The organism is Nonlabens xiamenensis (assembly GCF_003865345.1).
GTDB classification, from domain to species: domain Bacteria; phylum Bacteroidota; class Bacteroidia; order Flavobacteriales; family Flavobacteriaceae; genus Nonlabens; species Nonlabens xiamenensis.
In genome coordinates, this window is the sequence record NZ_RMVE01000001.1 from 692058 (window position 1) to 749728 (window position 57671).

The 57671-nt window shown below is 42.6% G+C and carries 49 protein-coding genes (2 of these 49 cut by a window edge); 33 read left to right on the forward strand and 16 right to left on the reverse strand.

The features are described from left to right. From EGM47_RS03140 to EGM47_RS03155, 4 genes are all read left to right on the forward strand, one after another. A protein-coding gene (locus EGM47_RS03140; RefSeq protein WP_124979296.1) for a glycogen/starch synthase crosses the window boundary here: on the forward strand, positions 1–212 show its end. It extends 613 nt beyond the left edge of the window; only the last 212 of its 825 coding nucleotides appear in the window; its start codon lies off the left edge, out of view; it ends in the stop codon at positions 210–212. 4 nt (positions 213–216) lie between these two features. Continuing rightward, positions 217–1836: a DUF4270 domain-containing protein gene (locus tag EGM47_RS03145; protein ID WP_124979297.1), complete on the forward strand. Its 1620-nt coding sequence runs from the start codon at positions 217–219 to the stop codon at positions 1834–1836. A gap of 14 nt (positions 1837–1850) precedes the next feature. After that, entirely contained in the window at positions 1851–3698 is a 1848-nt protein-coding gene (gene glmS, locus EGM47_RS03150; RefSeq protein WP_124979298.1) for a glutamine--fructose-6-phosphate transaminase (isomerizing), read from the forward strand. 216 nt (positions 3699–3914) lie between these two features. Then, positions 3915–4508 (forward strand): fasciclin domain-containing protein, encoded by a 594-nt coding sequence (locus EGM47_RS03155; RefSeq protein ID WP_124979299.1) that lies wholly within the window; start codon positions 3915–3917, stop codon positions 4506–4508. 76 nt (positions 4509–4584) lie between these two features. Here the strand turns inward: EGM47_RS03155 and EGM47_RS03160 are convergent, their stop codons facing one another. Genes EGM47_RS03160 through hemA form a run of 4 tightly spaced genes read right to left on the reverse strand, consistent with a single transcriptional unit; the run spans position 4585 to position 7956 of the window. Then, positions 4585–5118, reverse strand: coding sequence for a 3-hydroxyanthranilate 3,4-dioxygenase (locus EGM47_RS03160; RefSeq protein ID WP_124979300.1), 534 nt, complete (start codon positions 5116–5118; stop codon positions 4585–4587). A gap of 48 nt (positions 5119–5166) precedes the next feature. Further along, positions 5167–6123, reverse strand: coding sequence for a hydroxymethylbilane synthase (hemC, locus tag EGM47_RS03165; RefSeq protein WP_164510821.1), 957 nt, complete (start codon positions 6121–6123; stop codon positions 5167–5169). A gap of 13 nt (positions 6124–6136) precedes the next feature. Continuing rightward, positions 6137–6694, reverse strand: a complete 558-nt coding sequence (locus EGM47_RS03170; RefSeq protein WP_124979302.1) for a hypothetical protein — start codon at positions 6692–6694, stop codon at positions 6137–6139. Between the two features lie 8 nt (positions 6695–6702). After that, positions 6703–7956: a glutamyl-tRNA reductase gene (gene hemA / locus EGM47_RS03175; protein ID WP_124979303.1), complete on the reverse strand. Its 1254-nt coding sequence runs from the start codon at positions 7954–7956 to the stop codon at positions 6703–6705. 190 nt (positions 7957–8146) lie between these two features. On the opposite strand from hemA, the gene EGM47_RS03180 reads away from it, so the two are divergent. The 7 genes from EGM47_RS03180 (at position 8147) to EGM47_RS03210 (ending at position 14612) form a co-directional block, all read left to right on the forward strand. Next, positions 8147–9016, forward strand: a complete 870-nt coding sequence (locus EGM47_RS03180; RefSeq protein WP_124979304.1) for an AraC family transcriptional regulator — start codon at positions 8147–8149, stop codon at positions 9014–9016. Between the two features lie 99 nt (positions 9017–9115). Next, on the forward strand, positions 9116–9772 hold the full coding sequence (locus EGM47_RS03185; protein WP_124979305.1) for a metal-dependent transcriptional regulator: 657 nt from the start codon (positions 9116–9118) through the stop codon (positions 9770–9772). Then, positions 9769–10560: a transporter gene (locus tag EGM47_RS03190; RefSeq protein WP_124979306.1), complete on the forward strand. Its 792-nt coding sequence runs from the start codon at positions 9769–9771 to the stop codon at positions 10558–10560. The genes EGM47_RS03185 and EGM47_RS03190 overlap by 4 nt, the downstream gene beginning before the upstream one ends. 103 nt (positions 10561–10663) lie before the next feature. Then, entirely contained in the window at positions 10664–11584 is a 921-nt protein-coding gene (locus EGM47_RS03195) for a metal ABC transporter solute-binding protein, Zn/Mn family (protein WP_124979307.1), read from the forward strand. Continuing rightward, entirely contained in the window at positions 11584–12321 is a 738-nt protein-coding gene (locus EGM47_RS03200) for a metal ABC transporter ATP-binding protein (RefSeq protein ID WP_124979308.1), read from the forward strand. Before EGM47_RS03195 ends, EGM47_RS03200 begins: the two co-directional genes overlap by 1 nt. A 24-nt stretch (positions 12322–12345) precedes the next feature. Next, entirely contained in the window at positions 12346–13458 is a 1113-nt protein-coding gene (locus EGM47_RS03205; RefSeq protein ID WP_124979309.1) for a metal ABC transporter permease, read from the forward strand. Then, on the forward strand, positions 13455–14612 hold the full coding sequence (locus EGM47_RS03210) for a metal ABC transporter permease (protein ID WP_124979310.1): 1158 nt from the start codon (positions 13455–13457) through the stop codon (positions 14610–14612). Before EGM47_RS03205 ends, EGM47_RS03210 begins: the two co-directional genes overlap by 4 nt. Before the next feature lie 88 nt (positions 14613–14700). On the opposite strand, the gene EGM47_RS03215 is transcribed toward EGM47_RS03210, so the two are convergent. Then, the gene (locus tag EGM47_RS03215; RefSeq protein WP_124979311.1) at positions 14701–15468 is read right to left on the reverse strand and encodes an enoyl-CoA hydratase/isomerase family protein; all 768 of its coding nucleotides are present in this window, start codon (positions 15466–15468) and stop codon (positions 14701–14703) included. Positions 15469–15540: 72 nt separating this feature from the next. Next, positions 15541–16230 (reverse strand): ComF family protein, encoded by a 690-nt coding sequence (locus EGM47_RS03220; protein WP_240642138.1) that lies wholly within the window; start codon positions 16228–16230, stop codon positions 15541–15543. A gap of 41 nt (positions 16231–16271) precedes the next feature. Here EGM47_RS03220 and EGM47_RS03225 point away from each other — a divergent pair, with 41 nt between their 5' ends. The 3 genes from EGM47_RS03225 (at position 16272) to EGM47_RS03235 (ending at position 19651) form a co-directional block, all read left to right on the forward strand. Further along, on the forward strand, positions 16272–17153 hold the full coding sequence (locus EGM47_RS03225; protein ID WP_124979312.1) for a hypothetical protein: 882 nt from the start codon (positions 16272–16274) through the stop codon (positions 17151–17153). Positions 17154–17441: 288 nt separating this feature from the next. Further along, positions 17442–18224 carry a glycosyltransferase family 2 protein gene (locus EGM47_RS03230; protein WP_240642140.1) on the forward strand — a complete coding sequence of 261 codons (783 nt, stop codon included), beginning with the start codon at positions 17442–17444 and terminating at the stop codon, positions 18222–18224. Between the two features lie 2 nt (positions 18225–18226). Next, positions 18227–19651, forward strand: a complete 1425-nt coding sequence (locus EGM47_RS03235; protein WP_124979313.1) for a hypothetical protein — start codon at positions 18227–18229, stop codon at positions 19649–19651. A gap of 80 nt (positions 19652–19731) precedes the next feature. Here EGM47_RS03235 and EGM47_RS03240 read toward each other — a convergent pair whose 3' ends face one another. Then, complete coding sequence (locus EGM47_RS03240; RefSeq protein WP_124979314.1) at positions 19732–20745, reverse strand: class I SAM-dependent methyltransferase; 1014 nt, start codon at positions 20743–20745, stop codon at positions 19732–19734. Positions 20746–20852: 107 nt separating this feature from the next. On the opposite strand from EGM47_RS03240, the gene EGM47_RS03245 reads away from it, so the two are divergent. Then, positions 20853–22397: a glycine--tRNA ligase gene (locus EGM47_RS03245; RefSeq protein ID WP_124979315.1), complete on the forward strand. Its 1545-nt coding sequence runs from the start codon at positions 20853–20855 to the stop codon at positions 22395–22397. A gap of 66 nt (positions 22398–22463) precedes the next feature. Here the strand turns inward: EGM47_RS03245 and EGM47_RS03250 are convergent, their stop codons facing one another. After that, positions 22464–23123: a DUF2461 domain-containing protein gene (locus EGM47_RS03250; RefSeq protein WP_124979316.1), complete on the reverse strand. Its 660-nt coding sequence runs from the start codon at positions 23121–23123 to the stop codon at positions 22464–22466. A 139-nt stretch (positions 23124–23262) separates the two neighbouring features. Here EGM47_RS03250 and EGM47_RS03255 point away from each other — a divergent pair, with 139 nt between their 5' ends. Together EGM47_RS03255 and EGM47_RS16270 are read left to right on the forward strand one after the other, a co-directional pair. Beyond that, a complete protein-coding gene (locus EGM47_RS03255) occupies positions 23263–23481 on the forward strand; it encodes a hypothetical protein (protein ID WP_124979317.1) in 219 nt (72 codons plus the stop codon). A gap of 185 nt (positions 23482–23666) precedes the next feature. Beyond that, positions 23667–23834 (forward strand): hypothetical protein, encoded by a 168-nt coding sequence (locus EGM47_RS16270; RefSeq protein ID WP_164510813.1) that lies wholly within the window; start codon positions 23667–23669, stop codon positions 23832–23834. Positions 23835–23870: 36 nt separating this feature from the next. Here the strand turns inward: EGM47_RS16270 and EGM47_RS03260 are convergent, their stop codons facing one another. Beyond that, positions 23871–24644 (reverse strand): LexA family transcriptional regulator, encoded by a 774-nt coding sequence (locus EGM47_RS03260; protein WP_124979318.1) that lies wholly within the window; start codon positions 24642–24644, stop codon positions 23871–23873. Between the two features lie 132 nt (positions 24645–24776). Between EGM47_RS03260 and EGM47_RS03265 the strand changes: the two genes are divergently transcribed. From EGM47_RS03265 to EGM47_RS03290, 6 genes are all read left to right on the forward strand, one after another. Continuing rightward, a complete protein-coding gene (locus EGM47_RS03265; protein WP_124979319.1) occupies positions 24777–25604 on the forward strand; it encodes an SOS response-associated peptidase in 828 nt (275 codons plus the stop codon). Between the two features lie 40 nt (positions 25605–25644). Then, positions 25645–25923 (forward strand): hypothetical protein, encoded by a 279-nt coding sequence (locus tag EGM47_RS03270; protein WP_240642142.1) that lies wholly within the window; start codon positions 25645–25647, stop codon positions 25921–25923. 124 nt (positions 25924–26047) lie between these two features. Further along, positions 26048–27265 (forward strand): DNA polymerase IV, encoded by a 1218-nt coding sequence (gene dinB / locus EGM47_RS03275; RefSeq protein WP_124979320.1) that lies wholly within the window; start codon positions 26048–26050, stop codon positions 27263–27265. A gap of 34 nt (positions 27266–27299) precedes the next feature. Beyond that, on the forward strand, positions 27300–30428 hold the full coding sequence (locus EGM47_RS03280) for a DNA polymerase III subunit alpha (RefSeq protein ID WP_124979321.1): 3129 nt from the start codon (positions 27300–27302) through the stop codon (positions 30426–30428). A gap of 34 nt (positions 30429–30462) precedes the next feature. After that, positions 30463–31725 (forward strand): putative DNA modification/repair radical SAM protein, encoded by a 1263-nt coding sequence (locus tag EGM47_RS03285; protein WP_124979678.1) that lies wholly within the window; start codon positions 30463–30465, stop codon positions 31723–31725. After that, the gene (locus EGM47_RS03290) at positions 31722–32525 is read left to right on the forward strand and encodes a TIGR03915 family putative DNA repair protein (RefSeq protein WP_124979322.1); all 804 of its coding nucleotides are present in this window, start codon (positions 31722–31724) and stop codon (positions 32523–32525) included. Before EGM47_RS03285 ends, EGM47_RS03290 begins: the two co-directional genes overlap by 4 nt. Before the next feature lie 84 nt (positions 32526–32609). Here EGM47_RS03290 and EGM47_RS03295 read toward each other — a convergent pair whose 3' ends face one another. Together EGM47_RS03295 and EGM47_RS03300 are read right to left on the reverse strand one after the other, a co-directional pair. Next, complete coding sequence (locus EGM47_RS03295) at positions 32610–35327, reverse strand: AsmA-like C-terminal region-containing protein (protein WP_124979323.1); 2718 nt, start codon at positions 35325–35327, stop codon at positions 32610–32612. A 27-nt stretch (positions 35328–35354) separates the two neighbouring features. Next, positions 35355–36053 carry a queuosine precursor transporter gene (locus EGM47_RS03300; protein WP_124979324.1) on the reverse strand — a complete coding sequence of 233 codons (699 nt, stop codon included), beginning with the start codon at positions 36051–36053 and terminating at the stop codon, positions 35355–35357. 94 nt (positions 36054–36147) lie between these two features. On the opposite strand from EGM47_RS03300, the gene folK reads away from it, so the two are divergent. The 4 genes from folK to EGM47_RS03320 all read left to right on the forward strand — a co-directional run bounded on the left by folK (position 36148) and on the right by EGM47_RS03320 (position 41651). Then, positions 36148–37260 carry a 2-amino-4-hydroxy-6-hydroxymethyldihydropteridine diphosphokinase gene (folK, locus tag EGM47_RS03305; RefSeq protein ID WP_124979325.1) on the forward strand — a complete coding sequence of 371 codons (1113 nt, stop codon included), beginning with the start codon at positions 36148–36150 and terminating at the stop codon, positions 37258–37260. A gap of 96 nt (positions 37261–37356) precedes the next feature. Next, the gene (locus EGM47_RS03310; protein WP_124979326.1) at positions 37357–38643 is read left to right on the forward strand and encodes a metal-dependent hydrolase family protein; all 1287 of its coding nucleotides are present in this window, start codon (positions 37357–37359) and stop codon (positions 38641–38643) included. A gap of 119 nt (positions 38644–38762) precedes the next feature. After that, positions 38763–39686, forward strand: coding sequence for a PfkB family carbohydrate kinase (locus tag EGM47_RS03315; protein WP_124979327.1), 924 nt, complete (start codon positions 38763–38765; stop codon positions 39684–39686). A gap of 66 nt (positions 39687–39752) precedes the next feature. After that, the gene (locus EGM47_RS03320) at positions 39753–41651 is read left to right on the forward strand and encodes an amidophosphoribosyltransferase (protein ID WP_124979328.1); all 1899 of its coding nucleotides are present in this window, start codon (positions 39753–39755) and stop codon (positions 41649–41651) included. A gap of 131 nt (positions 41652–41782) precedes the next feature. Here EGM47_RS03320 and EGM47_RS03325 read toward each other — a convergent pair whose 3' ends face one another. Then, positions 41783–42391 carry a superoxide dismutase gene (locus EGM47_RS03325; protein WP_124979329.1) on the reverse strand — a complete coding sequence of 203 codons (609 nt, stop codon included), beginning with the start codon at positions 42389–42391 and terminating at the stop codon, positions 41783–41785. Between the two features lie 186 nt (positions 42392–42577). Between EGM47_RS03325 and EGM47_RS03330 the strand changes: the two genes are divergently transcribed. From EGM47_RS03330 to EGM47_RS03340, 3 genes are all read left to right on the forward strand, one after another. After that, positions 42578–45739, forward strand: coding sequence for a UvrD-helicase domain-containing protein (locus EGM47_RS03330; protein WP_124979330.1), 3162 nt, complete (start codon positions 42578–42580; stop codon positions 45737–45739). A gap of 45 nt (positions 45740–45784) precedes the next feature. After that, on the forward strand, positions 45785–46978 hold the full coding sequence (gene kbl / locus EGM47_RS03335; RefSeq protein WP_124979331.1) for a glycine C-acetyltransferase: 1194 nt from the start codon (positions 45785–45787) through the stop codon (positions 46976–46978). 116 nt (positions 46979–47094) lie between these two features. Beyond that, positions 47095–48459 carry an OmpA family protein gene (locus tag EGM47_RS03340; RefSeq protein ID WP_124979332.1) on the forward strand — a complete coding sequence of 455 codons (1365 nt, stop codon included), beginning with the start codon at positions 47095–47097 and terminating at the stop codon, positions 48457–48459. Between the two features lie 599 nt (positions 48460–49058). Here the strand turns inward: EGM47_RS03340 and EGM47_RS03345 are convergent. Then, the gene (locus EGM47_RS03345; protein ID WP_240642153.1) at positions 49059–50465 is read right to left on the reverse strand and encodes a DUF5689 domain-containing protein; all 1407 of its coding nucleotides are present in this window, start codon (positions 50463–50465) and stop codon (positions 49059–49061) included. Between the two features lie 40 nt (positions 50466–50505). After that, positions 50506–53367: a TonB-dependent receptor gene (locus EGM47_RS03350; RefSeq protein ID WP_206052100.1), complete on the reverse strand. Its 2862-nt coding sequence runs from the start codon at positions 53365–53367 to the stop codon at positions 50506–50508. Between the two features lie 125 nt (positions 53368–53492). On the opposite strand from EGM47_RS03350, the gene EGM47_RS03355 reads away from it, so the two are divergent. Next, positions 53493–54557 carry an endonuclease/exonuclease/phosphatase family protein gene (locus EGM47_RS03355; RefSeq protein ID WP_124979334.1) on the forward strand — a complete coding sequence of 355 codons (1065 nt, stop codon included), beginning with the start codon at positions 53493–53495 and terminating at the stop codon, positions 54555–54557. Between the two features lie 145 nt (positions 54558–54702). Here EGM47_RS03355 and EGM47_RS03360 read toward each other — a convergent pair whose 3' ends face one another. Together EGM47_RS03360 and EGM47_RS03365 are read right to left on the reverse strand one after the other, a co-directional pair. Continuing rightward, complete coding sequence (locus EGM47_RS03360) at positions 54703–55065, reverse strand: YraN family protein (RefSeq protein WP_124979335.1); 363 nt, start codon at positions 55063–55065, stop codon at positions 54703–54705. Continuing rightward, the gene (locus EGM47_RS03365; protein ID WP_124979336.1) at positions 55066–55968 is read right to left on the reverse strand and encodes a S66 peptidase family protein; all 903 of its coding nucleotides are present in this window, start codon (positions 55966–55968) and stop codon (positions 55066–55068) included. It lies immediately after the preceding gene. Between the two features lie 99 nt (positions 55969–56067). On the opposite strand from EGM47_RS03365, the gene EGM47_RS03370 reads away from it, so the two are divergent. Continuing rightward, positions 56068–57519, forward strand: a complete 1452-nt coding sequence (locus EGM47_RS03370; RefSeq protein ID WP_124979337.1) for a DUF1800 domain-containing protein — start codon at positions 56068–56070, stop codon at positions 57517–57519. A 7-nt stretch (positions 57520–57526) separates the two neighbouring features. Beyond that, positions 57527–57671 carry the start of a DUF1501 domain-containing protein gene (locus EGM47_RS03375; protein WP_124979338.1) on the forward strand. The gene runs 1460 nt beyond the window's last position, so the window shows 145 of its 1605 coding nt (coding positions 1–145); the start codon lies at positions 57527–57529; its stop codon lies beyond the right edge, outside the window.

A 57671-nucleotide genomic window follows, 5' to 3' on the forward strand; every position in this document is an offset into this window, starting at 1 on the left:
TCAAAGAGCCTACTTACAACAACCTAATGATGAGCGCGGTAAAGTATAGTGATGCCATCATTAAAGGTTCAGAAGAATTGGATAGCACCATTGAAAACTATATTGACAAACAGGAGAAGCCTGTTCTAAAATACTATCCCCCCGAAGAGTTTGCTGATGCCTATGAAGAATTTTATCTCGACAAGGTATTGAACGAAAAAGAAGAAGCTTAGAAAAATGAAAAAATGTATTTGGAATGTCATGATTTTTATCATGGCGATCACGGGATTGGTGTCCTGTGACAATGAGTTGACACCATTGGGAGAGGACTTTCTTGGTGTTGACCCAGATGGCGTGATTCAAGAAATTAGTTATGATGTCAAGGCTTATTCTGTAAGCGTAGGCCCTGTACAAACCAACACTTTTGATTCATACCCTCTGGGAATATATGCTGATCCCGTATATGGTAATTCTACCTATGACTTTGTTGTACAATTGAATTCTCAATTAAATAATCCACAAATTCCAGAAGGTTCTACATTGACGGAGGTCAGACTTGAAATCCCTTATTTTTCAAGAGCAGTAGGAAGAGAGGGTGAGGCGACTATATACGAGTTGGATTCCCTCTATGGCAATCAGCCAATCGATATAAACGTTTATAGGAACAATTATTTTCTAACCTCCCTTGACGCTCAGGACCTGTCCCAAAGAGCAGTGTATTATTCAGATTTTGAAAGCGAAATCAATGCTATCCGAGGAGATGTAGTGCTTTCTATTGACAATTTTATTCCGAGTGAAGATGAGATTGTTGTTGAGGAGATCGATCCAACTACTAATGAAACTACCGTTGTCGAGCGTAAAACGCCAAGATTAATTGCAAACATTTCTCTGGAAACTTGGAAAGATCTGTTTTTTATTACGGATGTCGACGGAGACATCACTGGCGTAAGGCCTGAACTTGCTAATAACAATTCATTCCAAGACTATTTTAGAGGCTTATACTTTAATGTGGAGTCAGCGGGTACCAGCAATGGAAATTTGGTACATCTTGACCTCAGGAATGGTTTTATAGACTTTGTGATTGCTATTCCAGACGTGAATGATGTTGATAACGACCAGGATACATCAGAAACAATCGACTCCAATTTTAGATTTAATTTTTCTGGTAATATAGCAGGTTTCATTCAAAATGATTTTGATGCCTCTATTGCTAATGCCATCCAGGAGTCCAATAATGCACAGTCAACTGATGAAGGTGCCGAAAACCTCTATTTGAAAGGTGGTCCAGGGAGCCTGGCGGTGTTGGAATTATTTGGTCAAGCTACCACAGACACGCAGCCTGAGGCTCCTGAACTTTCAGATCTAATTGAAAATAATTGGTTGATCAACGAGGCATCTATTGAATTTTATGTCAACCAAGATCTCGTAAACGCAGGTACAACTGAACCCAATCGTATTCTTATTTATAATTATGAGAATAATAGATTGTTGGCAGATTATGACCTGTCACAAAATAGAGCTGGTTTAGCGTCCAATCTTAGACATTTGGGCCCCTTACAACGTATAGATGATGAAGATGATACCACTGCAGGTGTCAAGTATAAAATTACCATTACCCAACACTTGAATAATATTATTCGAGGATTTACTGATAATGATCGATTGGCTATTGTGGTTTCGCAAGACGTCTCTCTCATTGGAAATGTAGAAGTTAAACAAGGTAATCCCGACCTTGAATTGATACCAGAATCTACCGCGATATCCCATGAAGGAACAATACTTCATGGTAGTAACGCAACGGATATGACACTGCGTCCTAGATTGAAGGTATTCTACTCAGAAACCCAAGGGAACTAATTTAATCGAATTTTATGTGTGGAATTGTTGGATATATAGGTCAGCGAGATGCATACCCTATAGTTTTAAACGGATTGAAGCGATTGGAATATCGCGGATACGACAGCGCGGGAATCGCGATTTATGATGGGAACGAACTCAAGTTCTCTAAAACCAAGGGAAAAGTATCTGACCTTGAGGAAAAATTGGAATCAGAGATTTCCTCTCATGGAAATATAGCCATTGGACATACCCGATGGGCCACACATGGTGTTCCAAATGACGTTAATTCACACCCACATTTTTCCAACACCGGGGACTTGGTGATTATCCACAACGGTATTATTGAGAATTACGAGCCTCTGCGTCAGGAACTGACTAATCGTGGTTACACCTTTACTTCAGATACAGATACAGAAGTACTTGTGAACCTAATCGAGGATGTAAAGAAAAAAGAAAAGGTCAAGTTGGGGAAGGCCGTTCAAATTGCCTTGAACCAAACTATTGGTGCTTATGCCATAGCGGTATTTGATCGTAACAAACCTAACGAGATAGTTGTTGCCAGACTAGGATCGCCATTGGCTATTGGCGTAGGAGAAAACGAATTTTTTATCGCCAGTGATGCAAGTCCGTTTCTGGAATTTACCAAAAATGCGATCTATTTGGAAGACGGAGAAATGGCTGTAGTGCGCACGCATAAAGACATGAAGATTCGTAAAATCCACGATGACTCTTTAGTAGACCCTTACGTCCAGGAGCTTCAGATGAATCTGGAGCAAATTGAAAAAGGCGGTTATGAGCATTTTATGCTCAAAGAAATCTATGAGCAACCTCACGCCATTAAAGATACTTTCAGAGGACGCATGTTGGTTGATAAAGGTATAATCAAGATGGCCGGTATCGATGAGCATATCGATAAATTTATCAATGCCAAGCGAATTCTGATTGTGGCTTGTGGTACCAGTTGGCATGCCGGGTTGGTAGCCGAGTATATTTTTGAAGAATTGGCCCGAGTTCCAGTAGAAGTAGAGTACGCCTCTGAATTTCGCTACAGGAACCCTGTCATCAATAAAGATGATGTCCTTATCGCTATCTCTCAAAGTGGCGAGACGGCAGATACCATGGCAGCTATAAAATTGGCCAAAGAGCAAGGTGCTTTTGTCTTTGGTGTTTGTAATGTGGTTGGTAGTTCGATCTCCAGAGAGGCTCATGCAGGAGCTTATACCCATGCAGGACCGGAAATTGGCGTGGCTTCAACCAAGGCATTTACGACACAAATTACAGTACTTACTTTGATTGCGCTTCAATTGGCCAAAAGAAAAGGGAAGATATCCACGAGCCAATTACATACTTACCTCCAAGCCCTTGACGCCATCCCGGGTAAAGTGGAGCAGACCTTGAAATCCAACGATCATATTGAAAAAGTAGCGGCCATTTACAAGGACGCCAAGAACTGTCTGTATCTGGGTCGTGGATTCAATTTCCCGGTAGCCCTAGAAGGTGCCTTAAAACTTAAGGAAATTAGCTACATCCATGCTGAAGGTTATCCGGCTGCAGAAATGAAACATGGACCTATCGCCTTGATCGATGAAGAAATGCCGGTAATTGTAATCGCTACCAGAAAAGGTCACTACGAAAAGGTGGTAAGCAATATTCAGGAAATCAAATCCAGAAGCGGTAAGATCATCGGTATCGTTACTGAGGGTGATGTGGATGTGCGCAATTTGGCGGATCACGTGATCGAGGTGCCAGATACCATCGAATTCCTGACGCCACTGCTCACGACTATTCCGTTGCAGTTACTCTCCTATCAAATCGCAGTGATGTTAGGTAAAAATGTGGACCAGCCACGTAACCTGGCTAAAAGTGTTACCGTAGAGTAATCTACTGTCATCATTCCATAAAAAAACGCCCTTTTAAAGGGCGCTTTTTTATTTGTCGGAATTTGACTGAGTGGATAGAAGGGCTGGCAGTTCCCAATTTTTCCCAAATATGTTGGTGTTGCTGTTAAGCTGTAGTTAAACGTGGTAAGTAAGGAGCGCAGGCCTATACTAAACTTCCATATCAGACGTAGTCTATAATTCAAAAAAATCCCTATTATGAAAAAAGTAAAAATTTTGGGTATCGCTCTATTTGCAGCGGCCCTATTCGTTGGAAATTCTAGTTTTGCCCAGGATGGCAAAATGAAAGATGAGAAAATGAAGGAGAAAACCGTCATGGTGGGCGGCGCGGCTATGTGCCCTTCCAAAAACATCGCTGAAAATGCCTCACAATCTGCTGATCATACCACCTTAGTAGCTGCTGTAAAAGCTGCTGGATTGGTCGATACACTGGCCGGCGAAGGTCCATTTACGGTATTTGCCCCAACCAATGCAGCTTTTGATGCCTTGCCAGAGGGAACCGTAGCCTCTTTGTTAGAACCAGAAAATAAGGAACAGCTGGCAGGTATTTTAACCTACCATGTCGTTGCTGGCAATTACTCGGCCAAAGATGTAAAAAAATTGGTGACAGCTAATAATAATAAAGCCATTGTCCCTACAGTAAGTGGGAGTACGATCACCTTGTCCATGGATGATGGAAAAGTTTATGTGACGGATACCAGTGGTAATACCGCTCAGGTTATTATTGCCGACGTTGATCAATCCAATGGTGTGATTCACGTAGTCGATGGCGTGCTTCTACCTAAAGGTTAATTTATCCCTCTACAATCAGAAACCCCAAGATGTTGATTCTTGGGGTTTTTTATTGGTGCATACTTTAGAGAAAAACTTATGCCGTAAAGCGTTCATCTGCCTCCATTATTTCCCCACAATTGTCGCAGGTGCGCAATTCTTTTGAGCCATAGAATTCTTTGAATCTGGGGAGAAAATCCTTTTCTATATCCTCTAGTACAAAAAAAGTTTCATGTAACTTATGGTTGCAGTTATCGCAATACCATAACAATCCATCTACGGCACCGGCATCCAACCGCTTACGTTCAATCACCAATCCAATGGAGTTTTCATGGCGTACTGGAGAATGCGGAATTTTGGCTGGGTGCAGATACATATCACCTGGTCCTAGTTTCATCGTGCGTTTTTGGCCTTCATCCTGTACATGGACTTCAATCTGGCCTTCAATCTGATAAAATAATTCTTCCGTTTCATTGTAGTGATAATCTTTTCTGGCATTGGGTCCAGCAACAATCATAACAATATAGTCACCTGCATCACGGTAAAGATTTTTGTTGCCCACGGGTGGCTTTAATAAATCTCGATTTTCCTCGATCCATTGGTGCAGATTGAATGGGGCTTGAATAGGCATGACTTTGGTTTAGGTTTAAAGATAGCAAATTTAGCAAGGGTACGTTGCCTATTGATCCAATGACTTTTTGATTTCCTGCATCAATTGGTCTCCTCCTGAGGACAGAATGTGTGCAGATTGCGCTTTCGCGAAAGCGATAAGATCAGCTTCCTCCTGTAAGTTATTCCAAGCCATTCTTTCCTGAACATCTAAACGTTTCTTTCCGTCAAGACTGAGCAAACATCCCTTAAAATGAAGTTGACCAGCCTCTACTTGTGCCAGAGCTCCAATGGGGGCCGTGCATCCGCCCTCTAGCTCTCTTAGAAATATGCGCTCGATGTTGACACAGGTTTCGGTGGTTTGATCGTTTAAGGGCTTTAATGCTTCCAGTAAATCTGTATGTTTTCCCATGGCCGCCACCATCATTGCGCCTTGGGCAGGAGCCGGAATAAAACTATCGAGGTCGGCGGATTCAAATCCGTAGGTTGATTTGAGCTGACCCAGTAGTCCAATACGATCCAGCCCTGCTTTGGCAAAGATCGCTGCATGCCAGTCCTGATTCTTGTGTAATTTAGACAAGCGCGTATTGACATTACCGCGCAGATCAACCACCTTATGATGCGAATACATATGAAGCCATTGAGATTTACGCCTTAAACTACCAGTGGCAATGGTGATGGAGTCATCTGGGTTAAAACCTTTTTTATACACCAAAAGATCCTTGTGAGACGCCCGAGTGAGAATCGCTGCCTGCACCATTCCTTTAGGCAATCGTGTAGGGACATCCTTGAGACTGTGAACGGCGATATCTATTTCCCCTTTGATCAAGGCAAGGTCCAGGGTTTTAGTAAAAATACCAGTAATACCCATTTCATATAATGGCTCGTCCAGGTTGAGATCGCCTTGTGATTTGACCGGATGTAGTTGAGTAGGCTGACCTAGAGCCTCCAATTGTGCCTGCACAGTTTTTGCTTGCCACATGGCGAGTTCGCTATCACGTGTGCCTATTCTGATAATTTTTTCCAATGCCATAGAATCTTTACAACAATTTTAAAAGCACGCCTTCTCGCTGCCTTAAAAGCAGCCAAGAAATGCCCAAAATAATGAGAGAGACAAAGGTAATGTAAAGGAAACTCACCAATTGTCCTATTACCATCAGCGGCTCAAACCATATGAAATCCTGACTTATATAATCCCGGTGGAAAGAGCTTATCGTGATCGTCATAACCTCCATCCAATAATTACAAGACATAAAAAGTGCAATAACTCCCAAAACAACAGGTTTTCTTCCCCATATAGGTTGAAACAAAATTAGCGGACTCAACAATCGCAAAACGAGTAGCGAGATGTTGATTACAGCATATTCACCGAACAGGTGTTGGTGGGCGACCCAATCCTGACCTTGAGCCACTTGAATTCCGATATAGATCCAGTGCAGCGTAAAGCTGATGATGAGCAGTAGTCTGAAAATCTCAATGCTTTGTTTTCTCAATTCGGCCTGGCGTATGGTCAAGGCTAAAAAAAATAGTAAAATAAATGCACCAGGTTGTACAAATAATTGAAAAAGGTAATAAACGCTGGTTTCCAAAAAGTTCATGTCAAGGCTTAGGAAGCAAGATCTTCCAATTTAAAAACCCTGTTTAGTAAATTGATAGCTTCATCAGTATTGACCTCTTCGTCCCTGAGGTGGTTGGCAAAATGACCTGCAATTTTTTGAATAATCTTGTCGGCAATCAAATCTGCTTGCTGCTGGTCAAAATTTTCAATTTTGGTACGGTTGCTCTTGATCTCGGCCTCCTTGATGGTAGCTAGTTTAGTTTTTAAAGCATGCATGGTAGGTGCAAAACTCCTGGATTCTTGCCATTTTTTAAAGTCGGCTTGTATAGTACTAATAATGTGCTGTGCTTGAGGGATAAAATTTTCCCGATTCTGCAAAGTGCGATTGGTAATGTTGGACAGCTCATCCAGATGCACCAAGCTTACATTGTCCAGTTGGAGCACATCTTCATGGACGTTTTTGGGAATGGACAGGTCCAAAATTAGTAAAGGTCTGCTGGTGTGAATCAGGTCCTTTGAAATAGTTGGATTCTGGGCTCCAGTAGCAACAATTAAGATATCGGATTGTGCAATTTGTTCCTCCAGCTCAGCATAGTCCTTAACGACCAGATCAAACTTACCTGCCACACGTTCTGCCTTGTCCTTGGTACGATTGATCAAGGTGATTTTTTTATTCTCGGTGTGCTTGATCAGGTTTTCACAAGTGTTGCGACCTATTTTCCCTGTGCCAAATAACAAGATGTTTTGATGTGTTCCCGGCCTGAAGTTTTCTAAAATGTACTGCACACTGGCAAAACTTACTGAGGTGGCACCACTACTAAGATCGGTTTCAGTTTTGATACGTTTGCTGGCTTGGATCACCGCATTGATCAATCTTTCCATATAGGGATTGATCAATTGGTATTTTTTTGATTTTTTAAAGGCCAACTTCAACTGTCCGATGATTTCAAAATCCCCCAAAATCTGACTGTCCAACCCTGTACCTACCTGAAATAAATGGTCATTGGCCTTATCATTTTTATAGACGTAGGCAATTTTTTCAAATTCCTCCACCGTACCGTGCGAATGCTCACAAAGAAGTTTGATCAGTTGGAATGGGTGTTGCGCAAATCCGTATAATTCGGTGCGATTACAAGTAGAGATAACCGCTAGAGAAGGTATTCCCTCGCTGCGGGCTTGTTTCAATACTTTATCCGTAGCAGCTGGGCTCAAAGAGAATGCACCGCGCATCTCGGCATCTGCCTTGCGGTAACTCACTCCGATAGCATAAAAAGAAAAAGGTCTTCCGGCTACTGCCCCCATATGGTCTTTACGTACGATCCTGCAAAATTAACAGAGGTTCAAGTTTAAAAATAACGCTAGAGGTTCGTTTTTCGTCGCTATACGTTACATTTGTCTCATCTGACTGTATTATAGCTCATTATTGCTAGGGATGACGCTTGCGCGAAAGCAGATCCTCTATTATTTAGAGTCGTTTTAAATAAGTAACCTTATGGAAAATATCGCTAAAGGTGCCGCCGAAGTCACCATCATTGAAGATGGATTTCATGTCATCAGAATTAAAAATGAAGGCAAGGAACCCATCCCTTTTTTACATGAAATTGACAGCAGTTTTCTTCAATTTCATTTTTGTCTCAAAGGATTAGTACAATTAGCCTTTAATGAGGGAAGCTACAAATTGGACTTGCGCGAACAAAATAGTTATTTGCTTTACAATCCATCCAGGGATTTACCTATCGATCTCCAATTGGCGCCGGGCTCGTGGTTCATCTCTTTGCTTGTTTCCATCAAGAAATTTCATTCACTTTTTTCGCCAGACGCTCAGCACGTGAGTTTTCTCAGTCCAGAAAATAAAGACAAGAAATATTATGTCGATGGCAAAATCTCTCCGTCGATGGCCGTAGCTCTGCACCAACTGATGAATTATAATCTGAACGATACCATCAAGCAGCTCTATTTTAAAGGTAAATCCTATGAGTTATTGTCCCTGTATTTTAATACAGAGGAAGCCAATGTGGATGCTTGCCCATTTTTGGCCGATGAGGAGAACATGAGAAAAATTAAACACGCCAAGGAAATCATTATTGAACGCATGACGGATCTGCCGTCACTGAACGACCTGGCTCTTGAAATCGGATTGTCACTTAAAAAATTAAAGGAAGGATTTAAAGAAGTTTACGGAGATACCGTTTACGGATTTGCCCTGGATCACAAGATGGATTATGCTCGGCAGCTCCTGGATAGTGGCCAACACAATGTAAACGAGGTGGGCTTAAAAGTAGGATACAGCACCGCAAGCCATTTTATCAGCGCTTTTAAGAAAAAGTACGGTACTACCCCAAAAAAGTATATCTCCAATTAGGTGAGGTTGAAGGTCTGATTAATTTCCAATAAAGTTTTATTTTTAGTCTTGTCTAAATATTATTTTACAAGAATCAAATAAAAGATTTACCTTTACCGTATGCATTCGGTATCTGAAGAAAATTATATCAAAACCATTTATCACCTGCAAGAGGGGAGTGCGTTGGTTTCTACCAATGAGATCGCAACACGCATGAATACCAAGGCTTCATCTGTGACGGATATGTTAAAGAAGCTGGCCGATAAAAATCTGGCCGAGTATATTCCATACCGTGGTGCCAGACTGACAGAGAACGGATGGACCTGCGCGGTACAGATCATTAGGAAACACCGTTTGTGGGAGGTGTTTCTGGTACAGAAACTCAATTTTGCCTGGGATGAAGTGCATGATGTGGCCGAACAACTGGAACACATTCAATCCCGTAAACTCATTAATGAACTGGACAAATTACTGGGTTATCCAAAGCGCGATCCCCATGGTGATCCCATTCCAGACCAGCACGGTAATTTTGAAAAAACACACAAGACTCTCGTATCACAGCTGAATAAGGGCGATCGTGGTACCCTGGTGGGAGTAATGGATAGTTCCAGTCAATTCCTCAAATATTTGGATAAGCACCAGATACAATTAGGAACAAGTATTCAAATATTGGATCGTGAGGAATTTGATCAGTCTTTTTCTATTCAAGCTAACGACAAAACACTGCAAATATCTGAACAGATCGCAGATAACCTTTATCTAAAACTACAGGAATGAAAAAACATGTACTCTTTACATTGATACTGCTTACCAGTATGATCCTCTGTGCCCAAAACGAATCAACGGATATCGGCCCGCTGGTGACTGACCGACCAGATGCTACAGAATCCCCTAGTCTGGTAAGAAAAGGATTCTTACAGATTGAAACTGGAGGATTTTATACGGAAAGTGGAGATGATGATTTTAAAGTAAAGGAAACTACCTATAATACGACTTTGCTACGCTACGGATTACTTGATAATATGGAGTTACGAATTGGCTTAGACTATCGCTCAACAGCTTTTGAAGCTGATGGAAATGAAATCGGCGAAGATCTAAACGGCACTTCTCCATTGCTATTAGGTGCCAAGATCGGTATAGCGGATGGTGACGGCTGGAGCCCCAAAATTGCCCTACTTGGACACCTTACCATGCCGTTTAGTGCCAGTTCAGATTACAAACCTGAACAGACGGGCATGGACTTCAGGTTCTCTTTTGACCACACGATCAACGACAAATCTGGTATTGCTTATAACATCGGAGCCAGGTTAGGGCCTGATAATCCCGAACTGGCCTATTTGTACACCTTGGCTTATGGTTATGACCTGACCAAAACCATTGGCTTTTATGTGGAGTTATACGGCGATTTTCCAGAAGATAGTAGTGCCAATCATTTGTGGGATGCTGGATTCACTTATTTGGCTACCGATGATTTGCAGTTTGACCTCACCTTTGGCTCTGGAATCACAGAAGGTCAAAACTTGTTATTGAGTGCTGGGTTGAGTTACAGAATTCGCAAGAATTAAAGAATTATCTGATGTGGTCATATCGCTTTCGCGAAAGCGAACTTCTATCAAGCATCAGATGAGATCAACGCTCTCAATTCAAATGAATATTAAATATGTAGATATGAAAAGACTATGGATGGTGTTAAGCTTATCCCTGCTTTTGGGCGCTTGTGCCGACAATACCAAAAAAGAAGGTTTACCGGAGCATCTTTCTGTTGTGACTACGACTACCATGATCACAGATATGGTTGAGCAGATCGGTGGTGATGCTATTGAAGTCCAAGGCTTGATGGGCAGTGGGGTCGATCCTCACCTGTACAAGGCCAGCGAAGGAGACGTGACCAAACTCTACAATGCAGACTTAATTATTTATAACGGGTTGCACCTGGAGGGTAAGTTGGTAGAGGTTTTTGAAAAAATGAACGAGCAGGGTAAAAAAACCTTGGCAATCAGTGATGCACTGGATCAAAGCACGCTGATAGGGAGTGATTATTTTGCCAGCAGTTATGATCCGCATATCTGGTTTGAGATTGATTATTGGACCCAAATGACTTCCTATGTCACTGAAGAATTGAAGAAAATAGCACCGAAGCATGCAGAAACTTTTGAATCCAATAGCCAGAATTACCTGAAGCAGATCAACGCTTTAAAAACTGAACTCACAGCATCGATTGGTCAGTTGCCTGAAAACCGTCGAATACTGGTCACTGCCCACGATGCCTTTAATTATTTCGGTCGCAGTTTTGGCTTTCAGGTAGTGGGGCTGCAAGGACTGTCAACAGCTACAGAAGCTGGGGTGCAAGACGTCCAACGCATGACTCAATTTATTATTGACAATAAGATTAATGCAATTTTTGTAGAAAGCAGTGTGCCTAGACGCACAGTAGAAGCCTTGCAGGCTGCGGTCAAAGCCCAGGGACACGAGGTCGCAATTGGTGGCGAACTCTTCAGCGACGCGTTGGGTAGTGCCGGTACTCCCGAAGGGACTTATGTTGGAATGTATAAACATAATGTGGAAACCATTGTTAAAGCCCTTAAATGATGTCTGAAAAAATCGCCGTTGCCGTAGATGACCTGACCGTCGCCTATAATTACAAACCTGTTTTATGGGACATCGATCTTTCTATACCTGAAGGTGTGCTGATGGCGATTGTCGGGCCTAATGGAGCTGGTAAATCCACTTTGATCAAATCCATTTTGGGAATTATCGATCCGATTGCTGGCTCAGTAAAAATTTATGGTAAACCCTATAGCAAACAACGGGACCAAGTAGCTTATGTACCGCAGAAGGGTAGTGTAGACTGGGATTTTCCAACAACCGCGCTGGATGTGGTAATGATGGGTACCTATGGTGCACTGGGTTGGATCAAACGACCTGGAAGCAAGCAGAAAAAACAATCCCTGGAGGCACTTGAAAAAGTGGGTATGCTGGCCTTCAAAAACAGACAGATCAGCCAGCTTTCAGGTGGCCAACAACAACGTATTTTTCTGGCCAGGGCGCTGGTGCAAAATGCCGCAATCTATTTTATGGACGAGCCTTTTCAAGGGGTGGATGCGACTACTGAAATTGCCATCATCAATATCTTGAAAGAGTTGCGCAAAGCCGGTAAAACGGTCATTGTGGTTCACCATGATCTTCAAACTGTTCCAGAATATTTTGATTGGGTAACCTTTTTAAATGTCAAACATATCGCCACCGGTCCTGTCAAAGATATTTTCAATGATGACAATCTGACTAAAACCTATGGTATCAATTATAAAGTAGCAGTGCAACAGTAACTTCTCTAGAATAAGACTCCCAGTATGGAACTTACAGACTTCTTTACCAATTATACTTTGCGCACCATCACCTTGGGAACAGCGGTCTTGGGTGCTATATGTGGTATGTTAGGTAGCTTTGCTGTGTTGCGTAAACAGAGTCTGCTGGGAGATGCCATTTCTCACGCTGCATTGCCAGGTATCGCTATTGCATTTTTGATTACTAGCGCCAAAGATTCCAATATTTTATTGCTGGGCGCTTTGGTCAGTGGACTTATTGGTGTTTTCTGGATCAGAGGGATCATCACAAAAACTCATTTAAAAACGGATACCGCATTAGGCTTGATCCTCAGCCTTTTTTTTGGGTTCGGTATGTTGCTGCTGACTTACATCCAAAAACAACCCAATGCCAACCAGGCCGGATTGGATAAATATCTTTTTGGTCAGGCTGCGACTTTGGTCGAGAGCGACGTACGGCTGATGCTGATTGTGACAGGAATTAGCCTTATCATACTTTTGTTGTTTTGGAAGGAGTTTAAGTTGCTCTTATTTGATAAGAATTATGCCTTGACCTTGGGTTTTAATACCCGATTTATTGATGGATTGATCAGTTTTTTAATTGTGCTGGCAATTGTCATCGGTCTGCAAACCGTGGGCGTTGTGTTGATGAGTGCCATGTTGCTTGCACCAGCCGCAGCGGCTAGACAGTGGACCAATAGTTTAGGAGTTATGGTTGGGCTAGCTGCCATTTTTGGCGCATGCTCTGGCGTATTTGGAACTGCTATTAGTGCAAGTCAGCCCGGCTTATCCACAGGTCCAGTAATTGTCTTGGTCGCTGCCGTTTTTGTTACCGTATCATTTATTTTCTCTCCAGAACGAGGTATCTTATTTAAACAACTGCGGTTGATACGGAATCGGCGGGAGCTGGAACTTAAAAAGACACTTTATTTCATGTACGATATCGTTCGTAAACATGAAGATGTTTCCCGACCACATGCCATACGGATTTTGAACAATTTTCAGGGGTTCACTAAAAATACCTTGTCGCAATTGGCCGAAAAAGATTGGATAACCATTCAAGGCCAGAATTGGTCCATGACCTCCACAGGTTTTGAGACTGCGGCCAACTTGTACAATAAAAATCTACCCGAGCCATGAATCCGATGCTGGAAATACAATTGATTGCAGCAGTAACAGCTGCCGCTTGTGCCGTTCCTGGGGTGTTTTTGGTACTGCGTAAAATGGCCTTGATCAGTGATGCTATAAGTCACTCCATTCTTCCGGGAATCGTGATCGGATTTTTTATTACCCATGATTTGGCTTCACCCTGGTTGATCATATTGGCTGCATTCAGCGGTATCATAACGGTGGTGCTGGTCGAAATGATTCAAAAAACAGGCTTGGTCAAAGAGGATACCGCCATAGGATTGGTATTTCCAGCCTTGTTTAGTATCGGTGTGATCCTGATTGCCCAGAATGCCAATGATGTTCACTTGGATGTAGATGCGGTACTTTTAGGCGATCTGGCCTTTGCTCCATTTGATCGTTGGATGGTAGACGGCAGTGACTGGGGACCTAAAGGATTATGGATCATCTCAATCATTTTATTGATCTCTCTAGCATTGCTGGTTGCATTTTACAAAGAATTAAAGCTTAGCACTTTCGACCTCGGGCTATCCAGCGCTCTGGGGTTTTCTCCAGTATTGATACATTACGGATTGATGAGTGTTGCATCCGTGACCACTGTTGCTGCCTTTGACGCCGTGGGAGCCATTCTGGTGGTGGCGTTAATGATCGCTCCCGCAGCCACAGCGTATTTGCTCACGGTCGACCTCAAGCGCATGTTGTTGTTGTCTGTCTTATTTGGTATAGCTAGTGCCATCGGCGGCTATTGGATGGCTAGATTACTGGACGCTTCTATTTCCGGATCAATTACTACCGTTTTAGGCTTGTTGTTCTTGACCGTATATCTTCTAGCGCCCAATAAAGGTTTGATTGCGGTATTATTCAGGCAAAGTCGACAGCGAATAGAAGTCTCACTACTCACTTTTTTATTACACCTAAACAACCATGACAGCCTAGAAGAAAGACGTGTAGCCCATCTTCAGGAACATATCAATTGGCATAGGGTTCGTGCCAATTCTGTATTGGATCTGGCCGTCAAAAACAATATGATCATTATCGAGGATGAGGTGGTTTCCCTTACTGATAAAGGATTGGAATTTACGGAGCGCGCCCTGGATTATATCATGACCAATAAAGATGAAAAAATCGAGGACATGAAAGATGATTTCTTCTTGTTCAGGGGTTGATGACAAGAAATCCATAAAGTCTTTCCGCCTATCATCTTTAAGGTGTTGACATCATAAAGTCGTAATAGCCTACATAGCGATTTTCTTCCTAAAATTGAGGCTTGCGTTTTTCTAAAAATGCTGAGGTGCCTTCCTGGAAGTCGGTCGTACCAAAGCAAGCACCAAAACAATCAATTTCGGCTCGATACCCATCAACACCCACTGCAAAACCAGCATTTATCGCATCAATGGCGGCAGCTAAGGCCATGGGACTATTTTTGATGATTTTTTGGGCTAACTGGATACAGGTAGGTAGCAATTCTTCTTGTGTGACCACATGATTGACCAGTCCAATCTCGTGAGCCCTGCCAGCATTGATCATACCGGCCGTCATGATCATCTCCATGGCGCGACCTTTACCGACCAGTTGTGGAAGGCGCTGGGTCCCGCCATATCCAGGAATTACTCCTAGGGAAACCTCGGGAAGACCCATTCTGGCATCGCCACTGGCTACTCTGAAATGTGCTGCCATCGCCAGTTCAAGACCGCCACCCAACGCAAAACCGTTGACAGCCGCAATCACAGGTTTGGAGCAAGCTTCTACTTTGTCAAAAAGATCATGCTGTCCTTTGGCAGCTAGTTCTTTTCCTTGTTCTGGAGTAAAATCAGCAAATTCCTTGATGTCTGCACCAGCTACAAAAGCTTTTTCTCCGGCACCGGTCAAAATGATTACCCGAGTATCCTCATCGTCCTCTGCTTGATCTATTGCCTGACTCAATTCGCTGATGGTTTGCTTGTTGAGTGCATTGAGTTTATCTGGGCGGTTGATCGTAATAGTAGTGATTTCGTTTTCGGTAGATACAAGAATATTGCTCATGTGTTTGATGATTTTGGCTTTTACACAAAAATAACGGAATCCCTGTAAAGAAGTATGATTCCAAGAGGCTTTTCAGATGGAAACGGCCATGGTGGCAATGGAGACCTTGATGTCGGGATTGCGATGAAGTTCTTTGGCGCAAAGCGAAAGCGTGGTGCCTGTGGTGATCACATCGTCGACTAAGAGTACATGGGTGCCAGAGGGCAGCTGTTCCATCAGCTGGTAGGGTGATTGGGTCTCGTCACTGCGTTCGGTTTGTCCTAATTTGGCTTGTTTAGTGGTATTGCGGGTTTTGGAAAGAACGCTTTCGCGAAAGCGAGCTCCCAATCCCTGCGCTAACTCTCTGCCAAACCCATTTACCTGATTATAGCCGCGTTGCCGCAGTCGTTTGGGATGCACAGGCACGGGCACAACTAAATCAATATCCGAGTAAACTGCCTCATCCCGTAATGCCGAAGCCATCCATTTTCCCAAGAAGTTGCTAATTTGTTCCTGGTTTTGGTATTTGAGCTGATGAATCAGGGATTGTACCACGCCTATTTTTTCATAATACAACAAGCTGCTTGCACATTGTATAGGTACACGTGCAAAAAATAAATCTTTAACTTTGTTGTCCTGGTGATCCAAAGGAAGGGCTACGGGTAACTGACCTCGACAGGCGGTGCAGAGCAGATACTCTCCATCTACGAGTGGAATCTGACACCCTAGACAGACCTCTGGATAGAGTAAATGAAGAAAGTCGGATATCCAGCCCAGAACCAAATAATTTAAGAATTAAACGTTATAAAGATAAAACACCCGTTATGGCAAGACAAACTGACAATCGTATTCTCAAGGTCCTGGCCGGCCTTTTTTTGGTAGGTCTAATAGGACTGGCTATTTGGAGCTATAACACTTATCAGGAAAATGAAGCCATTAAAACCCAGCTCGCTGATGAAAAGGCGCAGATCCAGGAGGAGCTGGAAAATATATCGGCAGAGTACGATGCTGAAATTGAAAAAGGGAACATTCTCAGTGCGGATCTGGCATTTGCCAAGGACAGGATTGAGCGACTGGTGGACAGCGTGAGTAACCTGAAGTCTGATGTTCGGGTATTGGCGCGTTTGCGCAGCGAATTGAGCAATATCAGGAAGGAGCGCAAGGCCCTTCAGGACCGGGTGGCATTGCTTGAAATGGACAATGAAAACTTAGTACGTGTCAATGACAGCACCGTGGCCGTGCTCAATGAGCAATTGATACGAGGAAGGGATATGGACAGTACCATTACCCGTTTGAATGATAACATCACTGAGGCACGGACATTGATTCCGACGAACTTTAGTTCTAAAGGGTTGATTATAAGGAGTTCCGGAAAGCAGATTGAAAATGATCGTGCCAGACGGGTCGACGATATACAGGTATGTTTTACGGTTCCTCAAAATCCGTTAGCTATTAAAGGTGTCAATACCTACTATCTTCAGGTGATCAATCCTGACAACAATGTGCTGGGATTGAATGCGACCGAGCAGTTTGACGGGCAGGAATTGAAATATTCAAAGGTGGTCAACTTTAATTATGAAGGTCAGGAATTGGATATTTGCGAATTGGTCAACGCAGCCGAGGATGATATTATCTCTGGTCGTTATCGCTTCAATCTTTTTGATGGTCCGAATCTGATCAGTAGTGGAGAGATGAATTTGCGATAATCTTCATCGGATATACTACAAAAATCATTTATCTATACATCCAAGTTGGCAAAGTCGCTCTTTAGATCATTTCTCTGGTTGTCAATTCATCTGTTTTTTATCGGTTTGTTGACAGTCGTCACCCAGATCGGTTGATTTTGATCAATCCAATCCTTGCCTTCAACCAAGATACTGGCAGTATAATTGTACAAAATTCGCTTTCATGGATGCCATGCCGTGCGACACGATGACCATATTCACTTCCAGGTCACTCCACGCTAGCCTGCCTACAACAGACAGGAACTGGGTTTGGATTTTTTACTTAGGTTTGCTTATTCCAATTCACCTATGATCCATCGGCACAAAATAATTGTCGTCCTCCCAGCCTATAACGCTGGACGGACGTTAGAGAACACCTATAAAGAGATTCCTTTTGATATTGTGGATGATGTCATCTTGGTTGACGACTTCAGTACAGATAACACGAGTACTCTGGCAAGGGAATTAGGTATTGAGCATGTCATTAGGCATGACGGCAACAAAGGCTATGGAGCCAATCAAAAAAGCTGTTATCGCAAAGCACTATCCTTAGGCGCTGACATTATTATCATGTTGCATCCGGACTATCAATACACCCCAAAGCTGATCCATTCCATGGCTTTTTTGATTGCCAACGATGTTTATCCCGTGGTGTTGGGTTCCCGTATTTTAGGTAAGGGTGCCCTAAAAGGAGGTATGCCTTATTACAAGTATATCGCTAATAGATTTCTGACCTTGGTACAAAATATATTGATGGATCAAAAGCTAGCTGAATACCATACTGGTTATCGCGCGTTTTCTAAAGAAGTATTTGAAAAAATCAATTGGAAAAACAATTCGGATGATTTTGTTTTTGACAACCAGATGCTCGCACAGATTTGCATGGCAGATATTGAAATTGCTGAGATCACCTGCCCTACAAAATACTTTGAGGAGGCTTCATCCATTAATTTTGCCAGAAGCACTACGTATGGATTGGGCGTTTTGAAAACCTCTATACAATATTTCCTGCACCGTAAATTAGGGGTCAAATCTTCGCTTTTTAAACAATAGGAATGCAGGCACACAAATATATCCAACCCCTTTTGTTTGTGATAGCCATTCTTTCGGTAATGGTGATCTATATTTTGTCTTTGAATCACCAATTTTTTTGGGACACCATACAATTGGGATCTCTACATGCGACGCATTTTTATCAGAATAATTTTGCCGACTGGCTCTTGCCCAACAGAATTGATAGTGGTCATATTCCCGCATTCGGTTGGTATATTGCTTTTTGGTGGAAGCTGTTTGATCGATCACTATTAACCAGTCATTTGGCAATGTTGCCTTTTGTAGTCGGGATATTGTGGCAATCCCATGTTTTAGTAAAACATTTTTTCCAAGAGGTCAATCCAGGGATCGTGTATTTTCTATTGGTTCTAGATACTGCATTGCTTAGTCAGATGAGTCTGGTGAGTCCTGATGTGCCATTGGTTTTCTTTTTTCTAATAGCTTTTAATGCTATACTGAGTAATAAAAAAATAGTATTGGCTTGTGCCATATTCCTACTTTTTTTGACAAGCATGAGGGGAATGATGGTCAGTTTATTGTTGTTGTTTATTGATGTTGCGCTTCATATCCAAAGGGATAGAGGTTTTAAAAAAATACGGGTGCAGTTGTTCAATCGCAGCCTGATTTATCTACCTGCCTTATTGCTTTTTTTAGTTTTTAATTATTATCATTTCAAGCAAACCGGTTGGGTGGGGTTCCATAGTGATTCGCCTTGGGCCAGTTCATTTAAAACTGTTGGAGTCACAGGAATATTGCGTAATGTGGTGATATACATCTGGAGACTATTGGATTTTGGGAGAGTATTGGGCTGTATACTTTTTGTTGCTTCCTCAATTTTACTTTTTAAAAAAATCAAGTCGGATTACCATGGTCGCATACTATTGATATCTGCATTGATTTTTCTTTTCTTGTTCCCATTGAATTTAATTTGGGCAAGCGGTTTGATCGGTCACCGTTATGTTCTCCCGGTCAATATATTGATTACCTTGTCTACTGCCTATTTTATAAATCTTGCGGGAATTAAACGCCAACTTAAAAATCTAATTTTTGGTGTATGGGCAATTGTACTTATCTCTGGTAATTTCTGGGTTTATCCAGACCTTATCGCCCAGGGATGGGATAGTAGTCTGGCCCATTGGCCTTATTACAGTTTACAGAAGAAAAGTCTAGACTTTCTTGAAGACCAGAAAATTGAATTTTCCCAAGTGGAGACCTTTTTCCCGAGCCACGGATATCAGGATGATTTTTTTCTCGATGGAGATCTGCGTTTAATTGATGGTTTTGAAGGGAACAAAGGCTATGTGATTTACTCTAATATCAATAATATCACTGATGAGCAATATGCTTTGTTGCATTCTGAAGCCTATACGCTTATGCAGACTTATAAGAGCTCTGGGATTTTTGTCAAGATTTTTCGCAAACAATAAATCTCAACCGTCGGCGGAATTATAGAAAAGTCGTCCTTGATTGAAAAGATATAAGCAACTTACTAATGTGCAATATGCTTTTATCGGCCTTGGCTTACAAGATCCAGATGCTTACTATTTGAAGCCGATTTACGGTAAACCCCAAACACATAATCAGAAGGATAAGTCTCTAAATAAAGATCTTCCAAAGCAAAAAGGTCTTGCAACAACGGTATAGTTTCAGGATTTTCTTCCGTAAAATGATGTGCGATGTCTTTAAGAATGTTGATCACCAGATTACCGCCAAAAGGCCGTTCCTCTAAGGTTTCATACTGATCGTGTAAAGCTGGAATAATGCTACTGGAATCCACACACTCTGAGGGGTCTGCCATGATCATCCTTAATGTACCGCTACCATAAAATTTGTTTTTGGTCACTCCCGAACTCTTCCTTTTTCTGAACTTTTTAGGAATCAGTCGTAATCCCTTATTGATCCAATTCTTTTGATGAGAAGGAAACTGCAGTCGATTCGGTCCCACGTATTCGTTGATGACCAATAATCCATCAGCCCGCAGAATGCGGCCAACAATCGAATCGAGCAATGCTGGGATGTCCTTAAAATGGTGAAGTGAGGCGTGAAAAAACACCATATCAAAACTCTTCTCTGGTAGATCCAGATCATAAATGTTTTCACATAGGAAATTCATCTGGGCCAGATGCCGATCATCTATTTGACTTTTGGCCTCGTCCAATCTGTCCTGAACAATATCTACACAAGTGATTTGGTCAAAAACGCCAGTCGTGGCCAGTAGAAGTTCGTGCGCACAATTTCCCGACCCAAAGGATATCATCTTCAAGCCCTTTTTACCCGATAAGTACTTTTCAACCAAGTATGCTTCGTATTCTTTATGAGGATCGCCAGTGATCATTTGGTTCCAGCGTTGATTTACTTGTGGAATATTCCAGGCATTGGAAGATCTGGCAGCTGAATTGTCGAAGGCACTGCGGGTGCGATCAAGACCTTTGAAATTGAATTTGGATAAGATAAAACCCAAACCGCGCTGTCTTAGCTTTCCGTAAACATCGATAATGTCGTCGAGTGTGAGTAGCGCCACGCAGTTTTTGTCAAAGATAGGGAGGATGGGTATAATATCGCTTTCGCGAAAGCGAAATAACTTATATCCAGTACGTCTATTACTTCCCTTTTTCTATTTTTGCAGCTATGGCAAACAATGATCAAGACCAATTCAAAAAAGTACTCTCCCATGCAAAAGAGTACGGATATGTTTTTCAATCCAGCGAAATCTACGACGGGCTGCAAGCTGTGTATGATTACGGGCAAAATGGGGCCGAACTAAAAAAGAATATTCGTGAGTACTGGTGGCAGGCAATGACCCAGCTTAACCAAGACATTGTAGGGATTGATGCAGCTATATTTATGCATCCTACAACCTGGAAAGCTTCTGGTCACGTCGATGCTTTTAATGACCCACTGATCGATAACAAGGATTCAAAAAAACGCTATCGCGCCGATGTGCTGGTGGAAGATTATTGTGAAAAACACCTGCAAAAAGCCCAAAAGGAAATCGACAAAGCCGCCAAACGTTTTGGAGAAGATTTTGATCCAGAAATGTATAAAACCACCAACCCTCGTGTGGTCGGTTATATGAAAAAAGCCACAGAGCCAACCGCCAGACTGGCCGAGTTACTGGATAAAGAAGACCTTGCTGGTGTCAAAGCCTTGATCGAAGAATTAGGCATAGCCGACCCAGATACGGGTTCTAAAAACTGGACCGATGTACGCCAGTTCAATCTGATGTTTGGTACAAAGATTGGCGCCAGTGCAGATACAGCCACTGATCTCTATTTAAGGCCAGAGACTGCCCAGGGGATTTTTGTCAATTTCCTTAATGTTCAGAAAACTGGGCGTATGAAAATTCCGTTTGGGATCGCCCAAACCGGGAAAGCTTTCAGAAATGAGATCGTTGCCCGTCAGTTCATTTTCCGCCAGCGCGAATTTGAACAAATGGAGATGCAATATTTTGTGAAGCCAGGAACAGAACTAGAGTGGTTTGAGGTTTGGAAGGAAAAGCGCATGGCATGGCACCGGTCATTGGGGATGGGCGATGAAAATTATCGCTTCCACGATCATGAAAAACTGGCCCACTATGCCAATGCTGCTACTGATATCGAATTCAATTTTCCATTCGGCTTTAAAGAACTGGAAGGGATTCATTCACGTACAGACTTTGACCTGAAAGCACATGAAGAGTATAGCGGTAAGAAACTACAATTCTTTGACCACGAAGAAAATAAGAGTTATGTGCCCTATGTATTGGAGACCTCTATAGGGCTCGATCGTATGTTTCTGGCTGTATTTTCCAATGCTTTACAAGACGAAACTCTTGAAGATGGCAGTGAGCGTACCGTATTAAAAATTCCCGCTGTGCTTGCTCCGGTTAAAGCCGCCATCTTGCCATTGGTGAAAAAGGATGGATTACCAGAAATCGCCGATGAGATTATCAACGAACTCAAATGGTCCATGAAGGTGCAATATGATGAAAAGGATGCGATAGGTCGTCGTTACCGCAGGCAGGATGCCAATGGTACACCTTATTGTATTACGGTAGATCACGATACCAAAGAGGATCATGCGGTGACCGTCAGGGATCGTGACAGCATGACTCAGGAAAGGATAGCTATCAAGGATCTGAAATCTTATTTGGAGCAACGTGTGTCGATGAGCGAGTGGTTAAAAAAGATTTGATACCACCTTTGATATAGCCAAAGTTATTCAATTATCCTTGCCGGTAGGGAAGGTCAGGGTCTTATGCTATACCGTTACCGCTTTGTTCAAATAATCGCGAAAGGGCTTCATTTCCAAATAAACGTCCACACAACGTTGTTTGAAATCTTCTTGGCACACCTCTCTTTGGGTTACATCATGACGCACAGCAAAGGTTTTTTGCCTGAGTAGTTGGATGTGCTCATGATCTTGGGAGTAGTTTTTTGGCGCTGTTTTAAGGCTATCTCCATCATCGACGATGTCAAAGGTGTCCGTGAAAGATTTCCTGTTGATGATCTTCTTGTACTCCTCGCCGTTGTAGTCGATGGCATCACGGATAGAATCTAACAACTTTTTTTTGGGCTTATAGAATCCGCCAGCAATAAAGGACTCCTCTGTTCCCAGATGTATGTAAAAATCACCTTGTTTACCATTTTCATTCAGGTCCATTCCTGCGCCAAAATGATCTTTATACACAGGTTTATCCGGATGAAACATTAAATTATTATTGATTCGATTGATTGCCTTGCGCCCTTCAATGGATACGTAGTCTGGGTCTGCTTTACCCAACTCTACATCCAATTCATTTAACCAAGAAATATACCAGTCTCTAACCTCGTGATAGCGTTTCCTATGCTCGTCCATCCACTCTTTGGAATTGTTTTTTTGTAGGTCACGTAAAAAATCATAGAGTTGGTAAAAGCTCATAACACAAGTTTGCTTGAAGGTATTCCGCTTTCGCGAAAGCAATAAGGTCTTTAACAAATTTTAATAATTATTGGCAAAAATGTAAGAATGCTGTGTATGAAACTAAAATATCTTTACCCAAATATTTAAATTAACCATTATGAAAAAAGTAGTATTGAGCGTTGTCATGTTGTTTTTGGCCGCCACAGCCTTTACTTCCTGTAGAGAGACTGAAAAAGAGACCAAAACCATTGTTAGAGAAGTGGAAACTGAGGCTGAAGAGACTGAAGGTGCTTTGGAAAGAGCTGCCAAGAAGGCGGATCAAGAAATCAATGAGGAGATCAACGAGGAAATTGAAAATATTGGTGACGATAACTAAGTCGGCCATTGATCATAACAAAAATGCCGCCCTTGGGCGGCATTTTTTATGTTAGTCCAAACTGTTTTTAATCCTTGTTTTGGTGACCAAATTGTTTGTGGGTTGGTTAAAGTGACGGAAAAGTTTATATTTAGAAAAACTGTGGTAGGTTACCACAGGGATATGTCGTACCAAAAACTACACCTATGAAAAAACTCATTTACCTCGCTTTGGCTTTATTTTTTGCTGCTCCTGTCATGACCAGCTGTCGTGATCAAAAGGAAGTAGAAGTTGAAACCCTGGATGAGGATGCCAATGACAGCACTGACGATGAAAGTTATGACACCAATCCGACAGAGAATGATCCGGATTGATTTTTATAATAACTACAAAAGAATGAAGGAGCTTCTTTAAGAAGCTCCTTTTTTGATATTGGCTATTTCTGCGCGTAAACTGTCCAGCCCTTGTTTTAAAGTAATCATGGCTTCTTCTCCTTGGTGTACATCCAAATCAAAGCTCAATTTAGAATTCACTTCCCAAAGTTCTTTGATGTCGGCAACGGGTTGCTCGATCACGGGATAGTCCCGATTCAGGGAGATCAGATGAACCTCTTGGGGCGATGTGGTCTTGCGCAATTTTTTCACCAGTACACTATCGCTGGTCACCACGACGTGGATGCGGTTGTCATTGGCCATTCGCAGGCTCTCTACCGCGCGTCCCATTACCCATTCCTGGGGCAGGAGTACAGGTAGCATGCTATCTCCTTTGACTTGAAAAGCCCGGTAACTCCCCTCTTTATATTGGGGTAGTGGGATATGGAAGGCTGGTAAGTCGTTGTACCAATCGGTGTCCTGTACATTGCTGGCATATCCAGCACTGGCTTTGATGGGTACCATGATCATGTTTTCACGCTCCTGACTGTCCATGGTGATAATTTTGGGCGAGGTGTCGGCACTGGTTTCCAAATATTTATTGTAGCTATTGCCATAAAGCCACAGCGGATTCACCCGCCACTGGCGCAGCAACTCGGTCACGATACGGCCAGTGATCTTTTTTTTGCCTCGTTCAATATCTGCCGTGGAGCTGCCGGCATCCAGCAACGCTGCAAATTCACTTTGGGTTTTTCCCAGGTCCTCCCTTACTTGTTTGAACCGCCTTGCCTCTGTAGGTATCTCTTGTGCCATAAGGCAAATATAGCTTTTTTAGGAATATTTCCAATTTTAACAGTGGAATATTTCCATCAAATAGGAATAATTCCATATATTTGAAACCGTCAACCGGAAATATCTTGGAATATTTCCATAAAACCGAAGATTATGTGTGGAAGAGCATCCGTCATTACCCCAGAAGCTTTATTGGAAGAGCGTTTTAATGCTGCTTTCGCGAAAGGGGTGCACCTGGAGGAAAACGTTAACATCAGTGCTGGTAACCGCATACCCGTAATCACAAGTAGGCACCCGCACCACATACAAATGTTTAGTTTGGGGTTTACGCCTTACTGGGCGCACAAGCAAACCTATATGATCAATGCTCGTAGCGAGGGCAGTCTGAATCCTGAAAATGATCCGTTATATGATGGTAATAAGGGGATTTTTAGCAAGCCTATGTTTCGTCACGCGATTCGCTCGCAGCGTTGTTTAGTGTTGGTTGATGCCTTTATAGAAGGACCCAAGAATGAAAAGCTCAACAAGCCTTACCTGATCTATCCCAATCGGGACCGCGGGCCTTTTGCGCTGGCTGGTATACACGATACTTGGAAACATCCGCTCACGGGAGCATTGCACCATACAGTTGCGATTATCACTACTGCAGCAAATCGGCTTACACAGCGCATAGGTCACCACAGGGCGCCGGTGGTTTTAACCAGGGAGCAGGAAGAGCAGTGGTTGGATGCGGATTTGGACCAAGCGAGTCTGTCTAAGATCATGCGTCCCTTTGATGCCAAAGGTTTTAATGCTTATCCGATTTCCCCTAAAATCAAAAACCCTGAGGCCAATGGACTGGAATTGCTCAAGCCAGTAGGGGACAAGATATTTAAGGATTATGATCGCTGTCTTTACGAACGTCTCAAATATGCCGAAGAAGACGAGTATGTCATCAGGGAAGAACGTCTGGTAGAAGGTGACCAATTCGTACTCTTTTAATTCAGTTGTCAGACCATCACTAATGATTCAAGAAATGCATATGGAACATATTAAAAAGGAGCTGGTGTTACGCGTAGAGCAACTGGTTTCTTATCAAAGAAAGCAAAAGGCTGATCATTTGGGTAATACATCTGCCCCCAGAACCTGGTCTGATAAGATTGCCGAAACCGAGGAACTTGTACAACGGGTATACCACACCTTGTACGATATACTGCAGCAACAGGGAGTCTGTTTTGGAAATCACAGGGAGGTAGAAGGCTTTGTCAGTTTAATGGAACCTACCCTGCACGATCTGGTGATCAGAAACATGGACGATTAATGGACTAGACTTCCACTTTCTTCCATTACATGTGCTACCGACCTCACAGAAATAAATTCTGTGGGGTTTTTTGACCGCCTATATTAAGCTTTTGGGTATCAATACAGCTATTGCAACAACAATCATGAGCGATAAACAAATCATACATCTGGACCTTGACACCTTCTACGTCTCCGTAGAACGCAAGATGGATTCCCGCCTCAACAACAAGCCCTTATTGGTAGGAGGAACCAGTGATCGCGGCGTGGTGGCAGCCTGTAGCTATGAGACCCGTGGTTACGGCGTACACAGCGGGATGTCAATGAAACTGGCCCGTCAGCTTTGTCCAGAAGCTGTTGTCATAAGGGGCAATGCAGGTACCTACTCCAAATACTCTGACGAGGTGACCGAAATCATCAAAGAAGAGGTACCTCTTTTTGAAAAATCAAGCATTGACGAGTTCTATGCAGACCTTTCGGGAATGGACCGTTTTTACGGATGCTATAAGCTGGCCACCGAAGTGCGTAAAAAAGTGATCAGAGAAACCGGGTTGCCCATTTCTTTTGGGCTTTCTATCAACAAAGTGGTTTCAAAAATCGCTACCGGAGAAGCCAAGCCTAACAGTCAGCTGATGATCAATTACGGCGAGGAAAAGGGTTTTATGGCACCTCTTTCTATCAGAAAAATTCCGCAGGTAGGTGATAAAACCTATCAGACCTTACGACACCTGGGAGTCAAACGTATACGCACCATTCAGGAAATGCCAGAAGAGATGTTGGTCAACGTACTAGGAAAAAATGGAAGTATGATCTGGCGTAGGGCACAAGGAGTGGACAACCGACCGGTTATCGCCTTCAATGAGCGCAAGTCTATCAGTACTGAACGCACCTTTGATCGTGATACTATAGATGTCAAAAAGCTTAAATCCATATTGGTAGCCATGACCGAAAACCTGGCGTTTCAATTGCGTCGTGGCGATAAGCTTACCGGATGTATCAGCGTTAAGATCAAATATTCTGATTTTAATACCTATTCAAAACAGATTCGTATTCCCTACTGCAGCGCCGATCATATCCTGATCCCCAAGATTCTGGAAATTTTTGAAAGACTTTATAACCGCCGACTACTCATCAGGCTGATCGGGATACGTTTTTCCCATATTGTAGGTGGCCACTACCAGATCAATCTTTTTGACGACAATGAAAAAGATCTCAACCTATACAACGCACTTGATCGTATCAGGGAAAAATATGGGGATCGCATGGTGGTGCGTGCAGCAGGAATGGAGGCCAAAACTATAGGTAGGATGCTCAACCCTTTCAACGGATTACCTCCTGTTGTACTCGCTCATCGCAAACAATAAAACTGACCACAACACCCATCAAAACAAAAGACAAGTGTACTTGAACAACCACACATATTACTCTTTGAGATACGGTACTTTTAGCGAAAAGGAGCTGATCGACCTCCTTAGGGAGAACGAGGTGGAGGTGCCAGTACTTACTGATATCAACAACACCAGTGCCTGTCTCAATTTTGTCAGGTTGTGTAATAAAGAGAACCGCCCTGCGGTAGTCGGTATTGACTTTAGGAACGATCACCAGCAACTCTACGTGGGCATCGCCAAAAACAACGATGGATTTCACGAACTCAACGCGTTTTTGTCCTATTACCTGGAGCGCAAACTTCCGTTTCCAGAGCAGGCCCCTATTTTTAAAAATGCTTTTATCATCTATCCGCTGAATCGGGTACTTGAATTAGAAATGTCTCGCTTTCGCGAAAGCGAATTCATAGGTGTATCCGTCGCTGCCCTACGCCGACTTCCTTTTACCCGCTATGCTGCAATGGAGGACCGACTGGTAGTCATGCAAACCGTGAGTTTTAGGAATAAAAAGGACTTCAACACCCATCGTTTGCTGCGTTGTATCGATTTGAATATTTTATTGAGTCAGTTGCCAGAATCTCAACAAGGACATCCAGAGGATAGAATGCTTCCGATGCGTGAGCTTAGGGCTGCTTTTGCCGATTTTCCTAATATCCTGCGCAATACCCAACGTATGCTGGAAAAATGTCATATCGACTTTCAATACGATAAATCACAACCCAACGCCAATCAGAAGACCTATCACCGCAATCAGCCTGACAACCAGCAGGCAGACGAGACACTGCTCAGGCAGCTTGCCCAAGAAGGAATTCCATTGCGTTATGGGACTTCCAATCCAGATATTGAAACCAGGGTACAAAAGGAAATAACCACTGTACTGAACAAAGGTTTTGTGGCTTATTTCCTGATCAACTGGGAGATTTGTCGCTATGCGCGGGAACGAGGTTACTTTTATGTAGGTCGCGGTAGTGGAGCCAATAGTATACTGGCTTACTTGCTCCAGATCACCGAGGTGGATCCTATTGAACTGGATCTGTATTTTGAACGCTTTATCAACGATTACCGGACGAGTCCGCCGGATTTTGATCTCGATTTTTCATGGGACGATCGGGAGGATATGACCCGCTTTATCTTTGATCGTTTTGAACATGTGGCCCTGCTGGCGACCTATAATACTTTTCAGTACCGGGCTGTTATACGTGAACTGGGAAAGGTATTTGGTTTACCCAAATCGGATATAGACCTTTTGACGACGGGAAATTTCCAGCAGCAACAACTGGATCACATGCACCGGCTTGTTTTGCGCTATAGTTTATGGATCAAGGACATGCCCAATTATGTCAGCATTCATGCCGGCGGGATTCTTATCACTGAGCGGCCTATACATTATTACAGCGCAACCAGCCTGCCGCCTAAAGGCTACCGTACCGTGCAGTTTGACATGCACATTGCCGAGGATGCTGGGATCCACAAATTTGATATCCTGGCTCAGCGAGGTTTGGGTAAAATACGCGACACCATCGACATCATTAAATACAACCAGCCCGATGCTTCTGTGGCAGACGTGCGATTGGATACCAAAAAATTCATGCAGGATCCTGAGATCAACCAGATGCTTTCTAGGGAAGGTTGTATAGGATGTTTTTATATAGAGTCACCGGCGATGCGCATGTTGCTCAGTAAACTGGCGACCGATGATTATATAGGTCTGGTAGCTGCCAGTTCGGTCATCCGGCCAGGAGTGGCGCAAAGCGGAATGATGCGGGAGTTTATCCTGCGTACCCGTTTTCCTATGAAAAGAGCAGAGGCACATCCTATTCTCAACGCAATTATGCCAGAAACCTATGGTATTATGGTATATCAAGAAGACGTCATCAAGGTGGCCCATCACTATGCCAAATTGGATCTGGCAGAAGCGGATGTTTTAAGGCGTGGTATGAGTGGCAAATACCGATCCAGGGAAGAATTTAAAAAAGTAGAACAAAAGTACTTTCAAAACTGTGAGCGCCTAGGCTATGATCCTGCCGATTACACAGAGATATGGAACCAGATCAAGAGTTTTGCTGGTTATGCTTTTGCCAAAGGACACTCTGCTTCCTATGCCGTAGAGAGCTACCAAAGCCTTTACCTGAAACGCTACTTCCCACTGGAATACATGACGGCCACGCTAAACAACGGTGGCGGATTCTACCGGCCCGAGCTTTATGTTCACGAAGCCAAAATGTGTGGAGCCCGTATTGAAGCACCCTGTATCAATCATAGTGATATTGCCAATGTGATCAAAGGCACTACCATTTATTTAGGCTATAGTTACCTCAAAGAGCTCGAGCGAAAAACCATGGTAAGGATTGTGGAAGCGCGTTTAAGAGAGGGTATTTTTAAATCCCTGGAAGATTTTATCAATAGAGTCCCTATCAGTATAGAACAGTTGTCCCTGCTTATCCGGATCAATGCCTTTAGATTTACTGAACAGGACCGCTACGAACTTCTATGGCAAGCACATTTTAAACTGGATAGGTCTCCCAAGAAGTATATTCAGAACAAGCTTTTTATTCCCGAATACAGAGCCGCCAAAATTCCCCAACTACGTACCACAGCACAAGAATTGGCTTTTGAGCAGATCGAATTGTTGGGCTTTCCGCTTTGCTCGCATTTTGAATTGTTGGCCTCACTACCCACCAACAATAATGGTCGTGATGAAATGAAGGCCCACAAAGGAAAAATGATGCTGATTTATGGTTATGTGGTCAACATTAAGACGACCCATACCTCAAAAGGGAAACGCATGCAGTTTGGAACTTTTTTGGATCGTAAGGGATATTTCTTTGATACGGTCATGTTCCCTCCGGTAGCTGCACGCATCCATTTTCGCGGAAGCGGTATCTACAAAATATACGGAAAGGTCGTGGAGGAATTTGATTTTTACTCCATCGAGGTTCAGGATCTTGAAAAGGCAGACTATATACAAGACCCGAGATATGCCGAGGCAAATCCGCAGACAATGCAGCGACTGGAAAAACAAGCCAGCCTAAGGGACCGAAGAATGGGAAATGGAAACGGATATCGCAAGCCAGAATTACCCCATGAACGCCATGAAATCCATCAACCCGGTGGAGGAAGAAAGTCGAGTAAGCCAGTATAAGCTACTTGAAAATGGCCCATCTAAAACAAGAAAAATGAACTACGAAAGAATAAAGGAAAAATTAGAAATCCTCGCCGATGCAGCCAAATACGACGTGAGTTGTAGCAGTAGCGGAAGCACGAGAAAAAATAAGAACAAGGGACTGGGAGATTCCAGTGGTATGGGCATTTGCCACAGTTATACTGAAGATGGCCGTTGCGTCTCACTACTCAAGATCTTGCTTACTAACGTATGTATTTTTGACTGTGCCTATTGTGTGACCAGAAAATCAAACGATATCAAACGGGCGGCATTTACCGTACAGGAGGTGGTGGATCTAACCATTAATTTTTACCGGCGGAATTATATAGAGGGGCTGTTTTTGAGTTCTGGAATATTCAAGAGCCCTGATGCCACGATGGAACGATTGATTAGAGTGGCCAAAAAACTGCGGGAAGAGGAAAACTTTAACGGCTATATTCACCTTAAATCCATTCCGGGAGCCAGTGACGAACTCATGCAAGAAGCAGGGAGATATGCAGACCGGCTGTCGGTTAATATTGAAATTCCAACCAAGGAAGGTTTAAAGCTTTTGGCGCCAGATAAGGATCATAAGGATTTTATCAAGCCCATGAAGGCTGTACAACAGTCTATCAAACAATACCAATCAGAAAAAAAGTTGATTAAAAGCACTCCGGTATATGCGCCCGCAGGACAAAGTACCCAGATGATCGTGGGAGCTACCGGAGAAACAGATAAAGATGTGATGTACAGCGCCCATTACTTCTATAACAAATTTCAGATGAAGCGAGTGTATTATTCAGGTTATATACCAGTAGCTGATGATTCCCGACTGCCCGCACTAGGTACTGAGGTTCCCATGATGCGCGAAAACCGCTTGTACCAAACCGATTGGTTGTTGAGGTTCTATGGTTTTGATGTACGCGAAATACTGAATGACCAGCACCAAAATCTAGATATGGATATTGATCCCAAGCTCTCGTGGGCCTTACGTCACCTGGATCAATTTCCAGTGGATGTTAATCGGGCAGATAAACGCATGTTGGCCAGAGTGCCTGGTATAGGAATGAAATCTGTACACAAAATTATCCAGGCGCGACGCTATAGAAAATTGAATTGGGAACACTTAAGAGCGATAGGTATTTCTCTCAATCGTTCCAGGTATTTTATCACATGTGATTCCCGAATTTTTGAAAGCAGGGATCTCACTGGAGCACAGATCAAACAGCAAATTATGATCAACTCCACCAGTAAATACCACAATAATTTCAGCAACCAGTTGAGTCTTTTTGCATGACAACAACGCTATTATACGACGGTAGTTTTAACGGTTTGATGACGGCTATTTTTATGATTTATGATCATAAAATCAAATGGCCCATCATTGCGCCTGCCTCCCGAGAGCAGCAAAACCTGTTTGAAGGCAATCAAGAGGTGATTACTGATGTTGAAAAGGCCCAGCGCGTATGGAAAGGTTTTAAAACCTTGAGTGGTCATCGGGACGCTCACCAGGTATATTGCGCTTTTTTGAGTGAGATTATCGGTGTTGAAAATACTATTTTTGATTACCTCAAGATGACATTTAGCCACCAGCGCTCTCCCAGTGGTGACTACGCCAATCCTACCGTATTGAAAATTTCCCAGGCGGCCAAAATGGTGGGCAGGGAAAAGCATCGCATGGAAGCCTTTGTACGCTTTCACCTGATTGAAGAAGATGTTTATTATGCTAACGTGGAACCTGACTTTAATGTATTACCATTAATCGCCAAACATTTTAAAAATCGATATGCAGATCAGAAATGGATTATTTATGATCTCAAAAGGGATTTTGGAATCAGTTATGACCTGGAAAGCGTCCATGAAGTACAGATCGATTTTAGAAATCCGCGTGGACAACGAGGTATTTTAAATACCACTGTTCCCGATCAGTCCGAAGCACTCGTAGAGTCGGGAAGCTTTCGCGAAAGCGAGATTCAATATCGTGATTTGTGGAACCAATACTTTAAAAGTACCAATATAAAGTCCAGAAAGAACATGCGTTTGCACGTCCAGCACGTGCCCAGAAGATATTGGAAATACCTGAGTGAAAAGGTCTGAAGCACCATCGCAGAATATACAATTCGGAAGGTAGCCTCAGCATTGCTTAGTGCGTCTATCCAAAAGCTTTACTCCTCTGGCTATTTACTGGGTTTTGGTCGTGTCCTGTTCAGTACTTTTCCTACCAAGCAATCCACGTATGAGTCCGCCAGCAGTTTCTTTTAACTTGTCTTCGGCTTCTTTGTTTGGATCTTTGGTGGTATTGATACGGGTGCTGTCCTTGGTAGTAGTTCGGGTACTATCTGCATTCCCTCTTATCCGGTCTTTGATTCCATCCAGCGGATTATTACCTTGGATGATGTCATCAATGGCTCCTCCCAAGGCATCTTCTCCTTTGTCTTTGAGTCGTTGTTTTTGAATTTCCACGATTTGTGCGGTGAGGTTTTTGACGGCTGTATCCAGATTCACATTGATTTTAGGGGTCTGGAAAGATCCTCCAAAACTAACAGGTACTGGAACAGTGATGTTCTCGATATCTTTGGCCTCCAGTTTGGACAGTAAGTTAGCACCTTCTTTACCAAAATATCTGGCTGGAACATCGAGATTAAGCGTATAGTCCATTTCATTAGTCAGCGAGTGTCTTCCACTCGCAGTTGCTTTGATACCCTTGATATTAAAGTCAAAGGGTTGTACCTGAACGGCCCCATCTTTAAAATCTAATTTTGTTGTGATTTCAGAAAGATCCCATTTATCAAGGTCTATGAAGCTTAACTTTTCGTCTAGTTTACCTAGCAAAGGATTGTTTTCTGCATTGATATCTTTAGTGAGAATTTTGGCAAAAGCGTCTCCTACCAAGGTATTCAAGATTGGAGATAGTTCCTGGTCCAGCGAACCATTTAGCGTGATGTCCGTATTAATTTTACCGTTGAGCGCACTGATGATCGGCACAAAGTTTTTGAACATATCAAAACCATCAAAGGATTGTGCGATATCCAGGTTTTTCATATCCAGGGCCATGTTGAATGTGGGAGTGGTCCCTTTGGTACTTACGCTACCATTAACACCTATGGATCCGTCAAAGATATTGGTCATGGTATTGTTTAGGGTAAGGGTTTCATCTCTAACGGTGGCAACACCGCTCACATTTTTTAGAGTCAATCCGTCATAATACACTGTTCCTGCCTGAAAATCTAATGTGGCGTCTAAAAACGCAGGTATTTGAATGGCCTCCTCAGTTTGTGCACCAGTAGAAGTCTGCGTGGTGCTATTGGCTTTTTGTGCTGGTGATACTTCTGTCTGAGTCATAAAATCGGCCGTATCAAAGCTGTTGGATTGGAGATTGAAGACTCCTTTAAGATCTTGGTCTTGTATCATAAAACCAATCAGGTTGTCAATGGTTCCATTGACTTGCAAGTCGGTATTACCAGTTCGGGCGCTAAAATCCTTTAATTTAATTCTAGCCGTACTTAGATCAAGATTTGCTTGTTGGATATTTAAAGGTTTGGTCAAGGCTTCGCCCATGTAAACAAAATCAGTCAGACTGGCGGTACCTTTTGTGTTGATCCGATCATACCGCTGTTTTTCTATACTTTCCATATCAAATTGTGCCGCGATATCTAGCGCCATCTGTCCATTCAAATCAGTATTTTCTGGCAGTGGAAAGGCTTGTTTTAAATTGTTGAAGTCCAGATTACCTTTTGCAATGAGATCAACGTTCATATTGGTCGTAAGATTTGTGATCATGGCACTTCCACTCAATCGATCTCCACCTATGTTGAACGAAGTCTGTGCAATGTCCAGAAAGGTATCATCCACATTTCCGGTCTCATTTTTAAGACGCGCATCTATATTAATATTGGTGACTTTTTGAGGTAAGTCTGGATATTTAAAAGAGGCATTATTAGAGCTTATTTGGATATCCATTTTAGGAATACGATTGTCATCTACTTCCCCTTTGATCATACCCTGTACGATAAATTCCCCAGTAGTTGTGATACCTTCCATATTTTGGCGATAAGTTTCTGGAATAAGCGCAAAGAAATTCGAAAAATCTGATGAAGGTGTATCAAAGCTCAAATCGACCATGGTGTAATCTTCCTCAAGGTCTACAAATCCGTCCAATCCTAATTCCAGATCGTTTACAAATGCTTGGTTCTCCTGGAAGGTATATTTCTGGTTCTCCAGGTCCATGAGAATATCGGCTTCCAGTCTAACTTTTTGTCCAGATAAATATTCGATGTCATCTAAGCTGTATAAAACCAAGGCTTCAGTATAAGTATCCAGGGTGCTCGTAGCCAGTGAAAAATCGCCATTTCCTGAGTGATTCAATCCGCTGAGCACCAATTTGTTTTTAGAGGATTTGTCGTGGTAGGTTAATTCTGAATTGTTGAATTCATAATGTTTCAGGTCAAAACTAAAGCCTGCAGTGCTGCTGGTATCTGCGACGGCAGTGTTGGGACTTTCTTTGGTAATCTCCCAATTGGCTCTTCCCTCTTCATTCACATAAAGCCTGGATACTGCCTCATTGACGATGAGTTCGTTGATATGAATAGGGTCGCTGGCATTGTTAAATAAATCTCCGATGGGTAGGTCCAATTTAACTTCCTTTCCGTAAAATAAGGTGTCTCCTTGAAAAGGGGCGTTATTAATGATGGACAGATCATCAATAGACAATCTCGCATCGGGAAAAGCGCGAAATAGACTCAGATCAACTTCGGCAAAATCGATCTGCGCATCCATGGAGGCATTCAATTTATTCTTAATAATCTCTGCAATTTGATCTTGAAGGAAAAATGGGGCGGCAATGATCAGAACGACCAAGGTCAGGAGTAGAACTCCCAATATTTTAAATAGCTTTTTCATAATTTGATTTCCTGAAATTTCAGGGATTTAATCGATCTTAATTTCTTCTCCGGTTTTAAGTTTGAAAAGCCTGCGGAACAGGTAAACTCCAGCGTACAACAGTGGCGTGTCTACCAGAGCCACTAGGACTTTGAATAAAAATCCAGCCCCCAATAGTGGCCAGAATTGACTCCAACTTAAAATACCGTTGAAACATAACAATAATAGTACGCTGCATGTGTCAACAAACTGTGAAAAAACGGTGCTGAAATTATTACGCACCCAAAGCATTTTTCCTTGGGTCACCTTTTTCCAAAAATGATATATCTGTATATCCAGAAATTGAGCAAATAAATAAGCCGCCATACTAGCAATAACAGCAATGGTGGTAGCGCCAAATACCTTGTTGAAAGTGAGGTCGTCGATGGGACTAGTAGCGATGGCTGGCGCTGCGTCTGCTACAGCAATAATAACCAGGCTAAAAACAGAGGCAAAGATTCCGGCCAGAACAAGGTCATTAGCTTTGCGTCGTCCATAAATCTCGCTGACCAAATCAGTGATCAAGAAGGTAATCGGGTAGGGCAACAATCCCACTGATATTTCAAAATTAAACCATCCCATGGGGTTCCAGTAAAAGAACTTTTGGAAGATGAGGTTAGAGACGACAAGCGAACAAATAAACAAGGCGGCCAGCACCAAATAAATACGATGCGCCAGGCGTAGGTCGGTTCCCTGAAGTTGCTTCATAATTATACCAAAAGTACTTCAAGAGTCTGCCTTTATTCCTTAATTTGCTGCAAAAATTAAAGCCATCTCTTCTTTTTCTAATCACAAGATATTCATTGCTTTAGGGAGCAATCTGGGCAATAGGGAAGCGCATTTGATCCGGGCGACACTCTTGATTGAACAACGCCTGGGTTTGATCATTGCTGCGGGCAGTGTGTACGAGGTGCCAGCATTGGGCTTTGATGGTGCAAGTTTTTTAAACACTGCTATCTTGGTCCATACCTCAAAAACTGCTAGAGAATCTCTTGACATTTTACAGGAGATCGAGCGTGAGATGGGGCGACTTCCCAAAAAAGGTGATAGCTACGAGGATCGATCAATTGATTTGGATATTCTATTGTACGACCAGCAGGTGATTCAAGAGTCGGATTTATGCATTCCTCATCCGCATTTACAGGATAGAAATTTTGTGATGCAGCCTTTAGTGGACATTGCTTATGACGTCCAGCATCCAGTTTTGGGTGCAACCATGGTAGAACTGGCTAGCGCACTACAACCATTGGAAACGACGGTGGCATTGGAAATTCCGCTTTCGCGAAAGCGATACCCCATCCATCAATTGAATTTCATCGCCATTGAAGGAAATATTGGCTCCGGAAAGACCAGCCTGACCCATAAAATTGCTGCAGACTTCAATGCCAAGCAAGTACTGGAACGCTTTGCAGACAACCCTTTCCTACCATTATTTTATGAGGACAAGGAGCGTTATTCTTTTCCATTGGAGATGTCTTTTCTGGCCGACAGGTACCAGCAGCTCAGTGATGATGTGGCCCAACAAGACCTTTTTAAGGAGTTTACCGTGGCCGATTATTACGTCATTAAGTCTTTGATTTTTTCAAAAATCACCTTGGACGATGAGGAATATGCTTTATACAAAAGACTGTTCAATATGATGTACAAAGAGTTGGTTAAACCTGACTTGTACGTTTATCTCTATCAGACAGAAGAGCGTTTACTGCAAAACATCAAAACAAGAGGCAGAGAATACGAGCAAAATATTCAGGCCAGTTATTTGTCCCAGATACAGCAAGGCTATGCAGAATTCATACGTTCACAAAGAGAATTGAATGTCAAAGTGATCGATGTGACCGATCTGGATTTTGTGCACCGCCAGGAGGATTACCTGAAGCTACTCCAGGCCATCGTGGAGAAGACAACTGATGAATAAACTTGAATATTTCAGCTTAAACTTCGGACAAGGCTTACACAGGCGGTAGAATTGTCAGTTTTCTGTCCTACATTTAGGGATTCCTAATTTCTAGACATGAAAAATCTATTCATCCTCCTCTTTTTTGCAAGCATTCAACTGGGGCAATCCCAAACCAATGTATCAACTCCCACTTTTATCCATGCAGGACACTTATTGGACTCAGAAAATGGAAAATGGCAGGATGAGGTGACCATTAAGATCAATGGAAAAAGAATTACGGAAGTGCGACAAGGCTATCAGCCAATTCCGCAGGATGTCAAATATTTTGATTTAAAAGATCACTGGGTGATGCCTGGATTTACCGATATGCATGTACATATGGAAACTGAATACAATCCACATGCTTATATTCAGAAATATGTGGATGATCCCGCTGATATCGCTTATGATTCGGTTCAATACGCAGAAACAACTTTAATGTGTGGATTTACAACCGTAAGAGATCTGGGCGGTAGCGGAATCAATATTTCATTGCGGGATGCCATCAATAAAGGCAAGGTGCCCGGGCCTCGTATTTTTACAGCGGGAAAGTCTATTGCTACAACAGGTGGCCATGCAGACCCTACCAATGGGGGAAATAAAATAATGATGGGCGATCCAGGTCCAAGAGAAGGCGTGGCCAACGGTACCGATGAGGCGCGCGAGGCGGTGCGACACCGTTATAAAAATGGGGCAGACTGTATAAAAATTACAGCAACAGGCGGTGTTTTGAGCGTAGCCAAAAATGGCAGTAACCCTCAATTTACCATTGAAGAGATTGAGGCGATTACAAGCACCGCTGCAGACTACGGTTTTCACGTAGCGGCACATGCACATGGCGACGAAGGGATGAGACGGGCCGTTGAGGGAGGCGTGACTACCATTGAACATGGTACCTATATGAGCGAATCCACCATGGACCTGATGATCAAAAAGAACTGTTATCTTGTACCTACCATTACCGCTGGAAAAGAAGTGGCATTGAAAGCCGAGGAAGAGGGCTTTTATCCAGAAATAGTCGTTCCAAAAGCCAAAGCGGTTGGTCCGCAAATACAAGGAACTTTTGCTCGTGCCTACAAGAGAGGTGTTCCCATTGTATTTGGGACCGATGCAGGTGTCTTTGCCCACGGGAAAAATGCCAAGGAGTTCGGCTATATGGTCGAGGCTGGGATGCCCGTGATGGAAGCCCTGCAAAGCGCCACCATAACACCAGCCAAAATTTTAAAGATGGAGGAACAGTTGGGACAAGTCAAGCCTGGATTTTTTGCCGACATTGTTGCGGTGACTGAAAATCCAGAAAAAAATGTAGCCATTCTTGAACGAGTGGACTTTGTGATGAAAGAAGGTCAACGCTACAAATAGAAGTGATTCGTTAAGCTTAAAGAAGATAGATAAGATTATTGGAGTGTTAACCAGGATCGTCCTGTTGAGTGTTCTTTCATCAAATTCCAATACCTTATTTTTGCAAAAAAAAATATTTCATGAGCAAATTAGTTGTGGTAGGTACGGTAGCTTTTGACGCCATCGAAACTCCATTCGGCAAAACCGACAAAATTCTGGGTGGTGCCGCTACCTTTATTGGTCTTAGCGCTTCACATTTTAATACCGAGGTTGGATTGGTAAGTGTTGTTGGTGGAGACTTCCCGCAGGAATACCTGGATATGTTGAAAAACAGAGGGATGAATGTTGAAGGAATTGAGGTGGTAAAGGATGGGAAAACTTTCTTTTGGTCAGGCAAATACCACAACGATATGAACTCCAGAGATACACTGGCTACTGAACTTAACGTTCTTGCGGATTTTAATCCAGTAGTTCCAGATTCCTTTAAAGATGCCGAAGTCGTGATGTTGGGTAACCTGCATCCTGCAGTTCAATTAGGTGTGATCGAACAGACGCCAGATGCTAAGTTGATCATTCTAGACACGATGAATTTCTGGATGGATTCGGCGTTGGATTTGTTACACGAGGTCATTGCCAAGGTAGATGTGATTACCATTAATGACGAGGAAGCCAGACAGCTTTCTGGTGAATATTCCCTAGTGAATGCAGCACGCAAGATCCATGAAATGGGTCCTACTTATGTTGTGATCAAAAAAGGAGAGCACGGTGCCCTGTTATTTCACGGAGAGGACATCTTCTTTGCTCCAGCTTTACCGCTGGAAGAAGTTTTTGACCCTACCGGTGCAGGAGACACTTTTGCTGGTGGATTTGCTGGATTTATGGCCGCGAGCGGAGATTACAGTTTTGAAAACATGAAACGCGCGATTATCTACGGATCTAATTTTGCTTCTTTCTGTGTCGAAAAATTTGGAACCGAACGCATGCAAAGCATAACCAACAAGGAAATCGAGGAACGGCTGGAGCAGTTTAAGGCCCTCACAAAATTTGAATTAAAAACCACATAAATACCATCACAAAAGCCTCAGGAATTCTTGGGGCTTTTTTATTTTTGAACTCATACGATAGCCCCCATGAGCGACCAGTTAAAACACGAGTGCGGTATTGCACTCATCCGCCTTCTCAAACCTTTAGATTACTATAAGGAAAAGTACGGGACGGCCTACTACGGCATCAATAAGATGTATTTGATGATGGAAAAGCAACACAACCGCGGCCAGGACGGAGCGGGCTTTGCCAGTATCAAATTAGATGTCAAACCTGGTCAACGTTATATCTCCCGCGTGCGCAGTAATGCAGCTCAACCGATTCAAGACATTTTTGCTCAAATTAACGAGCGTATCAATTCAGAATTGGCTGCACAACCTTCAATCAAAGATGATATTCAGGCCCAAAAAGCACAGATACCTTATATAGGTGAATTGCTCATGGGTCACGTGCGCTATGGAACTTTTGGAAAAAACAGCATTGAATCTGTACATCCATTCTTGCGACAAAACAACTGGATGCACCGTAACCTGATCATGGCTGGAAATTTCAACATGACCAATGTGTTCAAATTATTCAACAAATTGGTCGAGTTGGGGCAACATCCCAAAGACATGGCAGACACTGTGACGGTCATGGAAAAGGTTGGACATTTTCAGGATCGTCAGGTCAGTAAGCTCTATAAGAAATTTAAATCCCAAGGTCTGACTAAAATTGAGGCCAGTCCTAAGATTGCCGAACAGTTGGATGTAGCCAAAGTATTGAGAAAAAGTGCCAAGGATTGGGATGGTGGTTATGCCATGGGTGGTTTGATGGGTCATGGTGACGCCTTTTTATTGCGGGACCCTGCTGGGATCAGACCGGCCTATTATTACCAGGATGATGAGGTGGTGGTAGTAGCTAGTGAACGCCCAGTAATTCAGACAGCTTTTGATGCGGCCTTTGATGAAGTCAAGGAGTTGGATCCGGGCAAGGCCATCATCATCAAAAAGAACGGTAAAGTTTCCCTGGAGCAGATCGTCAAGCCACTCGAGCGAAAAGCCTGTTCGTTTGAACGCATCTATTTCTCACGTGGTAGTGATGCTGAGATTTATCAGGAACGCAAGATGCTGGGAAAACTATTGTTTCCAGATATCATGGAAGCTATCGATCACGATATTGACAATACAGTTTTCTCCTATATTCCCAACACGGCAGAAACTTCATTTTACGGCATGGTAGAAGAAGGTCATGCGGTTTTAAATCAGCAGAAAAGAGACTACATTATCGCTGGTGAAGGTAAGCTCACGGCAGAGGAGGTTGACCGTACGCTTTCGCGAAAGCTGAGAACTGAAAAAATTGCCATTAAGGATGCTAAGCTACGCACCTTTATAACGGAAGATTCTTCTCGGGACGACCTTGTAGCCCATGTTTATGATGTCACTTATGGTGTGGTAAAACCAGAAGACCACCTGGTGATTATTGATGATTCAATCGTGAGAGGGACCACACTCAAAAAATCCATCTTAAAAATGATGGACCGACTGAGGCCAAAGAAAATTGTTGTAGTGTCCAGTGCTCCACAAATACGTTATCCGGATTGCTATGGAATTGACATGGCAAGATTAGAAGGGTTGGTAGCCTTTAGGGCTGCGTTGGAACTGCACAAAGACCGCGGAACCTACGATATTGTAGAAGAAATCTACCACAAATGTAAATTACAGACAGAGTACGAAGATGAAAATGTGGTCAATCATGTCAAGGAATTGTATGATCCCTTTACAGACCAAGAAATTTCAGATAAAATCGGGGAATTACTGTCAGACGAAGACCTGAATGCTGAAGTCAAAATCATTTATCAGACGGTGGAGAACTTACACCAAGCTTGTCCCAAAAATATGGGAGACTGGTATTTTACCGGGAATTATCCTACTGATGGAGGCAATCGAGTGGTAAATCGCGCTTACATTAATTTCTACGAAGGCAATGATGAGCGTGCGTATTGATCAAACCGCTCACTGACAATTTCACAACTTGAATCTATAAATTAAAAAAGCCTTGATCTAGCTGGATCAAGGCTTTCTGCTGTCTAAGTCGAGCCTTGGGTGTTAAAACCTAAAGCTCAGCTCAAAAAAAATTATTTTCCTTCGGCAAATCTTCTGGAAACTTCTTCCCAATTGATCAATTTAAAAAAGGCTTCTACATAATCAGGGCGCTTGTTTTGGTAGTTGAGATAATAAGCGTGTTCCCATACGTCAATTCCTAAAATTGGTGTTCCACCACAGCCTACTCCTGGCATGAGCGGATTGTCTTGGTTAGGCGTTCCACATACATCCAGTTTTCCTCCTTCATGAACACAAAGCCAAGCCCATCCTGATCCGAATTGACCTTTGGCTGCTTCAGCAAATTTGTTTTTAAATGATTCAAAAGATTCAAAAGACGCGTTGATGGCATCGGCCAGTTCACCTGATGGATTTCCACCACCATTTGGAGACATTACCGTCCAAAACAAACTGTGGTTATAGAATCCACCACCGTTGTTTCTTACGGCTTTATTATCCATGTCCAAATGGCTTAGGATATTCTCAATGGTTTTACCTTCATTGTCGGTACCTTTGATGGCATCGTTCAACTTATTGGTATAACCTTGATGGTGTTTTCCATGATGGATTTCCATGGTTCTGGCATCTATATGTGGCTCTAGCGCATCGTGCGCATAGGGTAAGTTTGGTAATTCAAAAGACATAATGGTCGTTTTTATTGGTTCTACATAATTGAGCCTTAAAATTAAGTGTTAAGGGTTGACTGTTAAAATTTAGCCTGTTATTTTATCCTTAAAGAATTTCAGCGAGAAAAACAGCTGATTTAGGTTAATATGCTTCAGTTTTTACAACTTCTGCTCATTAGCTCTTAGGTATGCTTATATTTGGGCATGACCCATTTGTCGACTACTTTTTATAGTGCCAGTGCTGGCTCCGGTAAAACTTATACGCTGGCACGAGATTATTTGAGTTTACTATTCCAGCATCCCGGTTCCCGTGCTTACCGTCAGATTTTGGCCGTAACCTTTACCAATAAAGCTGTCCAGGAAATGAAGGAGCGAATTCTGGAATACCTTCTAGAATTTACCCGTCCAGAGCCTGCCACGAAAGTCTTGGGTATCAAAACTCATATCCAGGAGCTGACGCAGTTGGATGATCGCGCCTTTAGAAATAAAGCCCAGCATATTCATGATCGACTGCTTCACGACTATTCTGCATTTGATATTGTGACCATCGATGCTTTTAATCATCGCATCTTGCGCACCTTCTCCAAGGATATTGATTTGCCAGCCAATTTTGAGGTGGAGATGGATTTCAAGCGTTTGGTGTCCAAAGCGATCCATCAATTACTTTCCAGGGCGGGCCAGGAGCCAGAGTTGACCAAATTTTTAGTGGAGTTCTCTCTAGGGAAGATTGATGAGGGCCGGAGTTGGGATATCGAATACGATCTACACGATATCGCTGAGTTGATTCCTAAAGAAAATCACTTTGCCTATCTCAAGCAACTCAAAGATAAAAAGATGGAAGATTTTGTACGCTTTCGCGAAAGCGTACAGCAGAAAATCATAAAAGCACGGGTCGAGCTTGAAGAAATGGCTGGTAAAATTGTGGGACAAATTGATCAGAATGGACTACAGGCAGAGGATTTTTTCTACAAAGCTGATCGCTGCTACAAATTAATCATGCATTCTGCCCAAGGTAAATTTGACTTGGATCCAACCAAAGGTTATATCGCTGGAATGGCTGATGCAAGTCTATATAACAAATCGGCCAGTCCAGAAGCGCAGGATAGCATTGAAGCTCTACGACCAGCCCTGGTAGAACTCGCTGAACTGTATACAAGTAATTTTGGCCAGGTAGCCTTTTACAAGAATATTCTCAAGCACTTAACTCCATTGTCTTTGTTGAATGAGCTCATGCTGGAGATTGAAAAGATCAAGGAGGCAGAACAAATTGTGCCCATCTACGAATTTAATGCTCTTCTTTCAGAGCAAATCAGGGACGAGCCCGCACCTTTTATATATGAACGGCTAGGGGAACGATATACGCACTTTTTTATTGACGAATTTCAAGATACGAGCAAGTTGCAGTGGAGCAATATGCAACCGCTGATAGCAAATGCATTACAACAGGAACGCGACTCTGGGCAACGAGGGAGCCTGATGTTAGTGGGGGACGCCAAACAGTCCATTTACCGATGGAGAGGAGGGGATGCAGATCAATTCTTAGACCTGTTGGCCGGTGATTATCTGTTTGAAATGCCCAAACTCAATAAAAGTCTGGAAGCCAACTGGCGTAGCTTTGATCAAATCATTGAGTTTAATAATGAATTTTTTGATTTTTACGGTCAGCATTTGAATCACGAGGTCTACAAAGGATTGTACGCTGATTTTCTCAAGCAAGAAACCAGAAACAAGCCAGGAGGTTATATACAAATTGATTTTTTGGACAAAGACCAAGCGGCAATTCACGAGATAGAGGACGAAGAGATGGATAGTCCTTACCCTGTTCATGTGATGCGGCAGGTAGAACAAGCCCTGGCCAGCGGATTTAATCCTGGCGATATTTGTGTTTTAGTGCGTACCAATAAACAAGGACATGCCATTGCCCAATATCTGGTATCACAACACATGCCTGTGGTTTCTGGAGACAGTCTCCTGGTCCATGCCTCTGCCAAAGTGCAGTTACTGGTCCATTTTATGCGTATGCTACAGACGCCCGATCAAAAAGCTCCGAGATTCGATTTTTTACTGGCTTATGCCAAAGTATTTGATGTGGATCATTTGAATCAATTTATTTCCCTGTATATGGAGCAGGATTGGAGATCATTTTGTGAGTCCTTCCCGACACAGGAAGAGGTATTGTTGGATTCCGCTTTCGCAAAAGCGCCATTATTCCAAGCCACTGAATCTGTTGCCGCGGCGCTTGGATTGTTTGGAGAACCAGATACTAGGCTACAGGCCTTTTTGGAGTTTGTATTTGAATATTCCAGAGGTTATGAAGTAAGTTTGTCCGGCTTTTTGGAACATTGGGGACTCAAGCAGGAAAATTTAAGTGTTCCAGCCAGCGCCGATGTCGATGCGGTACAGATCATGACTATTCATAAAAGTAAAGGGTTGGAATTCCCAGTAGTCATCGTTCCTCATTGTGATACTCAAATTGACGATATAAGGAAAGCCATGGCATGGGTGCCTGTAGACCCAAATAATCATGAGGGTTTTGAAAACGTATACATCGCTCTCAACAAAACCAATTTGCTTTATCCAGATCCTGCACCTGCCGTCTATCAGCAGGAATTATCCAAAGCTCAAATGGACCATATCAATACGCTCTATGTGGCCTTTACCAGAGCTAGGGAACAGCTGTTCATCAGTGCCATTGACAAAGAAATTAAAGGTGATAGCCGTAATTATAGCCAGTTGTTAAAACAGTTTGTCGAGCAGGTGAGCTGGGAAGAAGTTCAACATGAAGGTTGGGTTTCGATAAGGCAGGGATTCTCGCAGCGGAAAAGCGAGCCATCGCCTGGCGATCAAATTCAACAAATGGAAAAGTATGAAGTGAATATTGATCCAGAAAGAATTGCCATTTCCACACGCAAAGGTAGTCTATGGGCTTCTGGTGCAATTGAGTCTATTAATAAAGGTAACCTGCTTCACGAATACCTAGCCAAGGTCAAGTACGATGTTAACCTCGATCAAGTAAGCTCGCAGGTCAATCGCGATACGTCGTTATTAGAGGCAGAGCGAGAATCTCTGATCGATAAGATGGGTAAAGTAGTCAACCATCCAGCGATCGCTCAGTTTTTTAAAGCTGAATATACTGTTATTAACGAGTATCCGATCTTATTGCCAAACGGTAAGCGGCTGATCCCTGATCGTTTGGTGATCAAGGATGACCAAGTAGTCATTATGGACTACAAAACTGGAGCGCTGGATGATCGTCATAAAACGCAGGTGGATGGCTATGCCCAACAGTTGGCCTTGATGGGTTGGCGGGTAACAGGTAAGATATTGGTCTATACCGATCAAATGGAAATCGTTAAATGGTCTTGACTTCCTAAATCTACCCGTTACCTTTGTAAAAATCAAAGCATAAATATGTACGGAGCTATCAAAGAACATCTTCAAAAAGAGCTGGCTGAAATAAAGGAAGCTGGCCTTTATAAAAAGGAAAGAGTAATTACTTCTCCTCAGGATGCGGTCATCAAGTTGGAGGACGGCAGTGAGGTGATCAACTTTTGCGCCAATAATTATTTGGGATTGTCTTCTCATCCAGAAGTCATTCAAGCTGCCAAAGACACGTTAGATTCACATGGTTTTGGAATGAGTTCGGTGAGGTTCATTTGTGGAACCCAAGATATTCACAAAGAATTGGAACGCAAGTTGGCCGAATTTTATGGCTGTGAGGATACCATACTATATGCGGCTTGTTTTGATGCCAATGGCGGAGTGTTTGAACCACTGCTAACTAAAGAGGATGCCATCATTTCTGATTCGCTCAATCACGCCTCTATCATTGATGGAGTCAGGTTATGTAAGGCAGGCAGATATAGGTATGCAAACGGAGATATGGCCGACCTAGAAGCACAACTCAAACAAGCAAATGAGGATGGTGCGAGATTCAAGATTATCGTTACTGATGGTGTTTTCTCCATGGATGGATTATTAGCTCCATTGGATGAGATTTGTGATCTTGCCGATAAATATGATGCGATGGTCATGGTAGATGAGTGTCATGCAGCTGGCTTTTTGGGGGGCACTGGTCGAGGAACCCTTGAGGCAAAAGGAGTTTTAGGTCGTGTAGATATTGTCACAGGAACTTTGGGTAAAGCCTTGGGGGGTGCCATGGGAGGTTATACTTGTGCGAGTAAAGAGGTCATCGATTTGTTACGACAACGTTCCAGACCCTATCTGTTTAGCAATTCTTTGGCACCTTCTATTGTAGGTGCGTCGATAAAAGCTTTGGATTTAATCGATAAAAGCACAGACTTAATTGAAAAAGTTCAATCCAATACAAGTTATTTTAAAGAGAAGATGCTAGCCTTGGGATTTGATATCGTTGATGGTGATAGTGCTATTGTTCCTGTAATGCTATATGACGCCAAGTTATCCCAGAAAATGGCCGATCAACTCTTAGAGGAAGGTATTTACGTTATAGGCTTCTTTTATCCTGTCGTGCCAAAAGAGAAAGCTCGTATCAGGGTCCAATTGAGTGCCGCTCACGACATAAAACATTTAGAAAAAGCGATTTTAGCCTTTGAAAAAGTTGGAAAAAGGTTAGGAGTTATCTAAAATTAACAAGGAATAAACATTTTTAAGTCAATTTTTGCAGAAATTTATTTAAAGCATACTTGTCAGTGAACGTGAAGGGTGTAATTTTGCGTCGTTGATTTTAAATACTTCCAACAATGAAAAACATAACTAAACTAATAGTCGCTGGTGCTATATTTCTTTCTGCCAGTTTGAGCTTTGCTCAAAATGAAAACAACCCTTGGGCCGTAACAATCGGTGTTAATGCCATTGATCTTTACCCAGTCGGGGAGCCAGATCAAGGCTTAGGCGAATACTTTGACGAATTTTTTAATGTAGACCATTATAATCTTCTTGCTGCACCTAGCAGATTCGAAGTTGGGTACTACGTTGGCGACGGAATCGTTGCTTCTGGTAACTTTTCTATCAATCAAATAGATCAAGTAGGTGATACTTCTATCGATGATATTTCTTATTACGCTCTAGGTGGTGGATTGAAATACAACATTAATGAGTTGTGGAACTCCCAAAGCGTCTTTAGTCCTTATTTGGGCGTAGGTGGATCCTACCAATGGTTAGATGATGAAGGTTTCGGTACGTTTAATGGAACTTTCGGATTTGATGTATTGATTACAGAAAATATCGCTGCAAACGTCGGTACAACTTACAAACATGCCTTTGAGGATGCAAATCCAAAACACTGGCAACATACTGTAGGTTTGAAATTGCTCTGGGGAGCTACAGACACTGATGGAGACGGGATTATCGATAAAAACGATAAATGTCCAGAAACACCAGGAAAAGAAGAGTTTATGGGATGTCCAGATTCTGATGATGATGGAATTCAGGATTCTCAAGATGATTGTCCTTATGCTGCTGGAACTCCAGAGAACAATGGATGTCCTGATACAGATGGTGACGGTGTGTTAGACAAGGATGATAAATGTCCAGAAGTTGCCGGGAAAGCTGAATTAATGGGTTGTCCTGACGGTGATAATGATGGTGTAGCTGATGGAGACGATGAGTGTCCAACGGTTGCTGGTCTAGCCAAATTTAATGGATGTCCTGACACAGATGGTGACGGGATCCAAGATTCTGAGGACGAGTGTCCAAATGAAGCTGGTATAGCCGAATTGAACGGTTGTCCAAGACCTGCTCTTCCACCACAGGAGGTTCAAGCTCAATTGAATGAATATGCAAGAACTATCTTGTTCGATACTGGAAAAGCTACGATCAAAGCTGAGTCTGCTCAAACTTTGGCTGACATCACTGCGATCTTGAATAAATACCCAGAGGCTAAATTCTCTATTGATGGTCATACCGACAGTGTTGGTAGTGCACGTTATAATGAGAGATTGTCTGACGACAGAGCCCTTTCGGTTAAAACTTACTTGGTTGAAAACGGTATCAATGAATTCCGTTTGAGTTCGCAAGGTTACGGAGAAAGCAAGCCAGTTGCAGATAACAGTACCGCTGCTGGTAGAGCGCAAAACCGTCGTGTTGAGATCAACTTGGTAAAATAATTTCAAGTTTTCTCCTCATCTTAAGAGGAAATAAATATAAACGCCATCCCATTCGGATGGCGTTTTTTTATTCCCATTTTTCGAGGAGAACCACTGCTCAGTTGGAAATGTTTATTAAATGATCTCTTTGACTAGAGATGGGATGTTATTGCCATAGGTAGATCCGGTCCTATTATCCTTTCTTCTGCCCCATCTTTATGTATCCAGTGCCTTCTTTCAGGAAATTCAGTTGTGTTTTTCATTTACTTCTCTTTTATCTTAGAAAATCTTAATGAAAAAGATTATCCGGCAACAATGTAGGGTTTAAAGGAGCGTATTTAATTGTTCAACCCTATGTCGCTGAGTCTGATTGGTTATATATACAGGGATTTCTATGATTGATCAAAAAATAAATTGCGTCCTTAGGTGATAGCACCTTATTACTGTTTAGAATGTGGAGGCTATTTGAGCTTGGTGTGGTCTATTACGATCTCACTATCCTTGGTAAACTTGAAGGTAGAGAACGAACCGAACAATATTGGAAATAAAAAAGCCATTGCAAATGCTGCAATGGCTTTTTGATATAAATGACAAGAATAGTCCCGTCGTATATGAATGACCTAGTTGCTGGTCAAAGAAATGTTGTCCAACTCGTAAGTTCCATCAGTTCCAGCATCACCACTTCCTTCATATCGGAAAGCAATATGTCCTGTACCAACAGCACAGTCAAGCGATACATTTCCTGAAAAAACCCAGTTCCCGAAATTCTCATTATCGCTAACGATGGTTGCATCTGCTAATGGTTGCCATGTAGCACCAGGGATATTTGCCTGCGTACCATCCCAATCATCGGAATATAGTACTTGCATACTGGAACCATCGGCAAAACTATTTGAAGTTTCGAAAGAGAAGACTTCACCAGTTTGGGCGTCAAAATCAAATTCCGGAGTGACCAACCAAGCAATCGTGCTGGCATCACCAGATCTGAAGGATCCACAATTCACACTTTTTCCTAAAGACGCATTAGTCCCGCCAGCTGTATAAACTTCCCATGTTTCAGTTCCAGCCTCTTGAAAATTAGTCCATCCAGCTGGCATAGCAGCAGATCCAGTAGATTGGGTCTCAAAATTTTCATTAAGAATGACATTGGCTCCAGGTCCTGCAGCTGTTCCACAAGAAAATGGTGTGAGGTCACAACGATTCGGGTCATCCAACATTACATTTTGAGGACCGTTAACGCTAACAATATAATAATCGTCAAAAAAGTCTCTGGTCAATATAGCATCAATATTTCCTTTTCCTTCTGGAAGGTCTAAGGCTTTAAAGTCAGCAAATGTACTGGTAGAGAATATTGCAGGTGTTCCAAATGCATCGTTACAGCTTTTAATCGCTCGTTCACCATCAAACTGGTCTTCTGCCTCGGCAGCATAACTCTTTTCTAAATCTTCCGTTACAAATTGTACATTTTGTAAGCGAATCCAGGTCAATTCGTGGTCCTCAGAGAATTCATTAAAGGCCAAAACAGTAGGAACAATGTCAGCTGTTTCAGGGCTTCTGGTAATGATTTCATTCTCTCTGCTGGCTTGGATACGCTCAATGCTATTTCCAGAACCTATACCCAAAGTCAGCACACCATTTTCTGTACCTGCGCTCAAACCATCCAATTTTACAAAGATCTTTCTTCCGAAATCATATCTAGTAAATAAAGGATTCACATCGATAGAAATGACCAGACCTATTGTAGGGTTTTCGGGTTTATCTTGGATGATCAATTCTTTGAACCAGTTTCCACCTTCATCACTGGAGATAACGTATCCAGAAACGTACTCATTGGTGGTTTCAAAGGTGACAATATCTTCGTTGCTTTGCGCCAAACGTCCAGCAACCGTGCTAAGTTCTACGACGTTCCCGTCGATACTTACCTCCTGAGGTTCCGTAAATGGAACGGCAAAGTCGTCGTCTTCCACACAGGAGAAAGTGGCTGCCGCCAAAAACGCCAATGCGATGAGTTTGTTAATCGTTTTCATATTGCTATTGTTATTTGTGCTTAATTTAATCATTTATTGTTTAGAATCTTAGGTAGAAGTTGAGGTAATAAGTACGACCGTTTCCGTAGAAATAACGTGGGGCAAATATCTCAATCGGATTGTTACGGTCTTCCAGCAAGCTGGTATAGTTACCATTTCTTCCCTGCTCAAATCCTCCAGTGCGATATTCTGTGTCAAAAACGTTGTTGATGGTGGCAAAAAAACCTACGTACTTGTCTCCGATTTTCCATGATTTTCCACCGACCAGATTCACCAAATCATAGCTTCCGAATTTTTCTTGTCTTAATAATTCCCGAGCCACATTCTCATCATAACCTACGATAGGTTGGCCATCTAGATCTAGAGCGAATCCTTCAGACCTCGGTAGCGGTGCCACATCAACATAGGCGTTGCTGAAGAAGTTGGCTGTAGCGCCGATCCACCAGTAGTCTGGATCGCGGTATTCAAAACCTATCTGCATCGCTTTTTCTGGCCCACCGGCCACGTGATAATCCTTCAAATTCGTTGTACCATCCCCAAAAGTAACACCGTTCTCGTTCTCTTCAGTTGTAAAGTCATCAGAATACAACGCAAAATTTGGATTGTTGGTATAGACGCTTTGTCCTATAGATCCAGCCGCTTTCAATTTAATCGTTGGTGTCGCCTGAACTTCCAATCCAAATTCCATCCCAATGTTACGTCGATCGATATTACTAACCACTTCCTGTACAAAGGCATTTCCTTCTACGTTGGAATCCAATCCTGAGATCCTTTGGCTGAAGTAGAAACTAATGTCAGTACTGTTTTCAAATTTGCTGTAATATCCAGTAAGACGAGCCTTTACGATAGGACTCTTAAAGATATAACTGGCATCTGTACTGTAAATCGTTTGAGACTCAAGTCCAGGAACGGTTTGATTGTTCTGTCTGGCATTTACGAATGAGCTTCTGATGGTAGGTGCTTGAGTAAAATAAGCTCCATTGATATCAAGGAAAGTCTTACCGCTTACTTTATAAGTAGCTCCGGCCTTTACACCGTAATTGGTAAAGTCCAGCTTTTCCCCTAACCCAAACGAGTTTTCGGCAAAGTTTCCGTTTCTATATTTTCCGTCCCTTTGGTAAGTAGTTCTGGAAAGATTGAGGGCCGTATAGAAATCTACCTTTTTGGTCTTCACCTGCGCCTGCACAAATCCTTCCACTTCATCAGCAAAAATATCGTAGTTGTACTTGTAACGGTCTCCCTCTCCTACGATACGATTCATATTATTCAAGTCAGATTGAGCGGCTTGGTCCTGGGTGATGTCTGAAGTCTCCTGTGCAAAGAAATCTACATCCAGATAACCAGTTCCACCTAGTAGGTCATCAATGCGCGCATAGTTTTCGCTGGTAAGTTTTCTATAGGAAACCCCACCGTTAAATAAAATGTTGTCTGTGAGATCAGCACTGATGATGGTGTTGGCCATCAATAAATCATCGTCAATTCGATCTTCCTGAATCACATAAATAGAGTTACCGCCATTTTGTGTAGAAAGTCTATTGGCTTCGTACAAGGATGCCCAATCCAACTGACCATCAGCCTGAAATTCCTGTTGTGCTAAATAAGCATTCATAAAGTCAATAGGTTCCTGACCATTCCTCAAGAAATAGCTGGGTAAGTTTTGGTAATAGTCAGGATTCGGATTTCTCGCTCCACCTATATAAGCATTCTGTCCATCAGGAGTAGTGACCAATCGAGTTCCACCGTTATCAATACGGGTGTTCCCGATTTTTCCAAATTGGTACCCGACGTTGGTGTTGACACGTAGCTTGTCATTTACTGTCCAGTAGTGGTTGAGCATAAAGATGGGCTCAACAATTTCCCTGATACGGCTATTTCTAACCGCACCGTCTTGGTTACCCCAGTATGGGTTGTAACGCAATCCCTTTAGGTCACGTATTTCCTGGGTCATCGGTGCACGACGACCCCTTCTGTTGGGAGTATACATTCCCGTAAAGTTAAGGGAGTGTGCATCGCTGAATTTTTTCTCTACCGAAAGCGCCAAGGAATTGGCATCATACAACGTACCTTCACTAAATCCTTCATCACCTGCACGTCTAGAAGCAAGAATGGCATATGACCATCCGTTGTTCAACAGACCACTGCGATGCGATACCATAAATCTACCTTCATAGGAACGATCTGCAACAGCCACACTGATTTGGGTTCCTTCACGTTGCTGTGAAGCGCGCATATCTATACTCTGAACACCACCTAAACCACCGAAAGTATTTTCAGCTGGAGAGAGCCCCATGGTAAAGGTCTGGTTGCGCTGTAAATCATTCACTCCACCCCAGTTGCTCCATTGTGGGCGACCAGAAAAAAGTTTATTCATACGCAGTCCATTGATTAACACGTCACCATCTTCACTGTTCAAACCTCTGGGTCTAAAGAAAGTGGCCGAAAAATCAAAAGCAGCTGCCCTTAAGAATTGGTCTCTTGAGGCCTGTAGCAGTCCAGAAATATTATTGGCCGCATTCTCATCTTCAGCCAGGTCATTTTCTGTCAAAGAAATCACCCCCACGGATTGTTGCTCGTTGATGTTGTCTGATTCCAAATATAGCGGATCAATATTGACAACATTAGTGGTGCTAATGACCACCGGAATTGTTTTGGTCAAATAATTGTTGAAAGAAACACGGATTTTTTGATTGCCTTCAGTCAGGTCCTGATCAAAGGTAAAATATCCGTTGGCGTCAGTAGTAGCGGTGTATGGAGTGCCCACTAACTCAATGAGTACGCCTGGTATGGGTTCTTCACTGGTCTCGTCAATGACTCTTCCCTTTAGCAGCTCCTGTGCCATTCCCAAACTGGCAAATAGCATGAACATACCAAAGAAAATCCTGTCCATTTTTTTAATCATCATTTGTTAATATTAAGATTTCGTTATGAAAAGCGCGCAAAACTACGATATTCTTATCAGTTGATTACCTTTGGCGCGCAAATTGTAACAGAGTTTACAAAAACATAACTTAAGAGAGTTAAAACAACATGTATAAAAACCTATTATTCAGTGTGTTGGCGGTTATCGCTTTCGCGAAAGCGGCACATGCACAGTCATCGGGACAAGCCAAACAATACAAAGTCAAGACAGTAGCTTTCTACAATCTTGAGAATCTTTTTGACATAGAGGATGATACATCGATTAACGACGAAGCCAGTCCGATCATGGAAATGGCCGAAGGTGTCAGAGCCTCTGTATATGAGAAAAAGCTCACCAATATGGCCCGAGTAATCAGAAAGATCGGTGCTGCCAAAGCGCAAACTGCTCCTGCTTTGGTCGGAGTCTGTGAGATTGAAAACAGAAAAGTGCTGGAGGACCTTATTAATCATCCACTGCTGAGAGAGTTTGACTACGGTATTGTACATTACGATTCTCCTGACCGCAGGGGTATTGACACTGGCCTGCTTTATAAAAAGGCAGATTTCAAAGTGTTAAACAGCGTTTCCAAGGAGCTCCTTATTTATGATAAAAGTGATGGCGATCGTATCTATACCAGGGACCAATTGGTGGTCACCGGTGAGTTGGATGGAGACAAAATCAGTCTGATTGTAAATCACTGGCCATCGCGTCGTGGAGGTGAACAAAAAAGTAGACCGAACCGTGTGGCTGCTGCTGCTTTAAACAAACAGGTCATCGATTCGTTGCATAGTGTGGACGCAATGTCTAAAGTTATGATCATGGGTGATCTCAATGACGACCCGATTAATGAAAGCGTGTTGGTAACACTAAATGCCCAGCAGGAACGAGAAAATGTAAAGCCGCAGGCCATTTATAATCCATACATCCAGATGCTAAAGGATGGTTATAATACACTGGCATATAGGGATGCCGGAAATATATTTGACCAAATCATGCTTACTTACCCACTGCTGGTCGAAGCCAAGCAACCTGGTTATAAATATTATATGGCAGGTATCTATAATCCTAGTTTTATGACCAATAAAGAAGGAAGGTACAAAGGTTATCCTTTCCGAAGTTTTGCCGATGGAACTTTTACGGGTGGTTTTAGTGACCATTTCCCCGTTTACGTTTATCTGGTCAAGGAAATTTAACCAGATAAAAATCCTAAAATAAACAAGTCCTTTGAGCAGATTTTCCATCTGAACAAAGGATTTTTTTGTGGTCTGAAAGTTGAAATATGAAGTTTATTGAAACGCCAATATTCATGGATTCAAGACGTTAAGCGTGTTCCAGAGTTTAAAAATGGTAAAATGCATCCTTGATATGCTCCAGTTTGGTACCCTGCTTATTCCTGATGATCGCCACAATATCAAAACGGACTTCTACATTATCTGTAATATATTCTTGTACGTAATGATCTGCGGTAGCTATGAGTTTTTTAATTTGTTTTGGTTTTAAAAAGGTCTGGGGATCGCCAAAATCTGGAGTAGATCTTGTTTTTACCTCAATAATGGCGATAATATCATTCTTTCTAGCAATGATGTCTATTTCTCCTTTATTATAGGTATAGTTTCTTTTCAAGATGTCATAACCTTCTTTTTGAACAAAGCTCGCTGCCATGTCCTCACCTTCTGTTCCTAATATATTGTGATCTGCCATCTACTGTGAAAAAATGATCTGTTGATTCTGGATGTTTATATGCATAGTTTGTCCTAGAAATATAGGGCGATGATCTGCTATGTGACCGGCTGGAAAGTTGAATACAACTGGAAATTGATATTCATTAGTTACATCCTTTATAATAGAAATCACATCCTTACCAAAAGGAATCTCATGATCTCGCAGGTCGGTCATCCCGCCTACCAATAACGCTCGTAGCCCAGTCAGATGACCGGCACGCTTCAAAGAGTACAACATACGCTCTATATGATAAAGGTACTCGTCAATCTCCTCAATAAATAATATTCGACCTTCTGTTTTAGGAAAATCTGTACTTCCCAACAAACTGTAAAGAATAGAAAGGTTTCCTCCTACTACAGAAGCACTAATTTGTTGAGGTGAAAGCTGTTGATCATTTTCAATATTGATCCGTACCCGTTCTGAGCTCGCATCACCCAAAAGTGCCTGTTTCATAGCTTGAACACATGCCTTGGGTTTTTGGGAGAGTTCCAGCGGCATAAAGCAATGTATGCTTGTCCATCCATGACGTTGCCATAACGCATGTAATAATGTCACATCCGAATACCCTAAAATTAATTTAGGCTGTCCGGAAAGATCGAGCCCATCCATGAGTTGAATGGTGCCATAACCACCCCTGGCAATCCAGATAGCGTCAACCTCCGGATCATCCATGGCATCTTGAAAATCCTTTAACCGTTGTATTTTATCTCCACCAAACTGGTGGTGCACCTGATCCACCGTACCTCCATAACTGGTACTCAAGCCCCATGATTCCAGCAGTTGTACAGCTGGTGAAAGTGCAGTAGATGCAGCGCTTCTTGCCGTACAGAGGATCCTAATATGTGCACCTGCGCTCAGGTAATGATTTGGTTTATAATGCATTAAAAAAAAAGAATTATCTTCATTTAAACCATTGGACATACTAATAGTTCAAATACCAAGTTAATCATTTAAACCAATCTTACTTAAAATTTGTAGCTCATGCAAACCCTAACCTCCTGCAACACGGCTCCGCTGACCACCTTCGTGCCTGATACCACTACTCCATGGGATACAAAGAGAGTTCGTCACGCCTTACGACGACTGGGATACGGACGCACCCAAGGTCTAGAAGCCGCTGCTCTTGCCCAGATGCCCGATGTTTTTATAGATCAACTAATTACCACAGCAGCTGGATATACAGTTACACCTGCTCCAAGTTGGAGCAACTGGTCTAGAAGTGATTATACGGACTACAACCAAGAACGTATTCTGCAAATCAGGGAGTGGATCAGACAGGTGTATAATGACACCTTGAACATGAACCTTAGAGCAAGGATGACCTTGTTCTGGCACAATCATTTTGTGACAAGAGTGGAGGATTATTCGGCACCCAGTTGGATGTATCAGTACTACAATCTATTGCAAACCCACGCTTTAGGTAATTTCAAAACCTTGGTCAAGGAGATGGGAAAGAATGAATCCATGCTGGTATACCTCAACGGCGTGCTCAATAATAAATTCAGTCCCAATGAGAATTATGCGCGCGAACTATTTGAGTTGTTCACCCTGGGTGAGAATAATAATTACACCCAAAATGATATCGTTGAGGCATCAAGAGCCTTGACTGGTTATAACCAGTGGACCGAACTGGGCGCACCGATCAATTTTCAGACGTCAACTTGGGACAATAACCCAAAAACCATTTTTGGTATTACGGCAAATTATGACCATGACACCTTGATCGATCACTTGTTTGCCGTCAGACCGATGGAAATTTCAACCCATATTGTAAAAAAGATCTATAGGGCATTTGTAAGTCCAGAACTCCCTTCTTCCGTTATCATTGATCAGCTGGCTGCAACTTTCCGAAATGCAAATTGGGAGATCGCTCCCGTATTGAGACAGTTATTTAAAAGCCAACACTTTTTTGATGAGGCCGCGCTTTCTACGATCATCAAAGACCCAATCGATTGCTTTGCGATTTTTATCAAAGAGGCTAACTTTTCGCTTACGGATGATGAACTTCAGACACTGGCCTATATTGCTGGTATTTTGGGACAAGATTACTTTAATCCCATTGATGTCGCTGGATGGCAGGGTGATCGAGATTGGATCAATAGCAACACCATAACCGGAAGATGGCAGGGGTTGGAATATATCATGTGGGTGAGTTGGAACCAGGATCAGGAGTTATTTAGAAATATCGCCTTGGACAGCTCCTCTTCCACTAATGATCCTGCTGTTATTGCCAAAGATATTGTGGATAGGTTCGCCCCCCAGGAACTTTTTACAGCTGCAGATTATAACCTGGCAACCACCGTATTTAAAGGTGACGTACCACAGAACTATTACGATAATAATCTATGGGATCTTTACTGGCAGTCCGTGCCTTACCAAGTCGTATTGTTATTGCAACATATTTTTAGAATGCCAGAATTCCAACTCAAATAATATTCCCATGTGTCAAAAACATCACCCCTATCAAGATCCTAACTCCAAAGCCCATCACGACGAACACGAGGCATGGAGCCGACGCACTTTTCTCCAGGCTTTGGGAATTGCCGGAGCAGGTGCATTTACCATGGGAGGCACCCAGATTTCCA

Coding starts and splice junctions, on each gene's coding strand:
- EGM47_RS03365 (WP_124979336.1), bottom strand. CDS start 55,968: ATGCATTATAAACCAAATCATTACCTGAGCGCAGGTGCACATATTAGG.
- EGM47_RS03320 (WP_124979328.1), top strand. CDS start 39,753: ATGAGCGACCAGTTAAAACACGAGTGCGGTATTGCACTCATCCGCCTT.
- EGM47_RS03295 (WP_124979323.1), bottom strand. CDS start 35,327: ATGAAAAAGCTATTTAAAATATTGGGAGTTCTACTCCTGACCTTGGTC.
- EGM47_RS03235 (WP_124979313.1), top strand. CDS start 18,227: ATGCAGGCACACAAATATATCCAACCCCTTTTGTTTGTGATAGCCATT.
- EGM47_RS03245 (WP_124979315.1), top strand. CDS start 20,853: ATGGCAAACAATGATCAAGACCAATTCAAAAAAGTACTCTCCCATGCA.
- EGM47_RS03370 (WP_124979337.1), top strand. CDS start 56,068: ATGCAAACCCTAACCTCCTGCAACACGGCTCCGCTGACCACCTTCGTG.
- EGM47_RS03190 (WP_124979306.1), top strand. CDS start 9,769: ATGAAAAAACATGTACTCTTTACATTGATACTGCTTACCAGTATGATC.
- EGM47_RS03345 (WP_240642153.1), bottom strand. CDS start 50,465: ATGAAAACGATTAACAAACTCATCGCATTGGCGTTTTTGGCGGCAGCC.
- EGM47_RS03260 (WP_124979318.1), bottom strand. CDS start 24,644: ATGGCACAAGAGATACCTACAGAGGCAAGGCGGTTCAAACAAGTAAGG.
- EGM47_RS03210 (WP_124979310.1), top strand. CDS start 13,455: ATGAATCCGATGCTGGAAATACAATTGATTGCAGCAGTAACAGCTGCC.
- EGM47_RS03145 (WP_124979297.1), top strand. CDS start 217: ATGAAAAAATGTATTTGGAATGTCATGATTTTTATCATGGCGATCACG.
- EGM47_RS03215 (WP_124979311.1), bottom strand. CDS start 15,468: ATGAGCAATATTCTTGTATCTACCGAAAACGAAATCACTACTATTACG.
- EGM47_RS03340 (WP_124979332.1), top strand. CDS start 47,095: ATGAAAAACATAACTAAACTAATAGTCGCTGGTGCTATATTTCTTTCT.
- glmS (WP_124979298.1), top strand. CDS start 1,851: ATGTGTGGAATTGTTGGATATATAGGTCAGCGAGATGCATACCCTATA.
- EGM47_RS03270 (WP_240642142.1), top strand. CDS start 25,645: ATGGAACATATTAAAAAGGAGCTGGTGTTACGCGTAGAGCAACTGGTT.
- EGM47_RS03155 (WP_124979299.1), top strand. CDS start 3,915: ATGAAAAAAGTAAAAATTTTGGGTATCGCTCTATTTGCAGCGGCCCTA.
- hemA (WP_124979303.1), bottom strand. CDS start 7,956: ATGGGGGCAGTAGCCGGAAGACCTTTTTCTTTTTATGCTATCGGAGTG.
- EGM47_RS03195 (WP_124979307.1), top strand. CDS start 10,664: ATGAAAAGACTATGGATGGTGTTAAGCTTATCCCTGCTTTTGGGCGCT.
- kbl (WP_124979331.1), top strand. CDS start 45,785: ATGTACGGAGCTATCAAAGAACATCTTCAAAAAGAGCTGGCTGAAATA.
- EGM47_RS16270 (WP_164510813.1), top strand. CDS start 23,667: ATGAAAAAACTCATTTACCTCGCTTTGGCTTTATTTTTTGCTGCTCCT.
- EGM47_RS03310 (WP_124979326.1), top strand. CDS start 37,357: ATGAAAAATCTATTCATCCTCCTCTTTTTTGCAAGCATTCAACTGGGG.
- EGM47_RS03360 (WP_124979335.1), bottom strand. CDS start 55,065: ATGGCAGATCACAATATATTAGGAACAGAAGGTGAGGACATGGCAGCG.
- EGM47_RS03350 (WP_206052100.1), bottom strand. CDS start 53,367: ATGATGATTAAAAAAATGGACAGGATTTTCTTTGGTATGTTCATGCTA.
- EGM47_RS03180 (WP_124979304.1), top strand. CDS start 8,147: ATGGAAAATATCGCTAAAGGTGCCGCCGAAGTCACCATCATTGAAGAT.
- EGM47_RS03200 (WP_124979308.1), top strand. CDS start 11,584: ATGTCTGAAAAAATCGCCGTTGCCGTAGATGACCTGACCGTCGCCTAT.
- EGM47_RS03330 (WP_124979330.1), top strand. CDS start 42,578: ATGACCCATTTGTCGACTACTTTTTATAGTGCCAGTGCTGGCTCCGGT.
- EGM47_RS03265 (WP_124979319.1), top strand. CDS start 24,777: ATGTGTGGAAGAGCATCCGTCATTACCCCAGAAGCTTTATTGGAAGAG.
- EGM47_RS03170 (WP_124979302.1), bottom strand. CDS start 6,694: ATGAACTTTTTGGAAACCAGCGTTTATTACCTTTTTCAATTATTTGTA.
- EGM47_RS03325 (WP_124979329.1), bottom strand. CDS start 42,391: ATGTCTTTTGAATTACCAAACTTACCCTATGCGCACGATGCGCTAGAG.
- EGM47_RS03225 (WP_124979312.1), top strand. CDS start 16,272: ATGGCAAGACAAACTGACAATCGTATTCTCAAGGTCCTGGCCGGCCTT.
- EGM47_RS03160 (WP_124979300.1), bottom strand. CDS start 5,118: ATGCCTATTCAAGCCCCATTCAATCTGCACCAATGGATCGAGGAAAAT.
- EGM47_RS03290 (WP_124979322.1), top strand. CDS start 31,722: ATGACAACAACGCTATTATACGACGGTAGTTTTAACGGTTTGATGACG.
- dinB (WP_124979320.1), top strand. CDS start 26,048: ATGAGCGATAAACAAATCATACATCTGGACCTTGACACCTTCTACGTC.
- EGM47_RS03250 (WP_124979316.1), bottom strand. CDS start 23,123: ATGAGCTTTTACCAACTCTATGATTTTTTACGTGACCTACAAAAAAAC.
- EGM47_RS03300 (WP_124979324.1), bottom strand. CDS start 36,053: ATGAAGCAACTTCAGGGAACCGACCTACGCCTGGCGCATCGTATTTAT.
- EGM47_RS03315 (WP_124979327.1), top strand. CDS start 38,763: ATGAGCAAATTAGTTGTGGTAGGTACGGTAGCTTTTGACGCCATCGAA.
- EGM47_RS03185 (WP_124979305.1), top strand. CDS start 9,116: ATGCATTCGGTATCTGAAGAAAATTATATCAAAACCATTTATCACCTG.
- EGM47_RS03285 (WP_124979678.1), top strand. CDS start 30,463: ATGAACTACGAAAGAATAAAGGAAAAATTAGAAATCCTCGCCGATGCA.
- EGM47_RS03355 (WP_124979334.1), top strand. CDS start 53,493: ATGTATAAAAACCTATTATTCAGTGTGTTGGCGGTTATCGCTTTCGCG.
- EGM47_RS03205 (WP_124979309.1), top strand. CDS start 12,346: ATGGAACTTACAGACTTCTTTACCAATTATACTTTGCGCACCATCACC.
- EGM47_RS03255 (WP_124979317.1), top strand. CDS start 23,263: ATGAAAAAAGTAGTATTGAGCGTTGTCATGTTGTTTTTGGCCGCCACA.